52 protein-coding genes, 2 tRNA genes and 3 pseudogenes (2 of these 57 cut by a window edge) are annotated in these 57,671 nt (G+C 40.9%); 38 read left to right on the forward strand and 19 right to left on the reverse strand.

The window, feature by feature from the left end; translation table 11 throughout:
* The 3 genes from ispE to ABJV04_RS16540 all read left to right on the forward strand — a co-directional run.
* A protein-coding gene (ispE, locus tag ABJV04_RS16530) for a 4-(cytidine 5'-diphospho)-2-C-methyl-D-erythritol kinase (protein WP_348492689.1) crosses the window boundary here: on the forward strand, positions 1-595 show its 3' portion. It extends 278 nt beyond the left edge of the window; only the last 595 of its 873 coding nucleotides appear in the window; its start codon lies beyond the left edge, outside the window; it ends in the stop codon at positions 593-595.
* 105 nt (positions 596-700) lie between these two features.
* Positions 701-1,648, forward strand: a complete 948-nt coding sequence (locus ABJV04_RS16535; RefSeq protein WP_303477011.1) for a ribose-phosphate pyrophosphokinase — start codon at positions 701-703, stop codon at positions 1,646-1,648.
* Positions 1,649-1,795: 147 nt separating this feature from the next.
* The gene (locus ABJV04_RS16540) at positions 1,796-2,203 is read left to right on the forward strand and encodes a hypothetical protein (RefSeq protein WP_348492690.1); all 408 of its coding nucleotides are present in this window, start codon (positions 1,796-1,798) and stop codon (positions 2,201-2,203) included.
* A gap of 79 nt (positions 2,204-2,282) precedes the next feature.
* Here ABJV04_RS16540 and ABJV04_RS16545 read toward each other — a convergent pair whose 3' ends face one another.
* Positions 2,283-3,659: an amidohydrolase family protein gene (locus ABJV04_RS16545; RefSeq protein WP_348492691.1), complete on the reverse strand. Its 1,377-nt coding sequence runs from the start codon at positions 3,657-3,659 to the stop codon at positions 2,283-2,285.
* Between the two features lie 233 nt (positions 3,660-3,892).
* Between ABJV04_RS16545 and ABJV04_RS16550 the strand changes: the two genes are divergently transcribed.
* Genes ABJV04_RS16550 through ychF form a run of 3 tightly spaced genes read left to right on the forward strand, consistent with a single transcriptional unit; the run spans position 3,893 to position 6,270 of the window.
* Positions 3,893-4,540: a 50S ribosomal protein L25/general stress protein Ctc gene (locus ABJV04_RS16550; RefSeq protein WP_348492692.1), complete on the forward strand. Its 648-nt coding sequence runs from the start codon at positions 3,893-3,895 to the stop codon at positions 4,538-4,540.
* A gap of 5 nt (positions 4,541-4,545) precedes the next feature.
* Positions 4,546-5,130, forward strand: coding sequence for an aminoacyl-tRNA hydrolase (gene pth, locus ABJV04_RS16555; RefSeq protein WP_348492693.1), 585 nt, complete (start codon positions 4,546-4,548; stop codon positions 5,128-5,130).
* A 48-nt stretch (positions 5,131-5,178) separates the two neighbouring features.
* Positions 5,179-6,270 (forward strand): redox-regulated ATPase YchF, encoded by a 1,092-nt coding sequence (gene ychF / locus ABJV04_RS16560; RefSeq protein WP_348492694.1) that lies wholly within the window; start codon positions 5,179-5,181, stop codon positions 6,268-6,270.
* A gap of 76 nt (positions 6,271-6,346) precedes the next feature.
* On the opposite strand, the gene ABJV04_RS16565 is transcribed toward ychF, so the two are convergent.
* Positions 6,347-6,796 (reverse strand): GNAT family N-acetyltransferase, encoded by a 450-nt coding sequence (locus ABJV04_RS16565; protein ID WP_348492695.1) that lies wholly within the window; start codon positions 6,794-6,796, stop codon positions 6,347-6,349.
* 160 nt (positions 6,797-6,956) lie between these two features.
* Here ABJV04_RS16565 and putP point away from each other — a divergent pair, with 160 nt between their 5' ends.
* The 7 genes from putP (at position 6,957) to ABJV04_RS16600 (ending at position 15,281) form a co-directional block, all read left to right on the forward strand.
* Positions 6,957-8,468, forward strand: coding sequence for a sodium/proline symporter PutP (gene putP, locus ABJV04_RS16570; protein WP_348492696.1), 1,512 nt, complete (start codon positions 6,957-6,959; stop codon positions 8,466-8,468).
* A gap of 185 nt (positions 8,469-8,653) precedes the next feature.
* On the forward strand, positions 8,654-9,568 hold the full coding sequence (gene cysD, locus ABJV04_RS16575) for a sulfate adenylyltransferase subunit CysD (RefSeq protein ID WP_348492697.1): 915 nt from the start codon (positions 8,654-8,656) through the stop codon (positions 9,566-9,568).
* Positions 9,568-10,164, forward strand: coding sequence for an adenylyl-sulfate kinase (gene cysC, locus ABJV04_RS16580; RefSeq protein WP_348492698.1), 597 nt, complete (start codon positions 9,568-9,570; stop codon positions 10,162-10,164). The genes cysD and cysC overlap by 1 nt, the downstream gene beginning before the upstream one ends.
* Positions 10,164-10,949, forward strand: coding sequence for a 3'(2'),5'-bisphosphate nucleotidase CysQ (gene cysQ / locus ABJV04_RS16585; protein WP_348492699.1), 786 nt, complete (start codon positions 10,164-10,166; stop codon positions 10,947-10,949). Before cysC ends, cysQ begins: the two co-directional genes overlap by 1 nt.
* A gap of 3 nt (positions 10,950-10,952) precedes the next feature.
* Positions 10,953-12,362 carry a sulfate adenylyltransferase subunit CysN gene (gene cysN / locus ABJV04_RS16590; protein WP_348492700.1) on the forward strand — a complete coding sequence of 470 codons (1,410 nt, stop codon included), beginning with the start codon at positions 10,953-10,955 and terminating at the stop codon, positions 12,360-12,362.
* Positions 12,363-12,380: 18 nt separating this feature from the next.
* The gene (locus ABJV04_RS16595; RefSeq protein ID WP_348492701.1) at positions 12,381-14,108 is read left to right on the forward strand and encodes an SLC13 family permease; all 1,728 of its coding nucleotides are present in this window, start codon (positions 12,381-12,383) and stop codon (positions 14,106-14,108) included.
* Positions 14,109-14,318: 210 nt separating this feature from the next.
* Positions 14,319-15,281 (forward strand): transposase, encoded by a 963-nt coding sequence (locus ABJV04_RS16600; protein ID WP_348492702.1) that lies wholly within the window; start codon positions 14,319-14,321, stop codon positions 15,279-15,281.
* 56 nt (positions 15,282-15,337) lie between these two features.
* Here ABJV04_RS16600 and ABJV04_RS16605 read toward each other — a convergent pair whose 3' ends face one another.
* Together ABJV04_RS16605 and ABJV04_RS16610 are read right to left on the reverse strand one after the other, a co-directional pair.
* Positions 15,338-16,531: an ABC transporter permease gene (locus tag ABJV04_RS16605; RefSeq protein WP_348492704.1), complete on the reverse strand. Its 1,194-nt coding sequence runs from the start codon at positions 16,529-16,531 to the stop codon at positions 15,338-15,340.
* Complete coding sequence (locus ABJV04_RS16610; protein WP_348492705.1) at positions 16,531-17,316, reverse strand: ATP-binding cassette domain-containing protein; 786 nt, start codon at positions 17,314-17,316, stop codon at positions 16,531-16,533. Before ABJV04_RS16610 ends, ABJV04_RS16605 begins: the two co-directional genes overlap by 1 nt.
* A 242-nt stretch (positions 17,317-17,558) precedes the next feature.
* On the opposite strand from ABJV04_RS16610, the gene ABJV04_RS16615 reads away from it, so the two are divergent.
* A complete protein-coding gene (locus ABJV04_RS16615; RefSeq protein ID WP_348492706.1) occupies positions 17,559-18,245 on the forward strand; it encodes a YIP1 family protein in 687 nt (228 codons plus the stop codon).
* A 14-nt stretch (positions 18,246-18,259) separates the two neighbouring features.
* Here ABJV04_RS16615 and ABJV04_RS16620 read toward each other — a convergent pair whose 3' ends face one another.
* Positions 18,260-19,279, reverse strand: coding sequence for a DUF3025 domain-containing protein (locus ABJV04_RS16620; RefSeq protein ID WP_348492707.1), 1,020 nt, complete (start codon positions 19,277-19,279; stop codon positions 18,260-18,262).
* Positions 19,280-19,345: 66 nt separating this feature from the next.
* Between ABJV04_RS16620 and ABJV04_RS16625 the strand changes: the two genes are divergently transcribed.
* On the forward strand, positions 19,346-20,980 hold the full coding sequence (locus ABJV04_RS16625; RefSeq protein ID WP_348492708.1) for a M28 family metallopeptidase: 1,635 nt from the start codon (positions 19,346-19,348) through the stop codon (positions 20,978-20,980).
* Between the two features lie 67 nt (positions 20,981-21,047).
* Here ABJV04_RS16625 and ABJV04_RS16630 read toward each other — a convergent pair whose 3' ends face one another.
* From ABJV04_RS16630 to ABJV04_RS16640, 3 genes are all read right to left on the reverse strand, one after another.
* The gene (locus ABJV04_RS16630; protein WP_348492709.1) at positions 21,048-21,971 is read right to left on the reverse strand and encodes a LysR family transcriptional regulator; all 924 of its coding nucleotides are present in this window, start codon (positions 21,969-21,971) and stop codon (positions 21,048-21,050) included.
* Between the two features lie 226 nt (positions 21,972-22,197).
* Positions 22,198-24,216 carry an excinuclease ABC subunit UvrB gene (gene uvrB / locus ABJV04_RS16635; protein WP_348492710.1) on the reverse strand — a complete coding sequence of 673 codons (2,019 nt, stop codon included), beginning with the start codon at positions 24,214-24,216 and terminating at the stop codon, positions 22,198-22,200.
* A 58-nt stretch (positions 24,217-24,274) separates the two neighbouring features.
* A complete protein-coding gene (locus tag ABJV04_RS16640; protein ID WP_348492711.1) occupies positions 24,275-25,654 on the reverse strand; it encodes an MATE family efflux transporter in 1,380 nt (459 codons plus the stop codon).
* 1,119 nt (positions 25,655-26,773) lie between these two features.
* Here ABJV04_RS16640 and ABJV04_RS16645 point away from each other — a divergent pair.
* The 9 genes from ABJV04_RS16645 (at position 26,774) to nth (ending at position 33,798) form a co-directional block, all read left to right on the forward strand.
* Positions 26,774-26,850 (forward strand) — tRNA-Asn (locus ABJV04_RS16645).
* A 21-nt stretch (positions 26,851-26,871) separates the two neighbouring features.
* Positions 26,872-26,948, forward strand: a tRNA-Asn gene (locus ABJV04_RS16650).
* A gap of 151 nt (positions 26,949-27,099) precedes the next feature.
* Positions 27,100-27,681, forward strand: a complete 582-nt coding sequence (gene rsxA, locus ABJV04_RS16655; protein ID WP_303476321.1) for an electron transport complex subunit RsxA — start codon at positions 27,100-27,102, stop codon at positions 27,679-27,681.
* On the forward strand, positions 27,681-28,235 hold the full coding sequence (gene rsxB / locus ABJV04_RS16660) for an electron transport complex subunit RsxB (RefSeq protein ID WP_348492712.1): 555 nt from the start codon (positions 27,681-27,683) through the stop codon (positions 28,233-28,235). The genes rsxA and rsxB overlap by 1 nt, the downstream gene beginning before the upstream one ends.
* 11 nt (positions 28,236-28,246) lie before the next feature.
* Positions 28,247-30,685 carry an electron transport complex subunit RsxC gene (gene rsxC, locus ABJV04_RS16665; protein ID WP_348492713.1) on the forward strand — a complete coding sequence of 813 codons (2,439 nt, stop codon included), beginning with the start codon at positions 28,247-28,249 and terminating at the stop codon, positions 30,683-30,685.
* 6 nt (positions 30,686-30,691) lie between these two features.
* Positions 30,692-31,786 carry an electron transport complex subunit RsxD gene (gene rsxD, locus ABJV04_RS16670; protein ID WP_348492714.1) on the forward strand — a complete coding sequence of 365 codons (1,095 nt, stop codon included), beginning with the start codon at positions 30,692-30,694 and terminating at the stop codon, positions 31,784-31,786.
* A gap of 3 nt (positions 31,787-31,789) precedes the next feature.
* A complete protein-coding gene (gene rsxG / locus ABJV04_RS16675) occupies positions 31,790-32,452 on the forward strand; it encodes an electron transport complex subunit RsxG (RefSeq protein WP_348492715.1) in 663 nt (220 codons plus the stop codon).
* Between the two features lies 1 nt (position 32,453).
* Positions 32,454-33,152, forward strand: a complete 699-nt coding sequence (locus ABJV04_RS16680; RefSeq protein WP_348492716.1) for an electron transport complex subunit E — start codon at positions 32,454-32,456, stop codon at positions 33,150-33,152.
* A gap of 13 nt (positions 33,153-33,165) precedes the next feature.
* Positions 33,166-33,798 carry an endonuclease III gene (nth, locus tag ABJV04_RS16685; protein WP_348492717.1) on the forward strand — a complete coding sequence of 211 codons (633 nt, stop codon included), beginning with the start codon at positions 33,166-33,168 and terminating at the stop codon, positions 33,796-33,798.
* 86 nt (positions 33,799-33,884) lie between these two features.
* On the opposite strand, the gene ABJV04_RS16690 is transcribed toward nth, so the two are convergent.
* From ABJV04_RS16690 to ABJV04_RS16700, 3 genes are all read right to left on the reverse strand, one after another.
* Positions 33,885-34,625, reverse strand: coding sequence for an alpha/beta fold hydrolase (locus ABJV04_RS16690; protein WP_348492718.1), 741 nt, complete (start codon positions 34,623-34,625; stop codon positions 33,885-33,887).
* Positions 34,626-34,723: 98 nt separating this feature from the next.
* Positions 34,724-35,443, reverse strand: a complete 720-nt coding sequence (locus ABJV04_RS16695) for a fibrobacter succinogenes major paralogous domain-containing protein (protein WP_348492719.1) — start codon at positions 35,441-35,443, stop codon at positions 34,724-34,726.
* Between the two features lie 27 nt (positions 35,444-35,470).
* Positions 35,471-36,421, reverse strand: a complete 951-nt coding sequence (locus ABJV04_RS16700; RefSeq protein WP_348492720.1) for an SDR family oxidoreductase — start codon at positions 36,419-36,421, stop codon at positions 35,471-35,473.
* Between the two features lie 210 nt (positions 36,422-36,631).
* On the opposite strand from ABJV04_RS16700, the gene ABJV04_RS16705 reads away from it, so the two are divergent.
* The 4 genes and pseudogenes from ABJV04_RS16705 to ABJV04_RS16720 all read left to right on the forward strand — a co-directional run.
* Complete coding sequence (locus tag ABJV04_RS16705) at positions 36,632-37,525, forward strand: AraC family transcriptional regulator (RefSeq protein ID WP_348492721.1); 894 nt, start codon at positions 36,632-36,634, stop codon at positions 37,523-37,525.
* Between the two features lie 129 nt (positions 37,526-37,654).
* Positions 37,655-37,906, forward strand: a pseudogene (locus ABJV04_RS16710) (endonuclease III); the annotation flags it as partial.
* 361 nt (positions 37,907-38,267) lie between these two features.
* A complete protein-coding gene (locus tag ABJV04_RS16715) occupies positions 38,268-39,905 on the forward strand; it encodes a hypothetical protein (protein WP_348492722.1) in 1,638 nt (545 codons plus the stop codon).
* Positions 39,906-40,041: 136 nt separating this feature from the next.
* Positions 40,042-40,281 (forward strand): annotated as a pseudogene (locus ABJV04_RS16720) (endonuclease III); the annotation flags it as partial.
* 257 nt (positions 40,282-40,538) lie between these two features.
* Here the strand turns inward: ABJV04_RS16720 and ABJV04_RS16725 are convergent.
* Positions 40,539-40,892: a DoxX family protein gene (locus ABJV04_RS16725; RefSeq protein ID WP_348492724.1), complete on the reverse strand. Its 354-nt coding sequence runs from the start codon at positions 40,890-40,892 to the stop codon at positions 40,539-40,541.
* Between the two features lie 102 nt (positions 40,893-40,994).
* Between ABJV04_RS16725 and ABJV04_RS16730 the strand changes: the two genes are divergently transcribed.
* The 5 genes and pseudogenes from ABJV04_RS16730 to ABJV04_RS16750 all read left to right on the forward strand — a co-directional run bounded on the left by ABJV04_RS16730 (position 40,995) and on the right by ABJV04_RS16750 (position 45,506).
* Positions 40,995-41,888, forward strand: a complete 894-nt coding sequence (locus ABJV04_RS16730) for a LysR family transcriptional regulator (protein WP_348492726.1) — start codon at positions 40,995-40,997, stop codon at positions 41,886-41,888.
* Between the two features lie 52 nt (positions 41,889-41,940).
* Positions 41,941-42,165, forward strand: a pseudogene (locus tag ABJV04_RS16735) (endonuclease III); the annotation flags it as partial.
* A 569-nt stretch (positions 42,166-42,734) separates the two neighbouring features.
* Positions 42,735-43,292 (forward strand): hypothetical protein, encoded by a 558-nt coding sequence (locus tag ABJV04_RS16740; RefSeq protein WP_348492728.1) that lies wholly within the window; start codon positions 42,735-42,737, stop codon positions 43,290-43,292.
* A gap of 563 nt (positions 43,293-43,855) precedes the next feature.
* Entirely contained in the window at positions 43,856-44,431 is a 576-nt protein-coding gene (locus tag ABJV04_RS16745) for a hypothetical protein (protein WP_348492730.1), read from the forward strand.
* Positions 44,432-44,486: 55 nt separating this feature from the next.
* On the forward strand, positions 44,487-45,506 hold the full coding sequence (locus ABJV04_RS16750) for a serine hydrolase domain-containing protein (protein WP_348492732.1): 1,020 nt from the start codon (positions 44,487-44,489) through the stop codon (positions 45,504-45,506).
* 73 nt (positions 45,507-45,579) lie between these two features.
* Here the strand turns inward: ABJV04_RS16750 and ABJV04_RS16755 are convergent, their stop codons facing one another.
* Positions 45,580-46,251: a hypothetical protein gene (locus tag ABJV04_RS16755; protein WP_348492733.1), complete on the reverse strand. Its 672-nt coding sequence runs from the start codon at positions 46,249-46,251 to the stop codon at positions 45,580-45,582.
* A gap of 16 nt (positions 46,252-46,267) precedes the next feature.
* Entirely contained in the window at positions 46,268-46,714 is a 447-nt protein-coding gene (locus ABJV04_RS16760; RefSeq protein ID WP_348492734.1) for a hypothetical protein, read from the reverse strand.
* A 536-nt stretch (positions 46,715-47,250) separates the two neighbouring features.
* Here ABJV04_RS16760 and ABJV04_RS16765 point away from each other — a divergent pair.
* Positions 47,251-48,615 carry a M20/M25/M40 family metallo-hydrolase gene (locus ABJV04_RS16765; RefSeq protein ID WP_348492735.1) on the forward strand — a complete coding sequence of 455 codons (1,365 nt, stop codon included), beginning with the start codon at positions 47,251-47,253 and terminating at the stop codon, positions 48,613-48,615.
* Between the two features lie 79 nt (positions 48,616-48,694).
* Here the strand turns inward: ABJV04_RS16765 and ABJV04_RS16770 are convergent, their stop codons facing one another.
* Genes ABJV04_RS16770 through ABJV04_RS16780 form a run of 3 tightly spaced genes read right to left on the reverse strand, consistent with a single transcriptional unit; the run spans position 48,695 to position 51,585 of the window.
* Positions 48,695-49,231 carry a redoxin domain-containing protein gene (locus ABJV04_RS16770; RefSeq protein WP_348492737.1) on the reverse strand — a complete coding sequence of 179 codons (537 nt, stop codon included), beginning with the start codon at positions 49,229-49,231 and terminating at the stop codon, positions 48,695-48,697.
* Positions 49,200-50,378, reverse strand: a complete 1,179-nt coding sequence (locus ABJV04_RS16775; protein WP_348492738.1) for an MFS transporter — start codon at positions 50,376-50,378, stop codon at positions 49,200-49,202. Before ABJV04_RS16775 ends, ABJV04_RS16770 begins: the two co-directional genes overlap by 32 nt.
* Positions 50,379-50,412: 34 nt before the next feature.
* A complete protein-coding gene (locus ABJV04_RS16780) occupies positions 50,413-51,585 on the reverse strand; it encodes an MFS transporter (RefSeq protein ID WP_348492739.1) in 1,173 nt (390 codons plus the stop codon).
* 132 nt (positions 51,586-51,717) lie between these two features.
* On the opposite strand from ABJV04_RS16780, the gene ABJV04_RS16785 reads away from it, so the two are divergent.
* Positions 51,718-52,629 (forward strand): LysR family transcriptional regulator, encoded by a 912-nt coding sequence (locus ABJV04_RS16785; protein ID WP_348492740.1) that lies wholly within the window; start codon positions 51,718-51,720, stop codon positions 52,627-52,629.
* Positions 52,630-52,798: 169 nt separating this feature from the next.
* On the opposite strand, the gene ABJV04_RS16790 is transcribed toward ABJV04_RS16785, so the two are convergent.
* The gene (locus ABJV04_RS16790) at positions 52,799-53,785 is read right to left on the reverse strand and encodes a zinc-dependent alcohol dehydrogenase family protein (protein ID WP_348492742.1); all 987 of its coding nucleotides are present in this window, start codon (positions 53,783-53,785) and stop codon (positions 52,799-52,801) included.
* Between the two features lie 126 nt (positions 53,786-53,911).
* Between ABJV04_RS16790 and ABJV04_RS16795 the strand changes: the two genes are divergently transcribed.
* Together ABJV04_RS16795 and glpQ are read left to right on the forward strand one after the other, a co-directional pair.
* The gene (locus tag ABJV04_RS16795) at positions 53,912-54,805 is read left to right on the forward strand and encodes a LysR family transcriptional regulator (RefSeq protein ID WP_348492743.1); all 894 of its coding nucleotides are present in this window, start codon (positions 53,912-53,914) and stop codon (positions 54,803-54,805) included.
* A 96-nt stretch (positions 54,806-54,901) separates the two neighbouring features.
* Entirely contained in the window at positions 54,902-55,927 is a 1,026-nt protein-coding gene (glpQ, locus tag ABJV04_RS16800; protein ID WP_348492744.1) for a glycerophosphodiester phosphodiesterase, read from the forward strand.
* Positions 55,928-55,983: 56 nt separating this feature from the next.
* On the opposite strand, the gene ABJV04_RS16805 is transcribed toward glpQ, so the two are convergent.
* Positions 55,984-56,847: an OmpA family protein gene (locus ABJV04_RS16805; protein WP_348492745.1), complete on the reverse strand. Its 864-nt coding sequence runs from the start codon at positions 56,845-56,847 to the stop codon at positions 55,984-55,986.
* Positions 56,848-57,051: 204 nt separating this feature from the next.
* Between ABJV04_RS16805 and rnt the strand changes: the two genes are divergently transcribed.
* Positions 57,052-57,671: the 5' portion of a ribonuclease T gene (gene rnt, locus ABJV04_RS16810; protein WP_348492746.1), read on the forward strand. It continues 7 nt past the right edge of the window; the window shows 620 of its 627 coding nt (coding positions 1-620); it begins with the start codon at positions 57,052-57,054; the stop codon falls past the right edge of the window.

A 57,671-nucleotide genomic window follows, 5' to 3' on the forward strand; every position in this document is an offset into this window, starting at 1 on the left:
GTTGGATAAAAAACTTCCTATGGGCGGCGGCATTGGAGGCGGCTCTTCTAATGCTGCAACCACATTAGTGGCGCTTAATGCTCTATGGAATACACAATTATCGTTATCTGAATTGGCGGAGATTGGCTTGACCCTAGGTGCCGATGTACCCATTTTTATCCATGGCAAAACCGCCTTTGCAGAAGGTGTGGGTGAAAAAATCACACCAACAGAGCTACCCTCACCTTTTTATTTGATTGTTTTTCCCAATTGTCATGTTTCCACCGCAGAAATATTTGCTGCGGATGATTTAATCCGAAATTCAGCTAAAATACAGTGGCAGGACTACGAATTTACAAAAACTCGCAATGATTGCCAAAAATTAGTCTGTGATCGCTATCCTAAAGTTGCAAATTTATTACGTCAGTTGTTAGAATACGCGCCGTCGAGAATGACAGGGACAGGAGCATGCTTATTTTCTGTTTTTGACACTTTCGATCAAGCTGAGCAGGTTAAACGTATCTTGCCTGAAGATTGTCAGGCGTTTGTCGCAAAAGGTATTAATACATCACCCTTACATGAGTATTTAGCTAAAATGCAATTAACCTCGGCTTAACTGCTGACAAACGCAATCTAGACTAAGCTCGCGGCAACCCTGAAACGCGATGAATCAATGTAATCATTGGTTACCCTTAACACTTTCGCACTGAGGAAATTTCTTGTGCCGGACATGAAGCTTTTCGCTGGTAATGCAGTACCAGAACTCGCCCAAAAAGTAGCAGATAGACTTTATACTAAACTTGGCCACGCTAGTGTGGGCCGCTTCAGTGATGGTGAAATTAGCGTCGAAATACATGAAAATGTACGTGGTTCTGACGTTTTTATCATTCAATCTACCTGTGCCCCTACCAATGATAACCTAATGGAATTGATCGTAATGATCGATGCACTTCGTCGCGCATCTGCGGGTCGTATCACTGCTGTAATTCCTTATTTTGGTTATGCTCGTCAAGATCGACGAGTTCGTTCGGCACGTGTTCCTATTACCGCTAAGGTTGTTGCTGATTTCTTATCGAATGTAGGCGTTGACCGGGTTTTGACCATCGACTTGCACGCAGAACAAATTCAAGGTTTCTTCGATGTGCCTGTAGACAACGCATTTGGTACACCAATATTACTAGACGATATGCGCCAACGTGATTTTCATAATCCAGTGGTCGTGTCTCCAGATATTGGTGGTGTAGTGCGAGCCAGAGCCATGGCAAAACTCCTGAATGACACCGATTTAGCAATTATTGATAAACGTCGTCCTAAAGCTAATGTGGCGCAAGTGATGCACATTATTGGTGACGTAAATGATCGAGATTGCATCATTGTTGATGACATGATTGATACCGGTGGTACTTTAGGTAAGGCTGCTGAGGCATTAAAAGCGCACGGTGCTCGAAACGTTTACGCCTATGCGACTCATGCTATTTTCTCTGGAAATGCGGTAGAAAATATTCAAAACTCAGTGATTGATGAAATTATCATCACCGATAGTATTCCTCTTGCAGATGATATAAAAGCATTAAGCCGAGTTAAACAACTAACCTTGTCTAACATGCTAGCTGAAGCGATTCGTCGTGTAAGTAATGAAGAATCAATTTCTGCGATGTTTGAATATTAAGCCTTAAACACGCCAGTAAAATTGTAAGAAAGCCGTTTGATTTAATAATCCAACGGCTTTTTTTGTGCACTTTTATAAAATGTAATTGTCGAACTATCGTGTTATACATATTTGTATATTGTTCAAAATAATATTGATGGGATAAAAATGAATAGGTTACTTTGTCTATTTTCCATAGTCTTTTTTGCAGGCTGTTCTGGCACTGACACTACCGATGCCAACTCCCCTGCCGAACGTGAAGCTCAATCCAATATAGAGTTGAAAAAAACCAACACCAGTAAAACGTCACAAGAGGAACCAGAAATGCTTACCATTACCGGCACTATTGTATATAAAGGCATGGAAGGCGGCTTTTTTGGTTTAGACGCAAATGATGGTAAAAAATACATGCCCAGAGGTATGAACAAAGAAATGCTGAAAAATGGCATGATAGTGCAAGTAAAAGGTTACATATTAACTGACGTATTAACCTTTCAGCAGTATGGCCAAGTTCTAAAAGTGGTAGAAGCCACGGAGATAGGTCGCAGTGAAATTGGCCAAGAAGACTTTAAATAAGTTTTTTGTGTATGCCAGAAAGACATGAGCCCGAAACAAGTCGGGCTCCTGGATAACCTTAATCAACAGTAAAGGTAGATTAGTTTAAGTTGGCCTCCACCGGATGGCCGTCTGATTTATACACCACACCGCCTTTCATCACAAAATCCACTCGTTGTAATAAGTTGATGTAGCGCAAAACATCACCATGAACAGCAATAATATCCGCAGCTTTGCCTGCCGAAACAGTTCCGGTTTTATCATGGACACCCATCATAACAGCCGGCCAATAAGTAGCCGCTCTAATAGTATCCATTGCACTTATATTCATTTCATCTACCCATACAGCCATTTCATTCCAAGTACTTTGACAATGAAATTTAGCTGGAATGCCACTATCAGTTCCAACCAAAAATACCACACCGGCGTCTTTTAACTGGCTTATTTTGCGTTTCAATGTGGGCTTACGCAGCGGGGTAAGTTGCATGTAGTCCAATTGACCAACATTCTCTAACGAGCCTTTAATATCAGCAATAGTGTCTGCTTTTAATCCACGTTTCCAACATTGGCTGTCCAATTTTTCAGGATTGGCAACGGTAGCAGGATAATTCCATAAACCTTCAACGGTGGGTGTCCAAAATAAAGGACCGCCAGCGACACGGCCAGTTGCAGTGCGCTCCTTTAACATTGTTATTATATCTTCTGGGTATTCTGGTGAAGTGGTTAGCCCAGTATGCTCAAAATTATCAACACCAATTTCTAGTCCTCGTCGAATTTCATTGGGACGGTGAGAATGGGCAACAACTTTCAAACCTCTTTTATGGGCCTGATCAACAATAGCTTGGGCTTCTTCTAATGCCATTTTGTCTTGGTCGATTAATTTAATGATATCCATACCTGCATCAGCCAACTTATCAACTTTGCGTTTTGCATCTCGTACCCCATCAATGCCCCAGCGAAACTGATCAGTACCTGGATAGGCTTCATGTTGCAAAAACGGCCCAGACACATATAAGTTAGGTCCTGGAATAGAGCCATCTTCAATACGTTTTTTAACACTGATGGTATCTTCCAGGGGCGCGCCTAAATCTCTAGCGCTGGTGATCCCTGCCAGTAATAGTTGAACTGCACTTGCTGGCATAATTTCATCTGACAACCGGTTTATATAGGCTTTATCCCAATGCACATAATCCGAATGTCCATTGAGCATCAAATGGGCATGGTTCTCCCATAGGCCGGGTAACACGTCCATCCCTTCTGTGGAAACGATTTGATATCCCTTAGGTACCGGCAAGGTATCTACTGTGCCAACTTCTTGAATAATGCCATCTTTAACTAGGATGACACTATTGGCGATGGGCTGGTGTCCAAACCCATCAATTAAGCGGCCGCCAACTAAAGCCGTTTGTTCGGCAAAAACCTTAGAATTCGCAAAGCATACACATATTATTATTATTAAAGACTTCAGATAAATCACTTAAACTACTTCCTATTTTTAGTCCTATGTAAACGGTAAACCTACCCTAGATTTGCTACGGATACAAAATCTTACTATGTATTTGAAATAACGCCTCAAATGCTTGTTAAGTATGCACTCTAGTGGTAGACTTCGGCGCCCGTTTTCAATGGGTGGCAAGCATATGCTTGTATTTAAGTTGTTTCTGGTCGCAAGAAACAACAAAATTTAATTTTTTAATTTGGAGTTCCAAAATGTCTGATGCAATTTTCAACTTGGATGCAGAAGTTCGTACTGACTTGGGGAAAGGTGCGAGCCGCCGCCTACGTCGTGAAGACAAAGTTCCTGCTATCCTTTATGGTGCTGGTAAAGACCCAGTATCTCTTACTTTAGCACACAATAAAGTAATTCAAGCTCAAGAATTCGAAGCTTTTTATAGCCACGTTCTTACTCTTGATATCGCTGGTGAGAAAGTAGATGCCCTTGTAAAAGATATGCAACGTCACCCTTACAAGCCTAAAGTTACACACATTGATTTCTTGCGTGTTGATAAAAATAAAGAAGTTACTACAAATATACCTCTTCATTTCATCAACGAAGACAAAGCTGAATCAATTAAAACTGAAGGCGGTCACGCAGAACATCACATGAACGATGTTGAAGTAACTTGTTTACCTGGTGTACTTCCTGAGTTCATCGAAGTTAACTTAGAATCTGTTGGCCTAGGTGAAACTGTTCACTTGTCAGACCTAGTGCTTCCTGAAGGTGTTGTTTTAGTTGAACTTTCTAAAGGTGAGTCACATGACTTAGCTGTAGCAACAATTAAGACTGCTAAAGGACCTAGTGCAGACGAAGAAGAATCAGAAGCTGGCGATTCTGAAGAAGCTGCATCTGAGGAATAAGTTGCTTGTCTGACATTCAACTTATTGTGGGCCTGGGAAATCCAGGCCCCGAATATAAAAACACACGCCACAATGCCGGTACATGGTTTGTAGAAGCATTGGCAAGACAATTTGGGTGCACACTCAAATTAGAAAACAAATTTTTTGGATATACTGGCCGCATTACTTGTGCTGGACAGGATATTAGATTACTTATTCCTACCACTTATATGAACAAAAGTGGTCAGGCAGTTTCCGCCCTAAGCGGGTTTTATCGAATCCCCCCTGAGAATATACTTGTTGCTTTTGATGAGCTTGATTTACCTCCCGGTATTGCAAAGTTCAAAATAGGTGGTAGTTCCAGTCAAAATGGGATCAGAGATATCGTATCAAAACTAGGAAACTTTAAAGACTTTTTAAGACTACGCATTGGTATCGGTCATCCTGGTGATAAATCTCGAGTTACCGGCCATGTGCTAGGAAAAGCGTCACAACAAGATCAAGAAAAAATCGATGCCGCAATAGATGAAGCATTGCGTTGTACCGAAATTTTGTTAAAAGATGATTTGAAAAAGGCCATGAATCGCCTTCACTCATTCAAAGTAGAATAACAGCATACGCCGGATTATCTGAGCGCAAAATAGTTTAAGGAACATCAAATGGGTTTTAAATGTGGAATCGTTGGTTTGCCCAACGTCGGAAAATCAACGCTGTTCAATGCATTAACCAAAGCAGGCATCGAAGCGGCTAACTTTCCGTTTTGTACAATTGAACCCAATACAGGTGTAGTCCCTGTGCCTGATGAGAGATTGACAGCATTAGCTGAAATTGTAGAACCCAAACGCACTATTCCAACGACTATGGAATTTGTAGATATTGCCGGTTTAGTCGCTGGGGCTTCTAAAGGTGAAGGACTAGGAAACAAATTCCTTGCTAATATTCGCGAAACGGATGCCATCGGTCACGTAGTCCGTTGTTTCGAAAATGACAACATCGTGCATGTAGCCGGTAAAGTAAATCCTCAAGACGATATTGATGTCATTAACACCGAGCTAGCCTTGGCTGATCTAGAAAGTGTAGAAAAAGCACTTATCAGAGTTGGCAAAAAAGCTAAAAGTGGTGACGCTGACGCTAAATTCGAAATGAAAGTTTTAGAAAAAATTAAACCTGCGTTGGATGAAGGCACTTTACTACGCGGTGTTGAACTAGAAAAAGAAGAGTTAGCAGCCATTAGTTATATGAATTTGCTAACGCTTAAGCCAACTATGTATGTGGCAAATGTTAACGAAGACGGATTCGAAAACAATCCCTATTTAGACAAAGTTCGTGCTATCGCAGAACAAGAAAATGCTGTAGTTGTTGCTGTTTGTGCGGAAATTGAATCTGAAATTGCGGAATTAGATGATGAAGAAAAAGCAGAGTTTATGGAAGAGCTAGGCTTAACCGAACCTGGTTTGAATCGTGTTATTCGTGCAGGTTACAGCTTATTGGCCTTACAAACTTATTTCACCGCTGGGGTTCAAGAAGTAAGAGCTTGGACTTTCCCTGAAGGCTCAACTGCACCGCAAGCTGCAGGTAAGATACATACAGACTTCGAAAAAGGCTTTATACGCGCAGAAATCATCGGTTACGACAACTTCGTAGAATTTAAAGGTGAGCAAGGTGCCAAAGATGCGGGTAAATGGCGCTTAGAAGGTAAAGATTACATTGTTAAAGACGGTGATGTAATTCACTTCCGCTTTAACGTCTAATTTCACGCAAGGTTATTTAGATACTCAAAAGGCCCACAAAATGGGCCTTTTTGCTATACCACACTAAGATAGTTTTCTAGGTAAAGGACAGAACCATATCTACATGTTCAATACCACCGTCGTCATAACTATCTCCTTTGATGGCAAATCCCCACTTTTTATAGAAATCAATTACCTCAACCTGAGCGGATAACAAAACACGTTCAATGCCCTTCTCTTGCTGAAAATAGGCAATAATTTCATTCATCATCTGAGCTGCTAGTCCAAGGCCTCGAGCATGGCTGTCTACGACAACTCGTTCTATTTTACCTATCGAAGATGACTCTCCCACTATTCGTAAACGTGAGTAAGCCTGTAACTGTTGAGTGTCAGAATAAACACAAAGGTGTTTAGCTTCTTGATCGAGGTTATCAATATCGTCATAGAAGCTTTTTTGCTCTAAAACAAAAACGTTCTGGCGTAAACGTAAAATTTGATAAAGCTGAATCGTGGTTAATTGTGAAAATGTATAAAAACAATAATTCATAAAACTAAGAGCTCATATTGCCTAAATATTAAACATTAAAGAAACTCGACTGTAATAATATTTTTACGGCGGATCAGGATGCCCCTAGTATGCCACCGCTATGCTTGTTAGCATAGATCAACGAATACAGAGATAAATATTAAAAAACAAAGGATTTTCAATGGAATTAGGTACAGTCATATCACTAACTGTGTATTTTATCGTGATGCTAGGAATAGGTCTTTACGCCTTTAAAGAATCTACTTCCGACATGACAGAATACATGCTCGGTGGTAGGACATTGAGCCCTAAAGTAACGGCTTTATCGGCAGGTGCATCAGACATGAGTGGTTGGATGTTGATGGGCGTGCCAGGAGCAATGTATGTTTCTGGTTTATCTAGCATCTGGATCGCGGCAGGATTAACTATAGGTGCATTTCTTAATTATATTTTAGTGGCACCACGTCTTAGGGTTTACACCGAAGTAGCAAATAATTCTATTACCCTCCCCGATTATTTTGAAAACCGATTCGAAGATAAAAGTCGTTTACTCCGTGTAATTTCATCAGTGGTAATCATCGTATTTTTTACTCTTTACACGTCAAGCGGCGTAGTAGCAGGCGGCAAACTTTTCGAATCTTCATTTGGCTTAACCTATGAAACCGGTCTGTATGTAACTGCTGGTGTTGTAGTTGCCTATACCTTGTTTGGTGGTTTTTTGGCAGTAAGCATGACTGACTTTGTACAAGGCTGCATCATGTTTGTTTCCCTAATCATGGTGCCAGCTGTGGTGCTATTCGAGGTGGGCGGCATAGGTGAAGTGACTCAGCAAATATCTAGCGTAAGCGAGAATATGATGAGTTTATGGGTTAATGCTTCAACAGGACAGGCACTGTCTGCTATCGGCATAATCTCATTGTTAGCTTGGGGACTGGGTTATTTTGGACAGCCACACATAATTGTTCGATTTATGGCAATTCGCCATGTTAAAGACATGAAAGTAGCTAGACGTATTGGCATGAGTTGGATGATAGTGTCCTTGGCCGGTGCCGTTGCTACAGGGTTGTTTGGTTTAGCCTATATGAGTAAGACACAAACCAATATTGAAGATCCTGAAACCATTTTTATTGTCTTGTCCCAGCTTTTATTTAATCCATTTGTGGGTGGTTTTTTACTGGCTGCAATTTTAGCAGCAATCATGAGCACCATTTCTTCGCAATTATTGGTTACCTCAAGTTCCTTAACGGGTGATTTTTATCAAGCATTTTTGCGTCGTGGGGCCAGTCAAAAAGAACTCGTCCTGGTAGGCCGTATCTCAGTGGCCCTAGTTGCATTTGTAGCGGTGTTACTTGCATACGACCGCGATAGCACAGTGCTGACCCTTGTGAGTAATGCTTGGGCTGGCTTCGGAGCCGCATTTGGTCCCTTAGTTATTATCAGCTTATATTGGAAACGAATGACTTTTGCTGGCGCGTTAGCTGGAATGATCACAGGTGCAGTAACTGTACTTATTTGGATTTTTGCTGACCTCACAATAGATGGACAGGCATTAAGCGATGTTATTTACGAAATTGTCCCTGGTTTTATAGTCAGTTGTGTTTTCACAGTGGTGGTTAGTTTATTAACAGCGAAACCTAACAAAAGCATAAATGAGACCTTTGATGAGGTTGATCGTGAATTGCAGAATTTATAAACTAATCAACACATAATAATTACATTTGGCGAACAGTTTACTTACAAACTGTTCGCCTTTTGTTTTTTTAAACCATTTTGTTGCTAAATATAGTAAAAGGTCATACCTATATTTTAGCTAACTATGTTATGGTTCTATGCATATAAGTATTTTGTCTAACGCTTGAATTTACGTGGAAATTAAACATGACTAACTCTATTCCGTCAGTGACTCATTTGAAACAGCTTGAGGCTGAAAGTATTCATATTTTCAGAGAGGTTGCTGCAGAATTCGATAACCCAGTAATGCTCTACTCGGTAGGTAAAGACTCTTCAGTCCTATTACATCTTGCCCGCAAAGCTTTTGCGCCAGGCAAAATCCCTTTTCCTTTATTACACGTTGATACCACTTGGAAATTCCACGAAATGATAGAGTTTCGTGACAAGATGGCCAAAAAACATGATTTAGATTTGTTAGTGCATATCAATCAAGAAGGTATAGATATGGGTGTGGGTCCATTCACCCACGGTAGTGCAAAACATACCGACATCATGAAAACCGCTGGATTGAAACAAGCGTTAAACAAATATAAGTTTGATGCTGCTTTTGGTGGTGCCCGCCGTGACGAAGAAAAATCCCGTGCGAAAGAAAGAGTTTATTCTTTCCGTGATGATAACCATCGCTGGGATCCAAAAAACCAACGTCCAGAATTGTGGAATATTTATAATTCACAAATCAATAAAGGCGAAAGCATTCGTGTGTTCCCTATGTCGAACTGGACAGAATTAGATATTTGGCAATATATTTATCTAGAAAATATTGAAATTCCATCATTGTACTTAGCTAAACCACGACCAGTGGTTGAAAGAGATGGTGTATTGTTTATGGTGGATGACGACCGTATGCCTTTAGAAGAAGGTGAAGTGCCTGAAATGCGCTCGGTCAGATTTAGAACGTTAGGGTGCTACCCATTAACTGGGGCAGTAGAATCTAAAGCTGATACCCTACCTGAAGTTATCCAAGAAATGTTGTTGACGAAAACTTCAGAACGTCAAGGAAGAGTGATTGATCATGACTCTTCAGGATCTATGGAGAAGAAAAAGATGGAAGGATATTTCTAATGGCTACCAACATCGTATGGCATCAACATGAAGTCGACAAAAAACGCCGAGCCGAAGCGAAAGCTCAAAAACCTTCAGTCATTTGGCTAACGGGTTTAAGCGGATCTGGAAAGTCGACAATTGCCAATTTATTGGAAAAAAAACTAGCAGAAGCGAGCAAGCACACTTATTTGCTGGATGGCGACAATGTGCGCCATGGTTTGTGTGGCGACTTAGGTTTTAGCGATTCAGATAGAGTGGAAAACATTCGTCGAATCAGTGAAGTAGCAAAATTATTTGTGGATTCTGGTCTAATTGTACTAACTGCTTTTATCTCTCCATTTAAAGCAGATCGTGATTTTTGCCGCAGTTTATTGTCTGAAGGTGAGTTTATCGAAGTCTTTGTGGATACCCCCTTAGAGATCTGTGAGCAACGAGATCCTAAAGGTCTTTACCAGAAAGCTCGCCAAGGTGATATTAAAGACTTTACCGGCATCGACTCCACCTATGAAACACCTGAGAATCCAGAAATTCACTTAACATTTTCAGGACAAACTGCAGAAGAGTCTGCGGAGTTGTTATTTAAAATGCTGCAGGAAAAAGGATTTTTAGACTAATGTTTGATCATGCTCTGGCAACTCAAGTCGCTGAAATAACCCATAAAGCTGGGACAGCCATACTTGAAATATATAAAAGAGATTTTGCGATTTACGAAAAGTCTGATGAAAGCCCTCTGACAGAAGCAGATTTAGCTGCTCATCACATCATTATTGATGGTCTTAGGGAAATTTCTGAGTTACCTATCTTATCAGAAGAGTCTGCCAGCATTGACTGGAAAACCAGACAAACTTGGGATGACTACTGGTTAGTTGACCCATTAGATGGCACCAAAGAATTCGTAAAGAAAAATGGTGAGTTCACCGTTAACATTGCTTTGATTAGCGCTGGCAAACCCGTTTTAGGCGTTGTTTACGCACCAGTGTTAAATGCCACCTACGTGGGTGTAGAAGGACTAGGCGCTTATAAAATTGATGGCGGAGAAATTAACGATATTAAAGTTAGCCCTCATCAAGACGGTGAAACATGGCAAGTGGTTGGCAGTCGTTCACACCAAAGCCCTGAGATTGCTTCTCTACTGGAATCTTTACCAGGTGAGACTGAACTAGTGGCAATGGGAAGTTCACTCAAACTATGTTTGGTTGCTGAGGGTAAAGCGCACTTATATCCTCGTTTGGGCCCGACATCTGAATGGGACACGGGCGCTGCACAAGCTGTAGTTGAAGCTGCAGGCGGTAAAGTTACCGTTATCACTGCAGACAATCCTCTGGACCCCGATGCACCAGCATTACGTTACAATCAAAAAGATTCTGTATTAAACCCTTATTTTTTGGTGAGTTGCTAAAATATGAATAGCGAAAACACATTACTACAACAAGATATATTGTCATACTTAGATCAACATGAGAAAAAAGATCTTCTTCGATTTTTAACCTGCGGAAGTGTAGATGACGGTAAGAGTACTCTTATTGGACGTTTGTTACACGACTCTAAAATGATTTACGAAGATCAACTTGCAGCTATCACCAAAGACAGTAAAAAAGTTGGAACTACAGGTGAAAAAGTCGACCTAGCGTTATTAGTTGATGGTCTACAATCTGAGCGTGAGCAAGGTATCACTATCGACGTTGCTTATCGTTATTTCTCTACCGACAAACGTAAGTTTATTATTGCAGACACCCCAGGACATGAACAATATACCCGTAACATGGTAACAGGTGCATCAACCTGTCAAATGGCGATTATATTAGTAGATGCTCGTGCCGGTGTGAAAACACAAACTCGTCGTCATTCGTTTTTGGTTTCTTTGTTGGGTATCAAACACGTTATTGTGGCCATCAACAAAATGGACTTGATGGATTACAGTCAGACTGTTTTTGAAGAGATTAAACAAGACTACTTGGAATTTTCAAAACAACTGGATATTCCTGATATTAGCTTTATCCCACTATCAGCACTAGATGGTGATAACGTAGTTAATAAGAGTGAGCATACACCTTGGTATACAGGTGATACCTTGATGACCGCGTTGGAAAGTATAGAAATTGATAAAGATTTAAATTTAGATGATTTCAGATTCCCAGTGCAGTACGTTAACCGTCCTCACCTTAACTTCCGCGGCTTTGCGGGTACTGTGGTATCCGGTCAAATCGCAGTTGGCGATAAAGTGACAACTCTCCCCTCTGGTAAACAATCGACTGTAAAATCAATTGTTAACTTCGAAGGTGAGCAGGAACTGGCCCATGCTCCCTTAACAACAACCTTAACTCTAGAAGATGAAATAGACATTTCTCGCGGTGATATGATTGTTAAGTCGGATAATTTGCCACTGCATGGAAGTACCTTTAAGACTCATTTAGTCTGGATGGATGAAGAAGCACTAATTCCAAACAAACAATATGGTTTTAAATTCGCGACTAAGTTCGTACCTGGTTCAGTTACTGGTATCAATTATTTGATTGACGTAAACACCATGGAAAAGAAAGATGCCGTGCATTTGAATCTAAACGAAATTGCAGTAGCAAATATCAAGCTTACCCAAATGGTAGCCTGTGACCCTTATACTGACAATCGTGCTACAGGTGCGTTTATTATTATCGATAGGGTGACTAATGGCACTGTAGGTGCGGGTATGATAATAGAGCAAACCCAAGCTACTACTGCTGCTAATCAGTTCTCAGAATTTGAAGTTGAGTTTAATACGTTAGTTAGAAAACACTTCCCACACTGGAATGCCACTGACATAACTAAATTATAATCACTCGAATTTCCAACTGTGGATATTAATCAAATTGCTGTTATAGCGATTTTTTTCGCGACCATTGCGGCGCTTATCATCACTGATAAGCGCCCTTCTTCTGTGTTTGCTGGCTCAACATTAGCGTTAATGCTAAGTGGCCAAATTACCTTTACAGAAGTCGCACATAACCTTACCAACGAAGGTTTACTCACCCTTATAATTCTATTACTGGTGAGTACTGCTGTTGATAAGACATCCATGATTAAGAGTTTGGGAAGAAAGTTGATTACAGCTAGTTTCAAAGCTAGTTATTGGCGATTATTTGGACTCACTTTCGCCTCATCTGCACTACTTAATAACACTGCAGTTGTTGCTAGTATGATTGCCCCCATCAGTCAAAACCAGCATCATCCCGCATCTAAGTTACTTATACCTTTGTCATACTCCGCTATTTTAGGCGGGACAGTCACCCTTATCGGGACATCCACTAACCTAATTGTGGATAGCTTTCTAATTGAACAAGGACATCCAGGCTTTCAGTTCTGGGATTTTACCTTTTATGGTTTGATTGCGGGCTTGAGCTGTGGCTTATTAATGTTTTTATTAACACCATTGCTGCCTAACATTGAGACACGCAAAGGGAGTTTTCAATATTACTTTATCGAAGCTGAGGTGATTACAGAGTCGGAATTAATTGGTAAAACCGTAGAGCAGAACCACCTCCGAAATTTACCTGAATTGTTTTTAGTTGAGATTGTCCGCGATGGGCAACTAATTAGTCCGGTAGCTCCTGACCTAATGATCTTAGAAAACGACAAATTAATTTTTTCTGGCAACATCAAGAACGTGGACAGCCTTTCACATATTAAAGGCTTAGTATTGTTCGCTGAGGCAGACGGGCTATTACGGGACAACTTAACGGAAGTAATCATTTCAAATCGCGCGCAAATCATTGGTAAAACACTTAAAGCTGTTGGATTTAGAGCTTTATTTGATGCCGCTGTAGTTGCTATTAGAAGAGATGGTGAGCAACTATCAGGAAAATTAGGGGAAATTAAGTTACAAGCTGGAGATTTTCTGCTGCTTGCAACCGGTCAAGACTTTGTAAATAGACACAATTTAAGTAAAAACTTTTTCATTATCTCCGAGCAAAAAATCTCGACCCGTTTGAATAAACCTCAAGAATATCTAACCATAGGTGGCTTTTTACTAACCATTTTATTAGCCGCGACCTCGGTAGTAAGTTTGTCATCTGGTCTATTATTTTTTATGGCCGCACTCGTTCTTTCAGGCGTAATTAATAACTCGGAGTTGAAACGAAATATTCCAATTAACTTAGTGATTGTTATTGTCGGAGCATTGAGCTTAGCAACAGCGTTATCATCTTCTGGCGTAATTGATCTGTTAACTGGCTCGTTAAAACCCTTTATTAATAGTGGTAGTCCATTTTTAGCGTTACTTGTTGTTTATGGATTAACGCTACTTTTAACCGAATTAGTAACCAATAATGCAGCTGCAGCCCTTATGTTTCCTTTTGCATATGGCATAGTTGAAGTCCTCGAAGTTCCATTAATGCCGTTTGCATTAGCAGTAGCATTCGCTGCCAGTGCTAGCTTCTTATCGCCTTATGGTTACCAAACCAATTTATTAGCATTCAATGCTGCAAATTATAAATTTAAACACTTCATCAACTTCGGCTGGCCGGTATCTTTACTCTATTCAGGTATCGTTTTACTGCTATTGAAATACTCTTACGGCTTCTAACCTAGAGGCTTCTAACCTAGACAGGCATAATTATATTTTATCCTGGACAGGCACCTTCCGGTCAAACATATCTTTAATTGACAACGGCTTTAACCTAGACAGCCATAATAACTTTCACGCCAAACTAGACTTCAATTTGGCTTAAACTAGACCTCCTCTTTTAAAAATACGACTACGCTAAAGAAATCTATATTAACAAAAGAAAAAACAATGCCTTTAGCACGCAAGCATCAAATTAGCTTGGTTGATACTCCATACTATCACTGTGTGTCCAGATGCGTTCGCCGTGCTTATCTTTGCGGTAGAGATACATACAGTGGTAAAAGTTATGAGCATCGTCGCCAATGGGTTGAAGATAGAATATTGTTGCTTACATCAGTTTTTTGTATTGATGTATGTGCATATGCTGTCATGAGCAACCATATTCATGTGGTTCTTCATGTAAACAAAAGCAAAGCACTAGAGTTATCAGATAAAGATGTAATCGCAAGTTGGCGTAAATTGCACAAGCCAACTCAATTAGCTCTGCAGTTTCTTCAAAATAAACAGAGCGAGTTGAATGAAGTACAACTTCAAACCTTAAATCAAACCATCAAAATATATCGGCAACGACTTTTTGACATAAGTTGGTTCATGCGTGAGTTAAATGAGCCAATAGCGAGACGAGCAAATCGAGAAGATCAATGCACCGGTCACTTTTGGGAGGGACGATTTAAGTCCCAAGCATTATTAGATGGAAAAGCATTAACGGCTTGCATGGTATATGTTGATTTAAATCCTATTAGGGCAAAAATAGCTCTTACCCCAGAGTCATCGGATCATACCAGTATCAAACGACGTATAGAGGCACTTGAAAAAGGAATTTCCGTTGCACAATTAATGCCTTTTTCCAATAATAACAAAGATGTGTGTCTACCTTTGAGTTTAAGCGATTACATTGCATTAGTCAGGACTACAGCTAAAACATCCTCTGCAACAAGTTATAGTTTAACACCTAATCATCGACCTAGTATCCTGACAAAACTGAGCTTGGTTGAATCAACTTGGTATAGGTTAAGTCACCAATTTGAATCCATATATAATGTTGCTGCTGGAAGTTATAAAAACCTGCAAAGGTTCAAAAAGCATACGAAGAGGAAACGTATGATAAGTGTTGCAGACAATTACTATTGAACAATATTTTTTACGATAAATGCCTACAACACGAACTCTAATTTGAAAACTTTAGTTTATCGGAACAGTACTTTTTCTTTATTAAACCAAGTTACGCAAAATGCGAGCAAACCTGCGGCAATAAGCGCTGTAGAACCAAAAATTGCAATCAATTGAAAATAGTCCATAGTGCCTTTAATTAACTCTTTAATCGCCAATGCAACATTGGTCAAAGGTACCCAAGCCCATACACCTTTAAGCTCAACCCCTGGAGCCATAGCTAAGAAAATAGGAATAAAAAGCAACATCATCAAAGTTCCCATATAACTTTGTGCTTCTTTATAGCTCTTTGCATAAATAGACAGGCTTAATAATATAGAGGCAAAAATAGCAACAACGGGTATTAACATTAAAAACATAAGAATAAAGTCAACGGCACCGATAGAAGACATAAAGGCCACGACAAACTCAATAGCTAGCCCCTGGCTAAGAATTACACCCCACAATGCCATACTAGTCACCGTAATAAGCGCCGAAGTCAGCCCAGCAAAGGCAATAGTTAGAAACTTTCCAAGCACGAGCTTATACCGTTCTATGGGCGATATTAATAATGTTTCTAGTGTGCCTCTTTCTTTTTCCCCTGCGCCTAAATCTGCTGCTGGAAACATTGCACCTTGAAGGCACAATATAAAAATAAAGTATGGAATGAGGCCACCTATTTTTTCTCCCCAGTTTTCTCGCGTATCCGCGGTGTTCACTTTCTCTAAGATAATCGGCTCTAAAACTGCAACTTGCTGCTTTTCAGATAGCTTCAACTTGTTAAAAGCGATTTCTCTTAACTTCTGAACTTGCTCATCAACAATTTCATTTACACGATAAAAAACCCTGTTAAGTCCAGAGTCATTTAAATGGAGCTTTAATGATGCCTGTCCACTTTGTAAGATATCGTTAGAATAGTTTGAAGGGATTTCCAACACAAAATCGACTGTATTGGCTTGAATTAACTTTTTGTAATCCGTTTGCTGGTTAATATCAACACGATTAAACCCATCAATCTGCAATAGTTTAGTCTCAATTTCTGGCGCGTACAGGCCGCCTATCAAAGCATAATTTAGGACCTTATTTTGTGCTTCAGCCGCTGCATTTTGAGCAAAATATATAGCTATCCCTGCAAATGCAGGCATGACAAGAATTGGAACAGCAATCATAAAAAATAACGTTTTTTTATCTCTAACAAGTTCTTTTAATTCTTTAAATAACACTAACCACATTACTGCTCTCCTTGTTGAATAGTGGCTAAGAAAGCGGCATGTAGATTTTTATTCGGTGCCTGTCCTCTAAATTCGTCGAGGCTACCATTAAATTGACTAACGCCATTGTCGATAATTGTGACTCGGTCGCATAATTCCTCCACTTCACTCAAATGATGGGTGGAGAAAATGACTGGAATATCTTTCTTTTTCAAACTTCGAATAAAATCTAGTACTGTCTGGGTCGCCATAATATCTAAACCCGTTGTAGGCTCATCTAAAATAACAACTTCAGGACTATGAATAACGGCTCTAGCGATTGAAGTTTTCTGTTTCATACCTGTTGAGAAGTTTTCACTTCGACGATCTAAAAAGGTGTCCATTTCCAAAAGAGCCGACAATTCTGCGATTCGACTTTCAATTTGAAGTTTATTCATACCGTGAAGTTGCCCAAAGTATTCGATATTTTCACGACCAGTTAAACGGCCATACAAGCCTGTGGAACCAGATAAAAAACCAATTTTCTGACGGGCAACCAAAGGGTCTTTTAATACATTGACATCATTAATATATACACTGCCTTGATTAGGCTGTAATGCGGTGGATAACATTCTTAACGTAGTAGTTTTGCCGGCACCGTTAGGACCGAGTAAACCAAGTACTTGGCCTTTATCGACGTTGAAGGTTACATCTAATACTGAATGAAAGTATCGCCCTTTGAGGCGAGGATCTTTCTTTTCTTGTTCACTCAGTTTTTTGGGGTTCTCAATCTCGAACTTCTTACCTAAATTCTTAATTTCTATCATTACTTTTCCCTGATTATATCTGAGCTAGGTAAACTCATTCGTTTAACTAAATCGCTTTTTTTAAGAACAAATTTTGATAAATCGGCCTCTCTTGTTCAATAGTGTATAACTTACTGGATTTATTACATATAATTGAGAACACTTAAGCTCGATATTTATGGCTCCCCTTTTAATTCACTTTTATTGAGCCTCGAAAACTATAACTCAACGAGAGCACTTTTGTTATGCAACCGAAAAACCCTTTGCAAGCTTCTTTACAAATTTTCACAAAGCCAAATGGTGTTTTTGAGGCTGCAAACAACAACGACAATTGGTCTTGGATACCCTTTCTTTTAGTTATGAGCTTTGTCTTACTACCGTTATATTTATACTATAACTTTGTCGATTTCGAATGGTATAGGGATTATATCGTTAATAGCACAGCGGGTAATCTTAGTCCTGCGGAACAAAATAATATTAGAGCGCAAATTAGACCTGATTTTTTAGTTGTTGGCATCCTAATGGTTGCTTTTTTATTCCAAGTAATCGTTAATTTAGTACTTGCCGCTTATCTTAATTTAGTCGCCAAAACAGATGATGAGTGCATTAATGGATTTACTGACTGGTATGGTTTTACGTGGTGGATCTCTTTACCTTCAGTTATTAGTTTTATAACGGCAATACTAGTTTTGGCTTTAGCCGAAAACAATCAGATGCCAATCAGTGAGTTAAATCCTTTAGCATTATCTTATTGGTTAGGCTTAGGCGAGGACTCTAAGTGGTTTGGTTTAGCAAACTTGGTTAAACCAGAGCTGTTTTTTAGTATTTACCTCATAGCAGTAGGATTGAGTCATTGGACTAAATTCAACAGAGCCAAAATCTACACCGTAGCCATTGCACCATTTGCCATTGTAATTACACTTTGGTTCTTATTAATTATATTAAATTAATCGAAATAGAATAACTATTTACGTGCCGGTCTAAAATAGTCTTGATTCAAATAAAAGTCTCTATTTTGGTTTTGGAAATACCAACCAGGTATCCCCAGCAACGGGATTGGCGCTAGTTTACCTGAATCTGAAAGTGCGTTTTTAGAACATAAAAACTCATACAGAGATGAGTCTAAAATGCTTAGCTGACGGGTATGATTCTCAGTAAAAAAGCTGTCATCAACTTTGATCGGTAGCCACTTCCCAGTTAGCCCAATGAATGGATTCAAAAGCATTTCATAATTTGCGTGCCCAAAGACGAAAGCTTTTATTTGCGGCTTATGCTCATGACTATTAACATGGCTGTCCATGTTAAAATCGGCCTTTATCTCATCATTGAACATTGCATCGTGGTTATCCCATTTATGCCTGTCTTCGATAAAAACCTTTTGCCACTGATGATTAGCTAAATTTTCACAGAACATTGAATCAGATACAGCTAAAACAATACCGCACTCATCAAATAAGGTAATTTGATTTCTACGGTGTGTGCGAGGTGTTAACCCATATGATTGAATATCTTCAACGTGCCATCGATTTAACAGGGTTTTCGTTTTAGGGAAATTGAGCCAAACCAGCCCATTAAATAAGTCATGCCATGAATTTGGGCGAGTAGGAATGACTCTATGTTTAAAAATGATAGTTTCATAATAATCTCCTGTCTCCGCCATTGAATCTTGACACTTAAACGTAAATTCAAAAGCATCTTCAGATGCCTGTCCACGTTCAGAACTTTTTAGAGGCAACCCAGAAACATTGTGCGATGCCTGTCCACGATAAGATGCCTGCCCATGATAAGGTGCCTGTCCACGATAGTAGGGAGCTTCGTTGCTAGTAAGCTCACTTTTTAAGGCGTTGAGCGTGTCTGCATGCAATAAATTGTCGAATTTGGTTAAGTTGTATCGCTGTTCGAGCTCAGTAAAAGGCGGTCTTTTTACGATGCCTGTCCACAATTCGTGGCACTCACGGGGCGATGGTTGTTTAACGGATATCATTGGTTACTAGAGTCTTGTTGATGGATTTCTTATACTGGGGACAAATGTAATTATAAGAGTAACAATATGCAATCAATGCGTTTTATTTTTCCAGTAATATTATCGATTTTAGCGGTTGCGGGGTGTAACCAACTGCCAAATAGCAAAAGTGCGCAAAGTAACTTTCAGCAAGTGTATGACAACATCAGTGAACAAGAGTTAAAACAACACGTCAAAATTATATCGTCTGATGAGTATGAAGGCAGAGCCCCAACCTCAAATGGCGAAACCAAAACCCTTGAGTATCTAGTCGAGAATTTCAAGACCCTCGGGTATCAGCCTGGTAATGGTAATAGCTATCTGCAAGCAGTGGAGTTGATGGAAATCACTGCCGATCCAAACATGCAGTTGCACATGGGAGAAAACACCTTTGAATATCAAAAAAATATGGTTGCTTCTTCAAAGCGGGAAACACCGCAAGTTAATCTAAACGATTCTGAAATTGTGTTTGTTGGATATGGGGTAAATGCACCAGAATACGACTGGAATGATTACGAAGGTTTAGACGTAAAAGGTAAAACCGTAGTCATTTTAGTGAATGATCCTGGTTTCGAAAACCCAGAAAGTGGCAAGTTTCAAGGTAAAACAATGACCTACTACGGTCGCTGGACATATAAATATGAAGAAGCCAGCCGTCAAGGAGCCGAAGCCGCTATTATTGTCCATGAAACCGCCCCCGCTTCCTATGGCTGGTCAGTAGTATCCAACAGTTGGAGTGGTCCTCAATATAGTCTAGTTTCCAAAAATGGAAATGCCGACAGAGTGGCCGTAGAAGGTTGGATTAGTCTCGATGCAGCCAATAAAGTGTTCGCTGAAGCAGGACTAGACTTCAGTGCAGAAAAAGCCAAAGCCATGCAAGGCCCTTACTCTAAAACCCTGGGTACAAAAGCATCAATTAGCATAAACAGTAAATTGAAAAAGTCAGTTAGTAATAATGTGATTGCCACTTTACCAGGCAGCGTAGCTGCTGATGAGCACATAATATACACCGCTCATTGGGACCATCTAGGTATGGACACCAGTTTAAAAGGCGATCAAATCTATAATGGCGCTCACGATAATGCCACAGGTGTCGCAGCTAGTTTAACCATGGCCAAAGCATTTTCAGAGCTTTCCATTCGCCCGGCTCGTTCTATAACCTTTTTAATAGTGACAGCTGAAGAACAAGGTTTACTGGGCTCTAAATATTATTCCGAACATCCCATTATTCCCCTAGAAAAAACCGTGGCCAACTTGAATATGGATGCCCTCAACGTTTTAGGCAGAACCAAGAACGTTGCAGTGGTAGGTATGGGCAAATCAGATCTGGAGAAATACCTTGAATCTGCGGTAACTAAACAAGGGCGCTATCTGACTCAAGAAGACAGACCCGAAGCCGGCTCATACTACCGTTCAGATCATTTCAGCTTCGCCAAACAAGGTGTGCCAGCACTTTATGCCAAAGGTGGCAATGAACCAATTGACGAAGCTACTGCCAAGTATCGTAAACGCGCCAGCGTTGTCGTTAAAGGATGTTACCATCAGGTGTGTGATCAATTTAGAGAAAACTGGGACTTCGGCGGCATCCAAGAAGATACCCAAATGTTATTCGATGTAGGTTATAACATTGCTAATTCAAACGATTGGCCTAATTGGAGTAAATCCAGCGAGTTTCAACGTTAAAATACGCAGTATTAAATAAAAAATGCCAGCAATTTTGCTGGCATTTCTTTATCGTTTGAGCCTAACTTTATTTCTGACTTTCTTTTATGAAGTAACTCAACTCTTTGATGCAGTGGCGCAACACAGGGTTCAATCGAGTATTTTTCCCATTCATCACAAATAGCTCATGTTCGAATTCAAACATTTTACCGCCACCTACAGGCACTAAACCCAAACCAGCACCTTGCTCTTTGGTCATATAATCAGGCAATAAACCAACATATTCACCCGTCATAATTGCCGACATACAGCCATCGAAAGAGTCTGAAAACGTTTGGATCAGCAAACGACTTTCATCTTGAATATAGTTAGCCGAAGATAACCCGGAAATTCCTATGGCTGGATAATCTTCTATTTTCAAATTATCAGGTAAGGCTTCTTTATACTTAGCTAAAGGATGAGATGGTGCACAATACAATCGTCCGTGACAGATATGATCCACTGAATGGAAAGTCACCGATTCCGGCTTCACCATGTCATAAGTAGAGATAACTAAATGGCATTCCCCCGATAAAGCAACATGCTCTACCTCATTATACAGTCGGGTTTGAATGTTAACGTGAATATCATCAAACTTCTTCATGGTGCTCTTAACAGCCTTACTCACCGCTAAATGCATAGAAAGAGGCAACCCCGCCATTAAGACTAATGTAATATGCCCAGAATAATCGTCATGCAGACTTTTCAGATTGAAGACAAAATTATCAAACGCGTTGAAGATTCGTTTTGTTTCCTGAAAAACAACTTCACCTTCTTTTGTCATTTGAAAGCCACCTCGACCACGATGACAGAGTACTAAATCCAATCTTTCTTCAAGCTTTTTGATGGCAGCACTGATATTTGGACGTTGCATTCTCAATACAGGCTCTGCAGCAGTAAAGCCATTGCATGATGCTACAGCGTAGAAAACGCGTAACAATTTAATGTCTGATTCTTGTAAACGGTTTAACATAAATACACCAATGTAAGGTATGTAAATAGATACTCTAAATGCTATATTAGGCAAGCCGACAACGTATTACAATCATTAATTACAGTTTATTCTATAGCTGTATTAGCTATTTAGAATCTTGCCGTTGTTAATTAAACCTTATCTAAACTCATACCTAAATAAGGTTTAATACTCTCATCACAAACTCAGATACCCCACCCTAGTTAACAACATTTGCTTCGTTTACCTAAGATAGCTTTACACTTTGTTCGCGTAATTGCTCTACTTCATCCCGCAGGCTTGCTGCTTTCTCAAACTCTAATTCGCGAGCCGCAGTAAACATTTGTTTCTCTAATTCAGCAATTTTCGCCATTAATTCAGTGGCCGTCATTGCCTTATAAGTTTTGTTAGCTTCAGCAATTTTCCGTAACTTAACTTTGCCCCCCACATCAACAGAGTTCCCCTCACCTAAATCCATAATGTCGGTAATAGGTTTGTTTAACTGGGTAGGTTGAATGCCGTTGTCTAAATTATGTTGATGTTGCTTTTCACGACGACGTTCGGTTTCTTTCATTGCTCTTTCCATGGAGCCGGTAATGCGGTCAGCGTAAAGTATGGCTTTACCATTTACGTTTCGTGCTGCCCGTCCCATAGACTGAATTAGCGAGCGATCAGAACGTAAAAAGCCTTCTTTATCGGCGTCTAAAATAGCCACTAAAGACACTTCTGGCATATCTAAACCTTCACGAAGCAGGTTAATTCCTACCAAAACATCAAACTTACCCAATCGCAAATCACGAATAATTTCAATCCGCTCAACGGTATCGATGTCTGAATGCAGATAACGCACTCGAATACCATGTTCATCCAAATAATCGGTGAGATCTTCAGCCATACGTTTAGTCAAGGTGGTGACTAACACTCTTTCGTTTTTCGCCACACGTAAATTTATTTCTGACATCACATCATCAACTTGAGTGGCAACGGGCCTCACTTCCACTTCAGGATCAAGCAAACCTGTAGGCCTGACAACTTGTTCAATTATATCGTCACCGGATTTCTCTAATTCATATTTACCCGGAGTCGCAGACACATATATGGTTTGTGGCGAGATCTGTTCAAACTCATCAAATTTTAATGGTCGATTATCCAGTGCTGAGGGCAACCTAAAACCAAATTCAACTAAAGTTTCTTTACGCGAACGATCGCCTTTATACATAGCGCCTATTTGTGAAACCGTGACGTGAGATTCGTCTACAAACAACAATCCATCAGCAGGGAAATAGTCCAACAATGTTGGTGGTGGCTCACCGGGTGCTCTGCCTGATAAATAGCGAGAGTAGTTTTCAATACCAGAGCAATACCCTAGCTCTTGCATCATTTCCATATCAAACTGAGTTCGCTGCACAATGCGCTGTTCTTCCACTAATTTGTGAACAGACTTAAGCTGTTCTCTGCGTTCTTTCAACTCATCTTTGATATGACCAATGGCTTCTAAAATCTTTTCTCTGGGCGTAACGTAATGAGTTTTTGGAAATACCGTAGCGCGGGTAACCGTTTGCTCAACACTCCCGGTTAAAGGGTCGAATAACCGAATGGCATCAATTTCTTCGTCAAACAGCTCAACTCTGATGCCTTGCTTCTCAGAGTCGGCTGGAAAAATATCAATAACATCACCACGCACTCGGAAAGTACCGCGTTCGAAAGACACATCATTGCGGCTATATTGTAACTCTGCTAAACGTCGCAAAATTGCCCTTTGATCCATCAGATCCCCTTGGCGCAAATGCAGTAACATTTTCATGTACGACTCAGGATCACCTAAACCATAAATAGCCGAAACACTTGAAACAATAATAACATCACGACGTTCCATCAAAGATTTGGTAGCCGACAAACGCATTTGTTCAATATGATCATTTATGGAAGAATCTTTTTCGATGAAAGTATCAGTGCTGGGGACATACGCTTCGGGCTGATAATAGTCGTAATAAGATACAAAGTACTCAACCGCGTTATTCGGGAAAAACTCTTTCATTTCCCCATACAATTGAGCTGCAAGGGTTTTGTTATGGGCAAGTATTAAAGTCGGTCTTTGTACTTGTGAAACAATATTCGCCATTGTAAAGGTTTTGCCTGAGCCCGTTACCCCTAACAATGTTTGATTTGCTAATCCGCTTTCCAAACCATCCACTAATTTTTCAATAGCTTGGGGCTGGTCACCAGCAGGTTGATAGTGTGAAGATAAATCAAATGGTCGACTCAATATCTTTTTCCTTACTTAAATGATGCAAATTGGCAATTATTTTAAGCTAATAAAATACTTATGCTGGTTGATGCTGAATATTGGTGCTTTTTTTAAACCAAACATAAGCCACTATTGCAGTACAAAGGTTTGCCACTATGATGCCAAAAAACATTCCATGAATATCCAACAACCTACTTCCCACGTAAGCCAAAGGCACAAAAAACAAAAATAACCGAACCACGCTCAATAGCAATGCTGAGATTGGCTGATGCATCGCATTAAATGAAGAGTTTGTAAGTATAACTACCCCCTGCAATCCATAACCAAGTGGAACTATATATAAAAATAAAACAATCAGATCTGCAACTTGTTGCTCTTCAGCAAACAACGATGCGATATAAGGGGCAACAGCACACAGTATCAGGTAAACAATGAACTGAATAACTAGTACCGATTTCACCGAGATCGCGTAACTAGTTGTAACTCGAGTGAGTTTATTAGCCCCGAAATTTTGACTGATAAATGGCGGCAACGACATGGAAAGAGCTAAAACTAAAATACTGGCAATCGACTCTAAACGACTACCAACTCCCCACGCTGCAACTGCGCCCGGCCCATAAACCGAAACAATTTTGGTTATAACACCACCGGCAATGGGCGTTAACATGTTGGCTCCTGCTGCGGGCAAGCCTATTCGCAAAATTCCGCCACTGGTAAGTCTTAATTCGTTAAACGTCAGTAAACGAGGAAGCATTAACTTTCGTTTTATCGCCAGCAAATACAATATATAAAGAAGCCCTATTCCCCAAGAAATAGCAGTAGCTAGCGCTGCACCTTTAATACCTAAGGCAGGAACGGGTCCCCAACCAAAAATTAAAATAGGATCTAAAATAACGTTAATGATGCCCCCCACAGTCATAACAATGCTGGGGGTTTTGGTATCGCCCGCCGCCCGCAAGACACTATTTCCCACCATAGGAACAGCTAAAAATATTGCTGCTGCGTACCACAACACCATGTAGTCATGGATAAAAGGGAGCAGTTCGTCGGTGGCGCCCATTGAACGAAAAATTGGATCAATCGCTAAATACCCAACAAAAGCCAAAATGCCGACTAAAATAAAAGACAGCATCAATGCGCCAGTAGCAAACTCTTTTGCTAAATGGGTCTCACCTGAACCTAAAGAGCGACCAATTATGGCTGAAGTCCCAATACCTAAACCAATATTCAAACTAATAATGGTAAAAGTAACTGGGAACGTGAAACTAATTGCGGCCAGTTCTTCAGTACCTAACATACTAACAAAGAATGTATCTGCTAAACCAAATGTCATTAGCATTATCATTGCTAAGATCATCGGCATTGTCATTTTTTGAAGAGTTTCGAAAATAGGGCCATTTAGCAAATCATTGTTACGGCTTGTTGCTTTGGGCTCGTTCACTGTACTTGTACTCATTAAGGCTAATCGGCAAATTAAAAGACACAGCAATAATTAACTATGTCACCTGTATATTGAACTATGTTTGGAATGTATTTACGCCGCGAAAACAGCCGATCAATTATATGACAGACAGATTTCCGAATATATGCCTATTTAAAGTAATTTAACTGTTTATCTCGCCTTTCAGCGATTAAAACGAATTTTCGACAAATATTTTTGGTGTTTATTAAACATCTAAAAATGTTAACAAAATGTCAATTTTCAACATCTTAGTAAACAGTTTTAATCTGGCCAACAAAAATACACACAGGAAAACAAAGATCAGGTAACTTTATGTTCCACCTTGGTGCAATTTACAATAAAAAAGTTGTAAGAATTTGATTTTTATCAATAATTATTTTTTTATGGAAAATATCAAATGCTATATTGACTTCTATAAACAAATTATGATCTGTAATCTCTAACTGTTATACACAAACTTATCCACAGGAATAGTGGATAACTGTACTCACACCAATAAAGCCGCCATGTTACAGTAATGTGACTAAAAATTAGGTAAGTCAACACTAACCTGAGGGGCTGTAATTTTATGTTTCAGAATTATTAAACACTGTTATAAAATACAGTGATCAACTAAATCTTTATAACAAAAAAGAATAGTAAGTTGTGTTTATCGTAATTAGTACACAAATAAACGTTGGCACTTTTATTGCTGATTTATTGTTCACTGGGCGCCCACTTTGCGCTTCCATCTGTTCATTAAACAAACAGAATAGTTGCTATTTTGTTACGCCTTTTTAGGCCGCTTTCAACTAGCCAAAATAACTTTCGGTAGATTAGTTAACTAAACCTGCAAAATAAACTTTCAGAAATAAGTATCTCAGCACTCATTTCCCCTTCTTATAGAAATGGTCTTGCTTTCTTATTACTAATAAAAATTCGTTTTTATAATCTTTTCATTTTTTCGAAAATCGAGGTTGGAATAATAAAATTCCGTCAATTAGTAAAAATTAGGTGTTTTTCCATCAAAAATAGCTGCTTATTCAACCAATTTAAATTAAAGCCTAAAAAACTAAGATATTGTATTGACAGAACGGTTGATGCTCATTAATATTCGCCTCCGTTGAAATCAGGTCCCCCTTAGCTCAGTTGGTTAGAGCGACGGACTGTTAATCCGCAGGTCCCCCGTTCGAGTCGGGGAGGGGGAGCCAACTTCAACGATACAATTTGATTCCCCCTTAGCTCAGTTGGTTAGAGCGACGGACTGTTAATCCGCAGGTCCCCCGTTCGAGTCGGGGAGGGGGAGCCAAATCTCCTAGCTCTATCTCTCAGTGTCATTTTAAGTAGCAAATAGGCTAAATTTTAGCCAACATAACCTTATAAATATCAAGTTGTTAATCGGTCTGTAAACAGAGATAATAGACACTGTTTGCATCATCGTTAGGCGATACACATATCAAATGAGTGAATTTTTAGTTTTATTAGTAGGCACAGTACTGGTAAATAACTTTGTTTTAGTCCAATTTTTGGGGCTATGCCCGTTTATGGGCGTGTCTAATCGTTTAGAAACCGCGATCGGCATGTCTATGGCCACTACCTTTGTTCTCACTCTAGCCTCTTTAACCAGTTATTTAGTCGAACATTATGTTCTGCAACCGCTGGGAATGGGCTACTTACGTACCCTAAGCTTTATTCTGGTTATTGCCGTAGTCGTGCAATTCACCGAAATGGTTGTGCACAAAACCAGTCCCACGTTATATCGTTTGCTCGGTATCTTCTTACCCCTGATTACCACCAATTGCGCGGTTTTAGGTGTGGCACTGTTAAACGTCAATCAAGATCATAACTTTGTTGAGTCGGTTATATATGGTTTTGGGGCCGCTGTTGGGTTTTCTCTAGTATTGATTCTGTTTTCAGCCATGCGAGAACGCTTAGCTGCCGCAAATGTCCCCTCCCCCTTTAAAGGCGCTTCCATTGCAATGATTACCGCAGGCTTAATGTCAATGGCATTTATGGGCTTTACTGGATTGGTGAAGTTTTAATGACCCTAGCACTTGCACTTATCGTAATTGGGATCATGGCGCTAATTTTTGGTGCCATCTTAGGTTACGCTGCCATTCGCTTTCGGGTAGAAAGCGATCCCTTAGTGGAACAAATCGATGCCCTGCTACCACAAACCCAGTGCGGTCAATGTGGTTTCCCTGGCTGCCGCCCGTATGCAGAGTCCATTGCCAATGGTGACGACATTAATAAATGTCCGCCAGGCGGTGACGCAACGATCAAACAGTTGGCAGAGCTAATGGGAGTGGAAGCTAAACCTTTAGATGCTGCCCACGGACAAGAAGACGTTAAAAAAGTCGCCTTTATTCGCGAAGATGAATGCATTGGTTGCACTAAGTGCATTCAAGCGTGCCCAGTCGATGCGATCATTGGTGCTGCAAAGCAAATGCACACGGTTATCCAAGACGAATGTACTGGCTGTGATTTATGTGTCGACCCCTGCCCTGTTGATTGTATCGACATGATTCCCATAGAACAGAATACTTCTTCGTGGCGATGGCAGCTCGATGCTATTCCCGTAAAACAAGTCAATTGAGGAAGTCGAAATTGTATTCTGATTATGACCACATTTTACAACGATTAAATCAAGGCCGATTATGGGACTTCCATGGTGGCGTGCATCCACCACAACTCAAGTCGCTTTCAAATAAAAAAGCCATTGAAACTATCACCATGCCTAAAACCCTACATGTTATGGCCAAACAGCATATAGGGGTAGAAGGAAGCTTATTAGTCAAAGAAGGTGACAGAGTCCTTAAAGGGCAGCCCTTAACTCACAGCACCAACCCCTTTTCTGTCCCCGTACATGCGCCTACATCAGGTTATGTACGTCATATTGGACCTCATGTATCAGCTCACCCTTCGGGCTTGCCAGAGCTTGCCGTAGAAATCAGCACAGATGAATTCGAAACTTGGGCGCCCCTAGAGCCTATTTTAGATTATCAACAAAAGCCCAAGTCAAAAATTGTTGAAGCTATTTGTAATGCCGGCATTAGCGGTATGGGCGGCGCCGGCTTTCCAACTCACATAAAATCTTCGCCAAAGAAGAATGTGGAGTTTTTGATTATCAATGGCGTGGAGTGTGAACCTTATATCACCTCTGATGATCGTTTAATGCGCGAACATGCTTGGCAAATTCGCCAAGGTATCGATATTTTGGTGCATTTGTTATCTCCCAAACTGGTGATTATTGCCATAGAAGACAACAAACCAGAAGCCATTGAGGCCATGCAAGTTGCCTGTCAGGAAAATGCAAAGTACAGAGTTGTTTCCATTCCCACCAAATATCCTGCTGGCGGTGAAAAACAACTGATTCAAATTTTAACCAATCGTGAAGTGCCCGGAAATGGATTACCCATCGACGTAGGTGTTATTATGCAAAATGTCGGCACCTGTTTTGCCATTGCTGACGCTATTTTCACCGGCACTCCCCTTATTCGACGAGTAGTGACCTTAACCGGTCAAGCATTTAAACGGCCACAGAACGTTTGGGCCCCTATAGGCACTCCCCTTTCACACTTATTGGAAGTGGGACATTACAAAGCCCATAAACAACGGGATAGAAAACTCATCATGGGTGGCCCTATGATGGGCTTTGAAACCATCAATGATGACGTACCTGTAGTTAAAATAACCAATTGCATATTGGCCCCATCTGCCAGTGAAATTCAAGCGCCTAGTGCTGAACAACCCTGTATTCGTTGCAGTGCCTGTGCTGATGCGTGCCCAGCTAGTTTGTTGCCACAACAGTTGTTCTGGCACAGCCAAGCTAAAGAATATGAAAAGGCCCAAGAGCAAAACCTGTTTGATTGTATTGAATGTGGCGCATGCGCTTATGTTTGCCCTAGTGAGATTCCGCTGGTCCACTATTATCGTGTTGCCAAAGCCGATATCCGTACCCAAGAGCAGGAAAAAGCGCAAGCAGATAAAGCAAGATTACGATTCGAAGCACGCAAAGAACGTTTAGAAAGAGAACAAAAAGAGCGCGAAGAAAAACATGCTAAAGCGGCAGCAGCGCGCAAAAAAGCCATGAGCGAAAAAGGCAATGATGCTAAAGATAAAATAGCCGCAGCCTTGGCCCGAGCGAAAGCTAAAAAACAAGGGAATACGGCGGCACCTACCTCTCAAGAGTCTGCACAACCATCAAATGCAAGTGTTGATTCCCCACAAGCGCAACAAATAAACAGTGACAGCAAGCAGACAGAGACGAGCAAACAAGACAAAGTCGCTGCTGCAATTGCCCGTGCTAAAGCCAAACGTGCCGCGGCCAAAGAAGCCGCAACCAAAGAGACTAGCGAAACAGCTAAACCTGAGCAGGCTGCAGCTACGGCAACCTCTAAAACAGATAACAGCGCTGTCGATGATAAATCCGACTCTGATAAGTCTAACTCTGATAAGACTGCCACTGAAACACCACCAGCAAAGGTGCAATCAAGCAAACAAGAAAAAGTGTCTATTGCCATCGCAAAAGCGAAAGCCAAGCGGGAAGCTATTAAAAAGGCGCAACAGAGCCAATCCGCTGACTCTGAGAATGCTGAAAGTGCACAAACAGATAAGCCGCAAGTTGATACTCAGCCAAATGAAAATAAGCCGGGTGAAAACCAGCCCGTTGACAGTAAACAAGAGCAACCACAAACAGACGGGTCATCCGAAGAAAAACCTGATCCCACAGCAAAACAAAAAGCCATAGCCGCGGCAATTGCCAAAGCAAAGGCGAAAAAATTAGCTAAAGCCAATGCCAGCGAAAATGAATCGGCGAAAACCCAGTCTTCAACGGAGCAAGATAACAAAGCTCCTGAAACGGCTAGCAAAAAAGCGCCAACGGGTCAGCAAGGTGAGAAATTAACCGCTGCACAAATTCGCAAACAAAAAGTAGAAGCAGCAGTGGCAAAAGCACGCGAACAAAATCGTATTGCAAAATTAAAGCGCGCCGAAAAAGCCGCCAAAAAATCGTCTAGCTCCGCAGCAGACAAGGATGAAAATTAATCAGCCATGAGTTTTAAATTCGCCAGCTCGCCCCATCAAAGAGTGAAACGTACTACTGGTCAGGTAATGCGACTTGTTATGTATGCAGGAATTCCTGGTTTAGCAGTACAAACTTGGTTTTTCGGCTGGGGTGCATTGATTCATTTTTTGATCGCCAGCATTACCATCATTGTCACTGAAGCAGCCATTCTTGAAATGCGTAAAAAGAATTTTGAGGTAGCGATAAAAGATTGCAGTGCATTGGTTACCGCTTTTTTAATTGCCGTGAGTATTCCGCCATTCGCGCCTTGGTGGATCACCGTGATCGGCAGTATTTTTGCCATCGCCATTGTCAAACAATTATACGGCGGCTTAGGATTCAATTTATTTAACCCTGCAATGGCCGCTTATGTGATGCTGCTCATTTCATTTCCAGTGCAAATGTCAACATGGGCAATCCCACAAGCATTAAGTCAATTCCCCCAATCATTCAGCGATTCATTTAGTATTATTTTTAGCGGCTTTAGCGCCGACGGTTACAGTATTGAGCAGCTGCGAACCCATGTAGATGGTTATACTATGGCCACTCCCCTTGATGCGCTGAAAACATCAATATCCCAGGGCTTAACCGTACAGGAAAGTATGCAAACCTCGGTATTTAATAATGGCTTAGGAGTTGGCTGGTTTTGGGTGAACTTTGCTTATCTGTTGGGCGGATTATTGTTATTAAAGTTAAACGTGATTAAATGGCATATTCCCGTTGGCATGATTGCTGGCATTAGCATTTTATCACTGATGATGTACTTGGTGGATGACGGGATTTACGCCAGCCCTATGTTTCATCTCTTTAGTGGTGGCTTTATGTTGGGTGTGTTCTTTATTGCCACCGATCCCGTATCTGCTACCACCACGAACAAAGGTCGAATTATTTTTGGTTTAGGCATAGGCGCTTGGGTATACATTATCCGAACCTGGGGTGGATATCCCGATGCAATCGCATTTGCCGTGTTAATTATGAACATGGGTGTACCACTGATAGATTATTACACTAGACCACGGACTTACGGCCATCGCACAGAACACAAAAATGTGATTAAAGTGAAACAAATTGATGAGGACTAGTTAATGAAACAAAGTATCGTTAGCAATGGTCTCAAACTTACCGCTTTTGCTATAGTAACAACGGCGATCATAGCCATTACTTTTGCAATGACTGAAGATCAAATTTCTGAGCAGAAAATACAGAAACGCTTGGCTATTTTAAACGCCATTATTCCGCAATCGTTATACGACAATGATATTCAGCATGATTGTACACAGGTCGTGGATACCGAATATCTAGGCTCAAAGGATCCCCACACTGTATATCTTGCCCGAATCAATAATCAGCCTTCGGCAGTGGCAATTGAAACAACAGCGCCCGATGGCTACAGCGGTAAAATTGAGTTAATAGTGGGCATTAATATGCAATCGGAAGTCACTGGTGTGCGTGTTTTAGATCACAAAGAAACCCCAGGTTTGGGTGATAAAATCGATATGCGTATTACCGACTGGATAACGTCATTTACAGGTAAATCGGTGACCGAAAATAATCAAAAAGATTGGCAGGTTAAGAAAGATGGCGGTCAGTTTGATCAGTTTACTGGCGCAACTATCACCCCAAGAGCGGTGGTTAAAAGCGTAAAAAATACCGTGTTATATTTTCAACAGCATCAACAGACTCTTTTTAACGCAGCAAACAGCTGTGAGGTTGAAAATGAACAGTCAAATCGTGCTGAGGTAGAATAAAATGAATCAATTTAAAGAACTCAGTTGGCAGGGTTTATGGAAAAACAATCCAGCTATAGTGCAACTGCTTGGGTTATGTCCGCTGCTAGCGGTGACCATGACAGTCATCAATGGATTAGGTTTGGGTCTGGCCACAACGTTGGTGTTAATAGGTTCAAATTGCACGGTATCCTTAGTACGTAATCTAGTCCCAAATGAAATACGGATCCCTGTTTTTGTCATGGTAATTGCCGGTTTTGTGACCGTGATACAGTTGTTAATGAATGCTTATACATTCCGACTTTATGAAGCCCTAGGCATCTTTATTCCGCTAATAGTAACCAACTGCGCCATTATTGGTCGTGCAGAAGCTTATGCATCGAAAAACCCTGTAGGTCATGCCGCTTTTGATGGTTTGATGATGGGACTTGGTTTCACCCTAGTGTTACTTATTTTGGGTGGAATGCGTGAACTTTTAGGGTATGGGACCTTATTCTCTGGGGCAAATTTACTCTTTGGTGAATGGGCAAGCGTATTAAAAATAACGGTCTTTGAAACGGATAGCCCTTTCTTGTTAGCAATACTGCCCCCTGGCGCGTTCTTGGGCATGGGACTGCTTATCGCCGTTAAAAATGCGTTAGATAAACGAGTAGAATCTTGGGTGGTAACACCAGAACAGGATAAAGTGGTACAGCGCGCCAGAGTAACGGCGGAAAGTTAAGGTAGTAGCTCTAATGAATAATCAAAAACGTCGAGAAATATTGACACGATTACGGGCAGAAAATCCCGAACCCACTACAGAATTAAATTACTCCACCCCCTTTGAATTATTGATAGCCGTATTGTTATCGGCTCAAGCCACAGATGTGGGTGTTAATAAAGCCACAGCCAAACTTTACCCTGTGGCCAATACACCACAAGCCATATTAGATTTAGGCTTAGACGGGCTTAAATCTTATATCAAAACCATAGGCTTGTTTAATACCAAAGCCGTCAACACCATGAAAACCTGTCAAATGTTGGTGGACTTACACGGCGGTGAAGTGCCCGAAAACCGTGAAGCCTTAGAAGCCCTACCCGGCGTTGGACGCAAAACCGCTAACGTAGTGCTCAACACTGCCTTCGGCTGGCCCACCATTGCCGTAGACACCCACATATTTCGTGTTTCCAACCGCACTAAGCTCGCCATGGGTAAAAATGTCGATCAAGTAGAACAGAAACTACTTAAAGTGGTACCGGCTGAATTTAAAGTGGACGTGCACCATTGGTTAATATTACATGGCAGATATATTTGTGTGGCACGCAAACCTCGCTGTGGCGCTTGCGTTATTGAAGACTTGTGTGAGTTTAAAGATAAAACAGAGTAAGTGATAAAATATCTCTAATATTAAGTAAGTTGCTTTGCCTAAACAAATGTAACTAATCCGATATGAAATATTATTAATATCACTCATTAATGCTTAAACATTCCTTTTTGCAAAAAGTGAATAGTTTGCTGGGCAACTTCTAGGTTATAACGCATCATAGAATGACTCACGTCAATGGTAATGAAATCACTCATGGTATCTAGTTTGGTTGACTCCACCGATACTAATCCATCATTTGGGCCTGTAAAGTTTGCATTGGTTAGGCCAAATGATTTGGTACCAGCAATTACCCCGACATTCACATCTAAAGCATTCAAGTTGTTGCCTAAGCTGCGAGTCCCAGTAACCAATGCGCGACTTATGCCGCCGCCAATATCCATTAACCACGAGTCACTCAAGTGATCGGCCAACTCACTTCCTTTGTTGGGGGTGCCAATGAGTACAACTTCGCCAATTCTAGCTTTTTGTAACTTGTGAGTTTTATTTTGTAGGTAAGCTCTAATAACCAATCCGCCAAGTGAGTGCCCCACAAAATGCACCTTTGGGGCGTTTAAAATACATGCGTCGATTTGGGTGCTTGTCTCCGTTAATACCTCAGCAACACTTACACCGATACTCTGATAATCCAAACTACAGACTTTATAGCCAGCATCTTTTAATCGTTTTGCAAAACGCCACATTGCCCAGTCGCTTCTCCCTAACCCATGAGCTAGTACTACAAGCTCATCATCTGCTTTGTAGGTAGGTAAGCTTTCAGTAGAGTTGGCACAGCCAGCTAATTGCAGGCTTAGAAAAAATAGAATGCTGGTAACTATGCTCTTTGTCATTATTGGTTTTGATTTTAGTTTTAGTTTTAGTTTTAGTTTTAGTTTTAGTTTTAGTTTTAGTTTTAGTTTTAGTTTTAGTTTTAGTTTTAGTTTTAGTTTTAGTTTTTCACGCATCTTACAGAAAACATATAATTCTTGTTTAGCTTTTCTCGACGAATTTCACCTTTGTGTGTATTCCACCAAGAATAAGCAAGGGTTCTGGCGTAGGCTTGTTTTTCAGTGGCAGAGCTGCCGGTCCAAAATTCTGTATACATACCTTGTGTCAGATACCAATTGCCAATTTTGACACCCGCTGGGCTAGCTGAGAATTGATATTTGTTTACCTGTGACTGATCAAAACCTTTAAAAATTGTGTCTGGTTGCTCGGCTTTAAGTGTAATGGCAATATCATTGTCACCTCTCCAGCCGAGTGTATCTAGTTCAGACTCAGATATACCAATACTTCTTTCTAAGGCTTTCCAATCATCATCTGATGCTATTCGCCAGCCAACTGGGCAAATGTTTCGCTCATCCACAACATCGTGCCAATCGTAAAGTCGGCCATGTTTTAATAGATTTTCTTCTTTATCATTGGGAATAAAGCCAGTATTAATCTTAGTTCCGTCTTGATACTTAGTGACTCTTAAGTTTTCAGCTAACCAGATTTGCTCGCCAATTTTCACTGTGCGATAAGTGTTACCGTCAATGTCTTGAACTGTTTCTTGGTTAGCGTTTTGACTAACGTCTTGTGCGCTACTCTTAAGGTTATTTTCGTCATTAGCTGATGACGTTACAGGAGTTAACATACTTATCCCCAAAATAAAGATTACTGCTTTCATAACTTTAGCCCAACATAGTAGATTGAATTAGAAGGGCCAATAAATAGATGTTTCTCTTTCAGATAGCGCCCATAACTTGGTTAATACGTCCTTGTTTAATACAAATGACTCAAGTTTGCCTTCTCCTACTGGGCCTCCGAAATTCATAAACCCAGTTGGGCCGTAATACGCACGCTCCTTTAAGCTATCTTCGGTTGCACACATCACTTCTGGGTAAGCGCCTTTTTCTGCAGATTGCGCAATGCCTATCTTTACCATAAATGCCCAAGATATTCTGGTCATAAAGCTGGCGCTTTCTCTGATCAGGGAGGTGTTAGATGCTCCCGGGTGACAAACGTAAACTTTGACATTTTTACCTGCTGCTTTGACCTTATCTTGTAATTCATAAGCAAACATCATTTGGGCAAGTTTACTTTGGCTATACACTTTATTTGGATGATAATTTTTATCCCAATTCATATCGTCAAACTGAATGCCTCTTATCCCCATTTTATGGCCTTCACTCGACACCACCACAATTCTGCCCTGTGATGCTTCGATGCGATCAAAAAGTAAACCGCACAATAAGAAATGGCCGTAATGATTAACCCCTAGTTGGCTTTCAAATCCATCTACTGTTAATTGCTGGGTTGAGATCTGTGCGATAGCGCCGTTACACATAAGTGCATCAATTTTAGGGACTTGCGCTAATACTTGTTTCGATGCTTGTCGAATTGAGGCTAGCTCTGCTAAATCCATCCGTATATAACTGACTGCGGCAGCATCACCAAATTCATTTTTAAGCTCTGCGATTGCAGCTTCTGATTTACTTGGGTTACGGTTCAACATTACTACGTTAGCGCCCTTAGACAACAAGATACGTGTGGCTTGAAAACCTGTTCCAGTATTGGCTCCAGTAATAACAAAGGTTTTGCTTGTAAGTGAGTCGATTCGTTCTGGGGTCCACCCATTCGGACCAAATTGATTTGTAGTAGTCATAAATCACCCTCAATATTAATTAAACCAGCAATGGCTAAAGCACTTACTGATTCAAAATTTAAATTATTTTATGAAGCTAATATAATCTCTTTGCTTAGGGCTAAATAGGCGGATTAATCTCTAAAAGTTGCCTATTTGTATCATCATGTTGATATTTGGTGCTCATCTAGTTAATTTGAAAATAATTTCATAGGAGTGAAGGCAATTCATATGAGTAAAGAGTTAATCAAACAGCTCATTGACACAAAAGCAGGCCAAAGTGGCATGATAGAAACCCGAATTAGTGGCGTGCAATTGTTTAAAATAACGGAGCCAATTCGCTGTGCTCCCGCACTATACGAACCATCCATTACGGCAATAGTCAGTGGTGGAAAAGAAGCCATTTGGAATGACAATAAACATTACTATGATAAAAATAAATATATTTGCTGCACTATGTCTATGCCGATAGAGGCCGGTACTCCAGAAGCTTCTCCTGACAACCCTCTTATGGGTGTGTACATATCTTTAAATACTAGAGTGATGACTGAGTTAGCCATTGAATTGGAAAGTGCTACAGGCGTGACATACAAAGTCAAAGAGTCTGTACATCCGCAAGGCATATCCACAGCTAATTGGGATGAAGCGTTCACTGACGCTTTATATCGGCTAATAATGCTAGAAAAAAGTCCTACCGATATAGCAATACTTGGTAGTAGCCGTATACGAGAGCTTTACTATGCAATATTAAAAGGAGATTCAGGTTACGCGGTCAGACGCTCATTTGGGGTAGGAAACGAAATTGCTCGTTCGATTGAATTGCTGTCTTCTAACCTAAACGAGTCTGTAACAATCGAAAACCTAGCGCATCAGGTCGGTATGAGTCGCGCGGTGTTCCATCGTAAATTCAAACAAGCAACGAATATGTCACCTATCCAATTTGTCAAATCTATGAGACTTAACAACGCAGCCATGAAAATTGCTGAAGGGAGAAATGTTAATGTCGCAGCCATGGAAGTCGGCTATGTCAGTTCATCGCAATTTAGTCGAGATTTTAAAAGAATGTACGGTCAAGCTCCAAAGCAATGGAGCCAAACAATAGAAAGAAATAACAACAGGGTTTGAGTGTCGAATAAAATAATTTCATTCCCACGGTTTACTCTGAATGATTCAACTATGTCAATAAACTGGATACATTGAAGAAAGTCTCAAAATAGTACCAATATGTAGACCATTTTCCATCTACCTTACTTATCTTTTGGCTGGCCCACCATTGCCGTAGACACCCACATATTTCGCGTTTCCAACCGCACTAAGCTCGCCATGGGTGAAAATGTCGATCAAGTAGAACAGAAACTACTCAAAGTGGTACCGGCTAAATTTAAAGTGGATGTGCACCATTGGTTGATATTACATGGTAGATACATCTGCGTGGCACGCAAACCTCGCTGTGGCGCTTGTGTTATTGAAGATTTGTGTGCTAACAACGCAAAGCAAGAAAAATAAGGGCGGCATCCATCAGAGACTCCGTCACTTTATCAATTGCCAGATGGTTTCTTGACTTATTAAAGCCAGTCAATACCAGCAACATTGGGCAGCCAATTCCATCTTCCCTCATTTCAATTCTATCACTTTAAACATTTTGGAATGTTATTGCTTAAGGAACTCATGCTGTTTAATATATGAACAATATCAATACCAGTACATAGCAGTAAGTTAACATTAGACGAACGATTCAGTAGAATTAGATTCGGTCAAATAAACATTTATTCATACCGGTCTGCTTGTTTGTTCATAGAAAGCAATAAGAGGTTTTAAGTGAGGCATAAAAGCCGTGCAGAAACCTTCATAATAAGGACGCAACACTATGACAATTAATTTTACCTTTGTAAGCTTGCTGTTTGGTGTATTAATAGCATGTACCCCCAAACCAGCGTTGTCTGCTAACTCTGGATTTTTCGACATTATGGACTCGCCCATAGGCTCGGTTGATTTCCCTAATAGTTGCAACGCTACAGCGGCTCCCTTGGTAGAGCGTGCCGTAGCGCTGCTTCATCACATGATGTACGACGAAGCAAACTTTTTGTTCAGCAATGCACTTGTCGAAGACAAAAGCTGCGCTATCGCCTTGTGGGGTAAAGCAATGAGTAAGATCCACCCATTGTGGCCAGGAGGCCCGTCTACACAGGACTTACAAGATGGTGCAATTTTAACCGAAAAAGGCCTTAATATTGATGGTACCACTCAACGAGAAAAAGCTTATTTGATGACGACTCATGCCTACTTTATTGCTGGCAGCACCAAAAGGAACCGCCTTAAAAAATTTGAAGCGGCTTGGAAATCTCTTAGCGAACAGTTTCCACAAGACTACGAGGCACTTGCCTTTTACGCGTTATCGCTTCTAGCTACAGCTAATAAATCAGACCAAAGTTATGAACAAAATCAAGCCGCGGCAAAAATAGCAAAATTGGTACTGACTGCGAATCCACAACACCCTGGAGCACACCACTATATTATTCATGCCTACGACACGCCAAGCCTGGCTCATATGGCATCAGAAGTTGCTGATAATTATGGTAAAATAACACCGAAAGTTCCTCATGCAGCCCATATGTTGTCACACATCTATACACGCTTGGGTGAATGGACTAAATCAATTAAATGGAACAAGATGTCTTCAGAAACCGCTTGGGAAATGTGTGTATCGAGCGGTGTTATTAATTCCCATTACACTCACGCCCTCGATTACTTGGCATATGCATATTTGCAAAAAGGAGACGATGGCGCAGTAAAATCCATTATTGATAATTTGACGAATATTAAAGCGCCATATAACAAGACTAACCATGCTTCTGCCTATGCGTTTTCTGCTATCCCCGCGCGTTTTGTGGCAGAAAGACAAGACTGGGAATCAGCTACAAAACTACAACCCCAAATACCCTCAAATTTTCCTTGGGATGAATCCCATCGACCATATATTGCAATTACACATTTTGTGAAAGCAATAGGGTTTGCACGAACTAGCCAAGTTAAAAACGCACAAGAAGAGATCGCTGAACTGAACAAACTGCAAACACAAATTGCTAACGAGAGCGATTATTGGGCATTGCAAGTTACCATTCAAATGCGCGCTGCTGAAGCATGGATGCTCTACGCTCAAGGAAACAAGGAGCAAGGTTTGATCAAAATGTCAGAGGCAGCTTCCCTTGAACTATCAACACAAAAACACCCAATCACGCCCGGAGCGATAATCCCTGCAAGTGAACTTCTTGGAGATATGTTAATGCAAGAAGGTTTATATATTCAGGCTATTGATTCTTATGAAGCATCGTTAAATCGCAATCCAAAACGTTTGAATACAATGTTAGGTTTATTTTACGCGCACAAAGCACTTAGCAATACTGACGCTATTAACACTTATTATGAAGATATTAAGCATCAAGTAAATGATTCTGCTTATACGCGAAAAGCATTAATCAAATTGATCCCTACAATTGAGCTATGAGCTGAATAGGCATTTGCGAATTAAACATTTCTGTAAAATTGAAAGTGTCACCGAAAATCACATTCGACTATGATTCACCCGTGAAAAAGCATAGTGCTGATAGTGCAGAAAGCTCTCTACTTCCTTGTACTTCTGCTGGCCCACCATTGCCGTAGACACCCACATATTTCGCGTTTCCAACCGCACTAAGCTCGCCATGGGCAAAAATGTCGATGAAGTAGAACAGAAACTACTTAAAGTGGTACCTGCTGAATTTAAAGTGGACGTGCACCATTGGCTTATTCTTCACGGACGATACATCTGCGTGGCACGCAAACCTCGCTGTGGCGCTTGCGTTATTGAAGACTTGTGTGAGTTTAAAGATGAAGTGGATTAGTTAATCGTTTGCTTTTAAAGCGCTATGACTGCGTCTAACGTGGACTCTAATTTTCAATGGTAACTTTCAGCTGACCAATCACTCATCGTCATTTGATGAATTCAATTAGCTAAAATTAAAGTGCTAAACTGCCCTTGTTCGATAGGGTTTCCCCATCACCTGTATTAATCGCATTAGACACTTCTTGTTGTGCCTAACGCGACAAATTTAGTAAGAAAACATTTATTGTTTCAGCGTCTAAATTACGGTTTTGTAGGTTATACCGGATACCAAATCGCATCCTGCTTACGAATAAAAATCGCGTAAACTGCCAACCCTATAAATATCACTGCCGGTATTGCTGAAGGTACTTCATAAGTAATATGATAGTAAGCAGCACCGATCATTACTGGAATTAATCCAGTTGCTGCCAAAGCAGTCCACTTGCGCACAAACATCGCAATACCAGCGAGTAACTCAGCTAACCCAATAAAGTACCCAAACCACTCGGGCAACCCCATTTTTGCGAAACTATCATGTACCTCTGGTAAACCGGCTAGTTTGGCTCCACCAGCCAAAATCATTACCAAACCAAGTAGTACAAGAGGCACCCAACGTAACATTTTTTTCATCGCTTTCTCTCAAGATTATCAATTTCAGTACGCAGACTATAATTAATCATCTAATTAACATATATTGATATTATCTTATAAACTTGATTCATATTTTTTATCATGATTACAATAGAGCAATTAAAAGTCTTGCGAGCAATTGCAGAAGAAAAATCACTAAGGGCTGCGGCAAGTAAACTAAACAAAACACAACCCGCATTAAGCCATTCACTTAAACAGCTAGAAACACAACTCGGATTAGAATTATTCACAAGAGATAGCTATAGGTTGAGGTTAACTAACGCGGGTAAAACAACATTTCAAATGGCCCTTAAAGCCCTTCGAGAAGTATCGTTGATTGAACAATATGCAAATCACCTAAATCTAGGAAATGAAGCAAAAATTGTTATTGCTATAGAAGCAGCATTCCCGATTGAAGCGCTTTTTCCAGTATTTGAACAAATAAAAAATCAATTCCCTTCGACTCAACTTTCTATAACTCAGGAATATGTGACAGGTGCTTTACAACTTGTGGCGGAAGGTAAAGCGCAATTAGCCGTTACTGGCGCTCCAATTGATTACTTGGCCAAGTCTAGCGAACTTTTCGCAACACAGATCGCAGAAGGTGAATTGATTAACGTAGCAACACCACAGGTGCTAGAAAAATATCAGCCATTGGATTCAATAGAAGCTCTTGTCAATGAAAATCAGATAATAGTGAAAGACACAGGTAAAATAACACAAGACAATTATTTCAACACACAAACAGGACAACGGCGCTGGTACGTAAATAGCTTTGAAGCAAAACATAAACTCATATCCCATAGCCTAGGTTGGGGAATGTTGCCTAAGCACTTAATTTCAAGTCAATTAGCTTCGGGTGCCTTACTGGAAATTAAAGTCGCAGATAAAGACAGTTCAAGTACATTTCCATTGTATTTAATAAAAAACAAATCAAAAATGCTTGGCCCAGTTTCGAGTGAAATTTGGAATGTCTTATCAGAACTCAAGCTTTGAAACTAGAAAAGATCGTGAGTTGAACGGAAATAGAGAACGGCAATAAACGGAAATAGACACCCATAGCTTTCACGTTTCCAAACCCACTAAACTCGCCATGGGCAAAAATGTCGATCAAGTAGAACAGAAACTACTTAAAGTGGTACCGGCTGAATTTAAAGTGGACGTGCACCATTGGTTGACATTACATGGCAGATATATTTGTGTGGCACGCAAACTTCGCTGTGGCGCTTGTGTTATTGAAGACTTGTGTGATTTTAAAGATAAAACGGAATAGTTCTATGCCTCCAATGAGAAAAGTAGCAGTCATTGAAAACTTAGTGAGTCAAATACTGTTGTTATGATAAAGCGGTCGTTTGGTTAATTCAGGTCAATGGTTTACTTTGTGCCAATTGCAGATCTAAAAGTGTTAGTAGGCAAGCGACAACAATTAGCACAAAGCGGTTCGCCGGTAACTTCTCAATTGAAGGCTCAAATGAGCGAGAAAGGGACGCACAGAAAATTGTCTGTAAGTATGAAATCAGGTCAGTTTTCGACCCCAAGCAGGCTAAATAATTTGACTACATTGGCTGAAAAAATACGCTACTCCATTTAATTTGAACCTCCCCTTTTTATACTGAAGACTAACGAGTTATTTGTATACAATTTCGAAATGCTTGATGAAACAAAAGCGATAGATTTAATATAAAAACAAACAATGGATCAAAAAAATTGTCCGTTTATTTTACACTTTTACTATTTTCTTTTTGGGAACACTGGTAAGTAATTGCAAATTATCAATAATATATTATTGGCAAAATATTTGCTTTCTCAAAAGGGAGGAACCAATTAGGAGGCACTCGAAAAATGAAAAGTGTATTAATTAAATCATTAGGTGCGATTTTGTTTTTAATGGCTGGTGTTGCTAATGCTAGCATTATTTATAACATTGATCGTGTAGTTGGGAGCGGCTCAGTATCAGGGTTTATTGAAACAGATGGAACACTTGGTTTGCTAAGTAACACCAACATATTAAGCTGGGAAGTGTCAGTGTTTTCACCCGACGTAAATGGAGGGGTTGCTTCTGAAGCTTCTACTGGAGGTACAATATTCGGGGACAACGCTCTAATTGCGGACGCTAATGACCTGTTCTTTGATTTTGATCTGAATCAGAACTGGGGAATGTATACAGATTCCAGCAGCTGGTGGTGCTTAGCTGGTGGTCCCGGCGGCGACAATGGTTGTTTCGACAGTCCAGGAGAGTTGATCGGTTATTCAGATATAACTGGTAATGAAGCTGAATTCTCCAGTTTAACAGGACTAATTGCTATCACCTCAGAAAGTGTTACGGTGCCAGCTCCCACTACCTTGACTTTGTTCGCTTTTGCCTCGTTAATTTTAATGCGCAGAAAGAAAATTGTATAATTAAAGTCGAGTGTCTTTCGGTCACAGATATTGGCGAAGGGAAGAGTTTAATAAATTCATTTGTAACTAGGGGAGCTTTAGCTTCCCTTTTTTATAACAGTAAATTTGATACCAGAGTAGAATCGATGAGGTAGGTGAAGTTGATTTACTAAAACTTGTACGACTATAACTGGCACAAAGCTCGAAGAAAGAGCTGATAACCCGAACGTTTATTGCTTGCCTGAAACTGACAGCCGCTGATAATTAAATCAATGTCTGATTATCGCTCATTTAAACCATTGGCGCAGTCGTTACTGACGATCCGCTTTGTGCTAATTGTTATTGTTCGCCCACTGGCACTTGTAAATCAGCTATTGGCACAACGCAGAAACTCAGAGTAAACCGAAAACAGTCATCATTTTATCTTTTGGCTGGCCCACCATTACCGTAGACATTACCGTAGACACCCATAGCTTTCGCGTTTCTAAGCCCACTAAATTCGCCACGGGAAAAACTGTCTCCCTCAGAGGTGTTGAGAAGCAGTTGAAAAATGGCGACAATAGTCTAAAACTTTAGAGTCGTTTATGGTTAATAAAATAAATACAAATAAAGTCGATGATCCTGACTATGTTAACATCATTATAGAGTCTGGAAACATACAGAAAATCATCCATTTACTGTCATCAGTCGAGCACTTCTCAAATAGTGTAATTGCGGAAATGACTTGCGAGAAGTTTTTCGAACACCCCGATCCCTTCGTGCGTCTGGCTACTGTATCTGCCCTTGTCGATATAGCTGAAAAGAACGTACTGGCTTTTGAGATGTCAGCTAAAAACTTTTTTGACCAAGAGTTAATTAAAACCAGCAATGACAGTATTTTGAGCATAAATGAAAAGGAAGTTATAGCATTATATCAGCGCATGGAGATAGCGATGGAATGGTCATTTAATCATGCAAAGTTAAAAAAAGTAAATTGCGGTGAATTAACCCCTTGGGCTTATCTTTTACGAGATGAATTGGACACCTGCTCGCCAGAAAGATTATATGATCTTTCTCAGTATGATTGGGATTATTCAAAGTCTGAACACTGCGGACGAAGTGTAGATAATATCGACGGTATAGTAACGAAATACTGCTGTCCAAATTGCCAAACATCCTAAAAGTACAATATTTTCACGTATATAGTTCCAGCCCTAATTCAAACAAGGAACGCTTATGAAAAAGTGGCAAAAGATTACTCTTAAGGTATTGCTCGGATTTTCCCTTACCACCACTAGTATCTATTTGTTCGCTCCTTGGGAATATGCATTGTATTATTTAACCCCAGTGCCCAGCTTCATTGAGGAACAAGTTAACGAGGCGACTACTCAGGGAATCGACGGGATCATTGTGTATGTGCAAAAGGCAAATAATCCTGCCCAATTGTATGTAAGTGGTTGGCATAATAGACAAGAAAAAATACCGGCCTATGGCAATGGGCTTTTTAAAATTGCCAGTATTGCTAAATTATATGAAGCGGCGGCAGTTGCCAAATTAGCAGCATCCAAGCAGCTTGAATTAGATAAGAGCGTTGCTGATTATTTACCCCACTTGACCGAACGCATTGAATATGCCAATCGAATTACTCTGCGTATGCTGGTTGAACATCGCAGTGGGATCCCTAATTTTACCGATCAAGATGGGTTTGATTGGGCTTCAAACTCCCTTGATGTATTCAGCTTAGTATTAGACAAACCCGCTGATTTTAAACCTGGAACCGATTACGCATACTCCAATACTAACTATTTGTTGCTTGAAAACATAATGACAGAAGCCTTAGGTTACCATTACTCACGCTACATAAAGAATGAGATCCTTTTGCCATTAAACTTACATTCCACGTTTTTCTCCATCAACGAAGTAGATAGTGAGCAGCTGATGAGCGGATATTACGTTGGTTATGATCAGGACTTTAAACACCTCGATCAAGGTTTCGTTGCCAGCGCCCAAGATGTGGGTATTTTCTTAAGGGCGCTAAATGACGGCAGCTTATTTACGCCAACAGAAAGCAAAATATATGCGTCCATGTATGAGTATAATCATACCGGCTGGGTACTCGGCTATTCAAGTATTGCCCGATATCACTCAGATATTGATACCGTTGTCATTCAATTCACCAACACAACCGGTGAAGACAGAGTGATACTTACAGGCATCATTTATGACCGAATTATGAGCATCTTACGAAGCCAATAAAATGCATTATTTGAGTAGGTATTGTGGAGATTTAATTACCTCTTTGCGGCCACAGCCCATAAAGCAGCATCGCCTAGGATTTTTCAGCTAACAACATACTGCCATCGTCTAAAAAGCTCAAAACAATCTGTATAGCGGGGCGATTATCATCAAATAAATAGCTATATTTCTCTACTATTCTATCTCTATCAGCTTGATTTCTGGCTGTCGACATTTCGTCGCGAAAAGGCTGTCCTTCCATAATACCGGCATAATGACTGGCAATAGCGGCTGTTGTGCGCAATGCATTTTCAACTTTGGGGTTCTCTGTTAATGCCTGTGTCAACTGTGCCGAATATGCATAATCTGCCGGTAAAACTAACTGCCCCTGAGTGTTGAACTCTATGCTTGCCGGTGGTGAGGGTATGCCATATTGCGCTAACAATGCTTTAAACTCGTTTTGCGAGTATTTGGTTAAGGTATCAATATTGTGCGCTGTCGGCAGTAATAAAGGTATGTCCTTTAAATTCACCGAACCAGGTTGTGCTCCAGGCGTGAGATACTCATCTAGATTGATTTCTTGTTGGTCACCTTGGGAAGTATTCATGCTGAAAACCACACTTGTAGCGGGCTCTACTACCTTTTGAACCTGATGATTTTGTTGGTAAGCGGCTAATAATTCCGAAAAGCCATTGTTTCCTTTCGATTGATTGGATTGCAGTAAATTTTGTGAACGTATTTGAGAAATACGATTGGTGACGTCCATTTTAACCTCGATATTTTTAACTTTGTAAGCTTTCTAACACATTCAGGACATTGGCTCTTAGTTTTGCATCAGTGTTTTGTGCAGCGCCTATAGACTGATCAAACTCCACCGACTTTCTGGCCAAGGCTAACACGTCATATTTTTCATCGGCATCAAAGTCTCGACTTGGAGGCGCTCTCATTGCTAATCCCTGTTGTGGCGTGATTAACCCATTTAGTTGTAACTCTGACGACATATGGGTTAATTCCTTATATGACATATTAGTCGGATCATACTGACTAGCGATTTCTTGTAATTTTGTTTCTGCATCAAGGCCGGCCTGACTCAGAGTGACTTTATCTGCATGGCTGTCATTGTTAGATTGGTCAATGTTAGATAGCAGATTTGAATGAGTAGTATCTACACCTTGGTTTTTACTGCTTTGATAGATAGAACTCAGCTGACTATTGTTATTTATTTCCATCTTATTCCCATTAGTCAATTTAGCGCTAATCAGCACTTACTGTCGGCTTGTTTAGCTTGATGAGTTTGAGCAGCAATGACTATGCCATTAGGCATTGTTTTGGGTATAGATTGACCTAAGTTAATCAATAAAGGCTGTCTCAATAAGTTCCGGCGCTGAGAGTTATTCCTTAGGTTATCTTTCAATGAGAAGGTTAAAATCAATTAGGCAAATTATTGCCGAAGTGAAGACAATATCGGCAATGACAGGAAAAAAAGGGCAAGAGCGGCAAAAATGACTCCTATCCCTTTGACCTTAAAAATAACTCTAATGGCAATATAAAGTTGCACATTATCCATAAGTTAGCCGAGGAAATTTCACCTAGTGTATCGAATTCAGATAGTGTTTTAGTTATGATAACCGGACAATTACTATTTTCCGGTTGCGTTTAACCCTAAACGCTCACCAAACTGTTACGAATACCACAACCGACCTGAATACCTATAATAAATGGAGAAACCATGCACCTTCGTAAACGCCTTGTTCTAGGCACAATAATGAGTCTTTTTAGTGTTCAATTGCTCGCCGCTGAAGCGATTTTGAGCACTGAACAGAAGCAAACCGCTGAACAACTTATACAAACCGCCTTAAAGAGTGATCTAGGCATGGACATAGTGACTTCATTGACGACTGAAATTGGTCCTCGCCTTGCGGGCTCTGAAGCAGAAAAGCGGGCCAGAGATTGGGGCTTAAAACTAGGTAAGAGTTTGGGTTTCGACAAAGCGAATATTGAACCTTTTACTATGCCATTCTGGGATAGAGGGACGTTACACATCTCCCTTACCTCTCCCTACAACCAAGAATTATACGGTACGGCCTTAGGTGGGGCGGCACCATCAAAACAAAATATTAATGCTGAAGTAGTCTATTTTAGAGATATTCACGCACTAATGGAGGTAAAAGAAGGCGCTCTGAAGGGGAAAATCGCTTTTGTTGATGGCGATATCATGGTTAAGAGTCAAGTTGGCGCAGGTTATGGACAGGCAAACCAACGCCGCAGAGTGGGATGGCAACATGCACAGCGCGGTGGTGCAGATGCCTTAGTCGTGCGTTCAGTAGGCTCAGACTCCCATCGATTCCCGCATACAGGCATGATGAGTAAAGATGGCGACAAATGGGCTAGTATCCCGGTTATTGCCATTTCTAATCCTGATGCTGACCACCTTCGCCGTTTACATAATTTAGATAAACCCCTTAGCATGTCAGTGCACTCAAACTCTGACTGGAAAGGTGAAGTTAGCAGCGGAAATGTTGTTTTTGATTTAGTTGGCAGTGAAAAACCTGAAGAGATCGTGCTTATTGGTGGCCATTTAGATAGTTGGGATTTAGGTACTGGCGCCGTAGACGATGGTGCCGGTGTTGCAATTACCACTGCCGCTGCTGCATTGATTGCAAAATTACCCAAGCGTCCTAAACGGACTATTCGTGTGGTTATGTTTGGTGCTGAAGAAGTTGGACTTTTAGGTGCCTTTGCTTACGCTAAGAAACATGAAGCAAATTTGAGTAATCACGTGGTGGCCACAGAGTCAGACTTTGGCGCGCAAACCGTGTGGCAATTGGAGTCTAATCTCAATCCTGAAGCAACGTTATTGATAGATGAAATTGGTAGAGTGTTATCCCCTATTGGCATCGTTAGAGGCCGTTCAGATGCACAAGGTGGTGGCCCAGATATCATTCCGATGGCAGCCAAAGGCGTGCCAACCATACGTTTAAAACAAAACGGTCAGGATTATTTTGATTTACACCATACGCCAGATGACACCTTGGACAAAATTGATCCCGATGAACTGGCGCAAAACATTGCGGCCTATGCAGCCACTATTTATTTAATCGCCGACTCGGATGTTGAATTAAAGCCATAACGTCACGGCGTAATTTTAACATATGACAATAACGCCCCTGATCCTCAACTTATGTAGGATTAGGGGCTGTCGATACTAATTATTCGATTAGTGTGCCGCGAATAGGATAATCCGTTTGTTTACGCACAAAGGTTAATCCTCTAACTATCACGTCTAATTCTGGGCGTAGAAAAGGCGCATTGGAAATATCCACAGCCTGCAACACCCCCTCCCCGTTTATCACAAAAAGCGCTGGCTCTGAAAAAATGTGATCGGTTTCAGTTTCAGAACGCGGAGTTGAGATATACAGCCCTAACTGCTTCATTTGTTCGACACTTAAACCATAAGCGATGGGAAAAGACACATTCAAGCTTTGCATATTTTCGGTAGCTTGTATTTTTGAATCTGCCGAGACCGCTGTGATACTCACTCCAATGGCAGTTAACTGTTGTTTATGCTGTTCTAATAAATTTAAGTAACGCACACACAAAGGGCAATGTTTGCCCCGATACACCACCAGCATTTGCCAATCGGCATCACCGTGAGCCTGTCCTAAGTTAACCCTATCGCCATCAAGAAGCATTGCTTCAATAGAGGGAAAAGTATTACCGGGAATGAGTTTTGCTAAATTTGTCATGATGGTCTCTTTGATTGTGATTAAGCTTTACTGAGTTAATAAATAAGATCAGAGAAATAAGGACACATAGTGTCATACAGCTGATATATATATTGTTTATTCCGCCGGGTATGTACTCAACAAAGGAGGTTAAGAACTGCCCTAAAAACACGGCCATGGTGAAATACGATAGATTACGTCCTCGCACGTTAACTTCGCTGCGTTCAACTGTCATATGATTTAACAAGGGAATACTGAAGCCAAAACCAGAACCCATAAAAACAGCGCCAATAACTAAGGTAATAGTACCGGATTGCAAAAAGAATAAATAAGCTATGCCAAAGCCCAAAAAACCTAAGGCCAGCACTCTGTGTTCACTAAATAAGTTACATAGCTTTGGCATCAAGCTCGCTGCAACTACCGCCATTAATGAGATGAATGCCATTAAAAATCCGACTTGCTGTTCGTTATACCCGTGTCCATGCATATAACTAGGCATCAACACGAAAGAGCTGAAAAACAACACCATTGATAATAAGGCAATTAGGTACACACTATTGAGTGAAAAGCCCTTTTGCAAGACTGGCTCGTCTTGGTTTTCAATTGCTAATTCCGTGGGATGTTGACGGGGAACAAAGAGCAACAGCATGGCTAGGAATACCCAAGCAACTAAATACAGAGATAGAGGTAAAGCCCAATGTTGCGCGGCAAGCAAGCCCCCAATAAATAAAAATACCACTCCACCGAGTTCAATTGCCATACCCTGTTTGGCAACCATTTTTAAACGTGCTTCTGCAAAATACCAATGTGAAATTAACACCGTACACCCGGCCATTACCACTGCCGTCACACCGCCTAATAAAAACCGATTAACGAACACCCAAACTTCAGCATTCAACCAATATACACTGGCCCCCATAAAGCCATATAAAAACAATCCAATTACCAACGAATGATAAGCCCCATACTTATCTATTAATTTTCCAGCAACAGGGGCAAATACGACTGCGCCTAAGGAGGGTAATGTGACTAACAAAATTGCATTATTAGTCACGCCTAGCCCAGCTGAAATACTGACTAGACCTGGGGCAATCACAGCGCCCACCATAATGGTTAAACAGGCGATACAAAGTAAGGTGTATCCGCCAGCGGTGTTGAGTTTGTTCATAAAAATCCTATAAAGATGTAAAAATGTCTGTTGTTTAGCTTTTTGCTAGGGAGTTAAAAACACCGCTCAGTAGAATAAATAGAATGCTAACCACTACCACTCCGGGCCATTGATAAAGGGAAAATGCACTTATGCCTACAATCGAGCCTAAGGCGCCACCGAGGTAATAGCCGAGCATGTAAATACCGTTAATACGACTTTGGGCGCTGTCATCGATACTAAAGACACGCACCTGATTAGCCACTTGAGCGCTGAACACGGCAAAGTCGATTAAAATAATCCCGATGATTAATGACACTAAATTTCCGGCAAATATTCCTGTTATGGCAAACCCAAGTGCACCTAGTCCAAGGGCTATCATTATTAAAGTTTTAGCACCAAGTCTATTCACCCATTTGCCAGAGGCCTTAGCACCAATCACTCCGGCTAAAGCAATCAGACCAAAGTAGCCAGCTTGCTGGGCGTTGTAATCAAAAGGGGCTTCACTCACATAGATAGCCAGCGTTGCCCAAAGCACGTTAAATGAGGCAAACCAAAACGCGCCGGAAAGTGTAAATAACTGTAGGGATCTATGTTGGGTGAATAGTACGAGAGTACTTTTTATCAGTGGCCAGTAACCTAAGGACGCTTGCGGTTTATTTGTAGGTAAATAAATCCATAAAAGCACACCTAGAAAGGCAGCAAGTAACGCTGACATAATAAACACGCTTCGCCACCCAAATTGCTCTCCCACAACCCCACTTATGGTGCGTGAAAGTAAAATACCAATGGTTAGGCCCATCATTAATGTGCCAAGGGTTGCCCCTTTGTTTTTAATACTGACCAATGATGCAGCAAAAGGAATTAATTGCTGAGTAATATTTGCGCTTACACCAATGACAAATACCGCTACAAGGACGATTAAAAAGGTAGGCGCGAAAGCCGCAACTGAACAAGCAACTACCAATAAACACGACAAAATACCTATTAATCGCCGCCGAATAACAGAGTCCCCTAAAGGTGAGATAAACAACAGCGCAAAGGCATAACCGAATTGTGTGAGTGCTGGAATACTGCCTAATTGGCCGTCGCTTAAATTAAACTCATTGGCCATAAGGGGCAAAATAGGTTGGTTGTAATACAGGTTTGCCGCACTAGCAGCAATGGCCGTTGTCATCAGCAATAACAATAAAGGACTTAATGCCTGTTTTGGCTCTAAATGGGTCATAGGTAATATCAGCTAAATTGGGAATAGAGGGAGCATAAGGCCTATCTATTGATAACAAAAATGATATTATTTAATTGAATCGATACAACTTTTGTATAGATATTCAATCTGTACCTGACTCCGAGTGTAAACATGGATATAAAAACCTTAAAAAGCTTTATTGCGGTGGCAAAATACCAGAGCTTTTCAGAGGCGGCGCGAGAATTACATACTGTACAACCGGCCATTAGCCGGCATATCTCTGCGCTAGAAGAAGAGCTTGGGGTGAAGTTATTTAATCGAAACTCGCGAGATGTGGCTATTACCCCAGCAGGTGAGCAACTTTTAGCAGATGCCTCTGCGATTCTAGCCCTAACAGGGCAAGCAAAAAACCGCGTTAAGAATGCCCATAGTGGTAAAATAGGCACGCTAAATATTGCCCATTTAAGTTCAGCTTGCTTATCTTTTATGGCCTCTTTGATCCGTACTTATAAAGCCCAATTTCCTCAGGTCCATGTGGCCCTATTTGAAATGACGGCAACGGAACAAATTGAAGCCCTAAAGCAAGATAAAATTGATATCGCATTTTCAAGGCCACTGCCCACCCCCATCGCCGATGAGTTTATTAGTCACGATATCTATATCGACAAATTAGTTGCGGTAGTGAGCCAAGCCCATGCGATTGCTGGCAAAACCCACACTGATTTAGCCCAGTTAAAAACAGAACAGTTTATTATTTTTAATCGTGAGGAAGCCCTTGGACTATTTGATGAAACCATTATCCTGTGCAAACAAGCGGGATTCTCGCCGGATATCATTAGTCAACCTAGGCACATGCAAACCCTAGTCACTGAAGTGGCTGCCGGTTTAGGGGTGGCGATCGCTCCATTTTGCGTCAGTAAGTTATATAGCCGAGGCTGTCACTTTATTGCATTAGAGGATGTGGACACGCAAATTCCGCTACAAATCCAATTCAAACAAAATAACAATAGTGCCACCGTCAAGGCCTTCCTAGATATCGCATTAGCAGCAAAGGATGAAATACAGCAGAGTATGGCGGTTTAAGACTCGGCTCACTTAGGACTAAATTGACTTATCACTAACTCTGCGTTGCCTGCGGCGAACATTGTGGCCTTAGATCCCTCAAGGGCGATCACAAGAGTTTTTACCAGAGTGAGTAAACAGAAAAATTCAGGCTAAAAAATGCTAGCCTGAATTCAGTTTAATGCTAGTTTTAGATTTCGATAACCACTTTACCTAAACCTTTGCCACTGGCTAACCTATCATGGGCTAAGGCAACCTGCTCAAGGCTGTAATGATTTTCGTCTAACACTGGGATTAATTTTTCAGCTTCGATAATTTTGGTCAGCTCTTTGAGTATCAGACTGTGCTCTGCCCGTTTGTAGTTATGCAGCATAGGAATAAGCATAAATACCACATGCAAGGATAAACCTTTAAAATGCGCTTCTGTTAAGTCCAACTCAACCATGGAAACCGTAGTGGCAACCTGCCCATTTAATGCCGCAGCTTTAAAGGAGTTGAGCATATTTTCACCGCCGACAGAATCAAAGACCACGTCAAAACCGGCGTTATCAGTGTGTTTAGCAACGTAATCCTCTACTGCTTCGGTTTTATAGTTTATTGATGTGGCACCTAATTTTTCAATTAAGTTTAATTGAGGTTGACCGCCGCCAGTAGAAAATACCTTAGCTCCAAAATAGTTAGCCAGTTGCAACGCTATGTGCCCTACACCACCTGAACCACCATGAACTAATACAGACTGGCCAGCTTGAACACCTGCGCGTTTAAGGCCTTCGTAGGCAGTGATCCCGCATAATGGAATGGCGGCTGCTTCGGTCATTGAAATATTTTTCGGTTTAGGGGCAATCAAATTTGCATCAGCAACAATATATTCCGCTAACGTACCCGGCAAATCTGCCAAACCACCCGCACAGCCATACACCTCATCTCCAACTTGGTATTCGCTAACCCCTTCACCTACAGCTTCAACTGTACCGGCGAAGTCCATTCCTAAAATGGCAGGAAGTGGTGGTGCAATGGGCAGGTCCGCTCCCATTTGGCGGAGCATAGTATCCACCGTATTGACACTAGTCGCGGCAATCTTTACCAATACATGACCAGGTTTTACATCGGGTTTAGCAACCTCAGTTGCTTCGAATACGTCACTGCTACCATAGGCGTTAATAATCATTGCTTTCATTTTTGACTCCTTATTGATTTGATGGATTAAGTATATTCAACAAGATCAAAATTGATAATAAGCAATTATATTGAATGACTTTATACATTTTATTGATAATAATATGTATTGAAGGGGTGAATGAACATGAATTTGGAACATTTAAAACTATTTGTCCGCATAGCGGCGTTAAACAATATCAGTGCTGCGGGGCATGAACTGCAGTTATCGCCAGCGGTTTCCAGCAATTACATCAATAAGTTAGAGGAAACCTTAGGAACCCGATTGATCCACAGAACCACACGCAAAGTATCATTAACAGAAGAAGGCAGAACGTTTTTGCCCCACGCAGAAAATGTACTCATGAGTGTAGAGTTGGCTATGGCATCAGTGGGTGTCGGTAAAGTGACTCCACAAGGTAGATTAAGAATAACTGCGCCAGCTTCCTTTGGCCGAATGCATTTAGTGCCTGCACTTGCCAACTTTCTTAAACAATACCCTGATATAGATATTGATCTAAGGCTTTCCGATAGCATAGTGGATCTGGTTGAAGGCGGCTTTGACATTGCGATTAGAGACGCGGCTTTAAAAGACTCTAGCTTAATTGCCAAAAAGCTGGCAACCGATAAACGGATCGTTTGCGCCTCTCCCGATTACATCGCTAAAAATGGCGCCCCCACTACCCCGGATGAACTTCAACAACATAGTTGCATTACCTTAGTCGGTCTAGATAGCTGGAACTTCCAAACTCAAAATACAACCCAAACCATTAAAGTGGTTAGTCGTTTTACTACGGATAATGGAGAAGCAACAAGAGATGCTAGTGTAAACGGCTTGGGCATTACCGTTGCCTCTACATGGAGCGTTTATCAGCATTTAAAAGACAAATCCCTAGTACCGGTTTTATCCGATTACCCGCTGCTCTCAGAGACAGATATTTGGGCGGTTTTTCCCAGCTCTCGGTTATTGGCTCCAAAAGTAAGGGTGTTTATTGACTATTTTGCGGCCTATTTTGGTGAAATCCCTTACTGGGATAAATAACGATATTCACCGAACTTTCATATGTGGGTGGTATTGTTGAGGCAATTGCTAGCCAAGTTAGGGGTAAATACCCCAATTAAATACAAGTGGGGATCTATGTTGTACAAATTACCTTTGTTGTTATGGTTGTGCCTGTTTTGCACACAGCTGTTTGCTAAACCTATTGTTATCGCTCACCGCGGGGCGTCTGGGTATTTGCCTGAGCATACCTTAGAGGCTGCTGTTCTAGCGTTTTCCCAAGGGGCAGATTTTATCGAACAAGATTTAGTCTTGAGCAAAGATCTAATACCCGTAGTACTCCATGATATACATTTAGAAACCGTGACCAACGTCGAGCAAGTATTTCCTGAACGCCACCGGGCTGATGGTCGGTATTATGCGATGGATTTCACCTTGGCCGAATTACAAACCCTCAATGTACATGAGCGAACAACCGAACAAGGCAAACAAGTTTTCCCCCACCGTTATCAGGAGCCTCGTAATAAAGAGCGCTATCATGGACAGTCATCATTTAAAATCGTCACGTTCGAGCAACAAATTAATCTGATTCAACAACTTAACCGTCAATTCAACCGAGATGTGGGCCTTTATGTGGAAATTAAATCGCCCCTTTGGCACCAAAAAAACGGCGCAGACTTAAGTCAAATCACCCTAAATATCCTACGTAAATACAATTTAGATAACATGGACAGCCATGTTTATCTGCAGTGTTTTGACTTTGCAGAAACTCAGCGTCTTAGAAATGATTTACAGGCGAAAGTAAAATTGATTCAACTCATCGGCGAAAACAGTTGGCAGGAGTCGGAATCTGATTATGATTATTTGAAAACGGCTCAAGGTCTTAAAGCCATAGCAAAAGTCGCCCAGGGTTTGGGCCCATGGATACCCCAGCTATTCAACTTTCAACAGAACAAATCCACGGATTTACTAGTCAATGCTCACCAGGCAGGTTTACTGGTACACCCCTATACATTTCGAAAAGACGATTTACCCCAGTCCTATTCATCCGAACAAATGTTAGATATTTTATTCAAAGATTTACAAGTAGATGGCGTGTTTACTGACTTCACCGATGTGGTAAAAGAGTATTTAGATAAGAAAGAAAAAAACGTTCAGGATTAAATATTGTTAGGTCTAAATGCTCGCATAGCCAATAACCCTAAGCGAGCTTTACATTTTTAGGGTTTGGCCATACGAATAATCACTCTGCGGTTTTTAGCACGGGACATTTTATTGGTATTGGCTGCCGCGTGACGGCGCTCACCGTGACCTGTCACCTCGATGCGGTCAGGATCAACCCCCATCTCAGTAAAATAGGCTTTGATTTCCTCTGCTCGACGAATCGATAACTGTTCGTTATTCCATCGACCACCGTAACTATCAGAATAACCATCTAACAACACTAACTCGAGATCAGTATCTTCTTTTAGATAGTCCCCAATCATTTGCAATCGTTTTTTAGAGTATTTGGTCAAATCTGTACTATTGCTGTTGTAACTTAATACCGTGTAAGCAATATCTTCAAAGGCGAAAGGTAATAAGTTGGCAATACACTCAGCAAACTCAACATAAGGTTTTGCAAAGTTACTGGCATTTAAGCCTACAGCAATACGGTCAAAGTCACTGTACCAATCTTGATAATAAAGGGTTGGCCAAAAACCTTTTTCTAATTCGGATAACATTGTCCATGCGGCTTTTTGCGGTAAATCACTGTTGTACTGTTTACGAATAGGCATTTGTGCAATTTCACGTTGCATTTGCCCCGGCATCCATTTGGGGGGCACCGAGTAGACAGACGCCACTGAATAGGTGTTGGGCAACCGTAACATCTGCAACTCAAATTCCATATTGAGCTGTTTCGAAGCCGAGCTATAAAAAGCCGCTTCTCCATACCCTGGTAACTGATGACTCAAGGTACATTGCAGGCGACTTTTTTGACTGACCTGCCACTGAGAATCCTCAACCGGCGCAGCATAATGTCGCAAGCTAGCCTGGCTAGCAAAGCTAAGGGTTAAGCCCAAAAAAATCGCGCACGTTTTCATATCAAGCACAAATCCAGTAAATAGCGTTTATTCATAATAGGTATCGACATTCGAATCAAAAAGTTTAGTCCCCTATTGTGTATGGATAATAACCAACTAGCAGTAACTAATGCAAATGCTTCCAAACATATTCACAACTGAACTGGTACAAGGCTTTAAAGGTTGACATAATAGCAAGCTATTTTGTCGATTAATAAGGTTATCATGTCAGACCCAATTCACCTGTTGAACCAACGATTTAGAGGGTACTTCCCAGTCGTCATTGATGTCGAAACAGCTGGATTCAATGCACAAACTGATGCTTTGCTAGAATTAGCCGCAGTTACATTGAAAATGACAGCAACTGGGGACATAGAGATCGATAAAACCTTTCACTATCATGTGAACCCATTTGAAGGGGCAAACCTCGAACAAGCAGCATTAGACTTTAATGGAATCGATCCCCATTGTGCTTTGCGAGGTGCCATTGATGAAACCGAAGCAATTAAAAACTTGTGTAAAGAAATACGCAAAGAACAAAAAGCCGCAGACTGCCAACGTTCAGTGATTGTTGCCCACAATGCGTCATTCGATCAAGGATTTGTAAATGCCGCCATTGAAAGGTGTAATATTAAACGTACCCCATTTCATCCTTTTGTGTCATTCGACACCACTAGCTTAGCAGGTTTAACCCTAGGCCAGACGGTACTTGTTAAAGCTTGTGAAGCCGCTAAAATCGACTTTGATCAACGCGAAGCCCACTCGGCACTTTACGACACAATGAAAACCGCTGAATTATTTTGTTATATGGTGAATAAATGGAAAGCCCTTGGTGGATGGCCAAT

The organism is Aliiglaciecola sp. (genome assembly GCF_039982535.1).
In the GTDB taxonomy this organism is placed as follows: domain Bacteria; phylum Pseudomonadota; class Gammaproteobacteria; order Enterobacterales; family Alteromonadaceae; genus Aliiglaciecola.

Bases quoted from the DNA above. Each gene is read 5' to 3' on its own strand.
- ABJV04_RS16540 (WP_348492690.1), top strand. From the start codon at position 1,796: ATGAATAGGTTACTTTGTCTATTTTCCATAGTCTTTTTTGCAGGCTGT.
- ABJV04_RS16550 (WP_348492692.1), top strand. From the start codon at position 3,893: ATGTCTGATGCAATTTTCAACTTGGATGCAGAAGTTCGTACTGACTTG.
- ychF (WP_348492694.1), top strand. From the start codon at position 5,179: ATGGGTTTTAAATGTGGAATCGTTGGTTTGCCCAACGTCGGAAAATCA.
- ABJV04_RS16565 (WP_348492695.1), bottom strand. From the start codon at position 6,796: ATGAATTATTGTTTTTATACATTTTCACAATTAACCACGATTCAGCTT.
- putP (WP_348492696.1), top strand. From the start codon at position 6,957: ATGGAATTAGGTACAGTCATATCACTAACTGTGTATTTTATCGTGATG.
- cysD (WP_348492697.1), top strand. From the start codon at position 8,654: ATGACTAACTCTATTCCGTCAGTGACTCATTTGAAACAGCTTGAGGCT.
- cysC (WP_348492698.1), top strand. From the start codon at position 9,568: ATGGCTACCAACATCGTATGGCATCAACATGAAGTCGACAAAAAACGC.
- cysQ (WP_348492699.1), top strand. From the start codon at position 10,164: ATGTTTGATCATGCTCTGGCAACTCAAGTCGCTGAAATAACCCATAAA.
- cysN (WP_348492700.1), top strand. From the start codon at position 10,953: ATGAATAGCGAAAACACATTACTACAACAAGATATATTGTCATACTTA.
- ABJV04_RS16600 (WP_348492702.1), top strand. From the start codon at position 14,319: ATGCCTTTAGCACGCAAGCATCAAATTAGCTTGGTTGATACTCCATAC.
- ABJV04_RS16605 (WP_348492704.1), bottom strand. From the start codon at position 16,531: ATGTGGTTAGTGTTATTTAAAGAATTAAAAGAACTTGTTAGAGATAAA.
- ABJV04_RS16610 (WP_348492705.1), bottom strand. From the start codon at position 17,316: ATGATAGAAATTAAGAATTTAGGTAAGAAGTTCGAGATTGAGAACCCC.
- ABJV04_RS16620 (WP_348492707.1), bottom strand. From the start codon at position 19,279: ATGATATCCGTTAAACAACCATCGCCCCGTGAGTGCCACGAATTGTGG.
- ABJV04_RS16625 (WP_348492708.1), top strand. From the start codon at position 19,346: ATGCAATCAATGCGTTTTATTTTTCCAGTAATATTATCGATTTTAGCG.
- ABJV04_RS16630 (WP_348492709.1), bottom strand. From the start codon at position 21,971: ATGTTAAACCGTTTACAAGAATCAGACATTAAATTGTTACGCGTTTTC.
- ABJV04_RS16640 (WP_348492711.1), bottom strand. From the start codon at position 25,654: ATGAGTACAAGTACAGTGAACGAGCCCAAAGCAACAAGCCGTAACAAT.
- rsxA (WP_303476321.1), top strand. From the start codon at position 27,100: ATGAGTGAATTTTTAGTTTTATTAGTAGGCACAGTACTGGTAAATAAC.
- rsxB (WP_348492712.1), top strand. From the start codon at position 27,681: ATGACCCTAGCACTTGCACTTATCGTAATTGGGATCATGGCGCTAATT.
- rsxD (WP_348492714.1), top strand. From the start codon at position 30,692: ATGAGTTTTAAATTCGCCAGCTCGCCCCATCAAAGAGTGAAACGTACT.
- rsxG (WP_348492715.1), top strand. From the start codon at position 31,790: ATGAAACAAAGTATCGTTAGCAATGGTCTCAAACTTACCGCTTTTGCT.
- ABJV04_RS16680 (WP_348492716.1), top strand. From the start codon at position 32,454: ATGAATCAATTTAAAGAACTCAGTTGGCAGGGTTTATGGAAAAACAAT.
- nth (WP_348492717.1), top strand. From the start codon at position 33,166: ATGAATAATCAAAAACGTCGAGAAATATTGACACGATTACGGGCAGAA.
- ABJV04_RS16690 (WP_348492718.1), bottom strand. From the start codon at position 34,625: ATGACAAAGAGCATAGTTACCAGCATTCTATTTTTTCTAAGCCTGCAA.
- ABJV04_RS16695 (WP_348492719.1), bottom strand. From the start codon at position 35,443: ATGAAAGCAGTAATCTTTATTTTGGGGATAAGTATGTTAACTCCTGTA.
- ABJV04_RS16700 (WP_348492720.1), bottom strand. From the start codon at position 36,421: ATGACTACTACAAATCAATTTGGTCCGAATGGGTGGACCCCAGAACGA.
- ABJV04_RS16705 (WP_348492721.1), top strand. From the start codon at position 36,632: ATGAGTAAAGAGTTAATCAAACAGCTCATTGACACAAAAGCAGGCCAA.
- ABJV04_RS16715 (WP_348492722.1), top strand. From the start codon at position 38,268: ATGACAATTAATTTTACCTTTGTAAGCTTGCTGTTTGGTGTATTAATA.
- ABJV04_RS16725 (WP_348492724.1), bottom strand. From the start codon at position 40,892: ATGAAAAAAATGTTACGTTGGGTGCCTCTTGTACTACTTGGTTTGGTA.
- ABJV04_RS16730 (WP_348492726.1), top strand. From the start codon at position 40,995: ATGATTACAATAGAGCAATTAAAAGTCTTGCGAGCAATTGCAGAAGAA.
- ABJV04_RS16740 (WP_348492728.1), top strand. From the start codon at position 42,735: ATGAAAAGTGTATTAATTAAATCATTAGGTGCGATTTTGTTTTTAATG.
- ABJV04_RS16745 (WP_348492730.1), top strand. From the start codon at position 43,856: ATGGTTAATAAAATAAATACAAATAAAGTCGATGATCCTGACTATGTT.
- ABJV04_RS16750 (WP_348492732.1), top strand. From the start codon at position 44,487: ATGAAAAAGTGGCAAAAGATTACTCTTAAGGTATTGCTCGGATTTTCC.
- ABJV04_RS16755 (WP_348492733.1), bottom strand. From the start codon at position 46,251: ATGGACGTCACCAATCGTATTTCTCAAATACGTTCACAAAATTTACTG.
- ABJV04_RS16760 (WP_348492734.1), bottom strand. From the start codon at position 46,714: ATGGAAATAAATAACAATAGTCAGCTGAGTTCTATCTATCAAAGCAGT.
- ABJV04_RS16765 (WP_348492735.1), top strand. From the start codon at position 47,251: ATGAGTCTTTTTAGTGTTCAATTGCTCGCCGCTGAAGCGATTTTGAGC.
- ABJV04_RS16770 (WP_348492737.1), bottom strand. From the start codon at position 49,231: ATGACAAATTTAGCAAAACTCATTCCCGGTAATACTTTTCCCTCTATT.
- ABJV04_RS16775 (WP_348492738.1), bottom strand. From the start codon at position 50,378: ATGAACAAACTCAACACCGCTGGCGGATACACCTTACTTTGTATCGCC.
- ABJV04_RS16780 (WP_348492739.1), bottom strand. From the start codon at position 51,585: ATGACCCATTTAGAGCCAAAACAGGCATTAAGTCCTTTATTGTTATTG.
- ABJV04_RS16785 (WP_348492740.1), top strand. From the start codon at position 51,718: ATGGATATAAAAACCTTAAAAAGCTTTATTGCGGTGGCAAAATACCAG.
- ABJV04_RS16790 (WP_348492742.1), bottom strand. From the start codon at position 53,785: ATGAAAGCAATGATTATTAACGCCTATGGTAGCAGTGACGTATTCGAA.
- ABJV04_RS16795 (WP_348492743.1), top strand. From the start codon at position 53,912: ATGAATTTGGAACATTTAAAACTATTTGTCCGCATAGCGGCGTTAAAC.
- glpQ (WP_348492744.1), top strand. From the start codon at position 54,902: ATGTTGTACAAATTACCTTTGTTGTTATGGTTGTGCCTGTTTTGCACA.
- ABJV04_RS16805 (WP_348492745.1), bottom strand. From the start codon at position 56,847: ATGAAAACGTGCGCGATTTTTTTGGGCTTAACCCTTAGCTTTGCTAGC.